General features: G+C 71.8%; 58 protein-coding genes, 1 tRNA gene and 6 pseudogenes (2 of these 65 running past the window's edge). 42 read left to right on the forward strand and 23 right to left on the reverse strand.

Annotated elements, in window-relative coordinates; all coding sequences use genetic code 11:
* The 8 genes from WBK50_RS31935 to WBK50_RS31970 form a co-directional block, all read left to right on the forward strand.
* On the forward strand, positions 1-180 hold the 3' end of the coding sequence (locus WBK50_RS31935) for a DUF1269 domain-containing protein (RefSeq protein ID WP_341339108.1). The gene continues 318 nt to the left of window position 1, outside the view; only the last 180 of its 498 coding nucleotides appear in the window; the start codon falls outside the window, past its left edge; it ends in the stop codon at positions 178-180.
* Between the two features lie 155 nt (positions 181-335).
* Complete coding sequence (locus tag WBK50_RS31940; protein WP_341339109.1) at positions 336-860, forward strand: NUDIX hydrolase; 525 nt, start codon at positions 336-338, stop codon at positions 858-860.
* A 53-nt stretch (positions 861-913) separates the two neighbouring features.
* Positions 914-2,371 (forward strand): DUF2252 domain-containing protein, encoded by a 1,458-nt coding sequence (locus WBK50_RS31945; RefSeq protein WP_341339110.1) that lies wholly within the window; start codon positions 914-916, stop codon positions 2,369-2,371.
* Between the two features lie 75 nt (positions 2,372-2,446).
* A complete protein-coding gene (locus WBK50_RS31950) occupies positions 2,447-2,755 on the forward strand; it encodes a hypothetical protein (RefSeq protein ID WP_341339111.1) in 309 nt (102 codons plus the stop codon).
* A gap of 270 nt (positions 2,756-3,025) precedes the next feature.
* Positions 3,026-3,310 (forward strand): LapA family protein, encoded by a 285-nt coding sequence (locus WBK50_RS31955; RefSeq protein WP_341339112.1) that lies wholly within the window; start codon positions 3,026-3,028, stop codon positions 3,308-3,310.
* Between the two features lie 274 nt (positions 3,311-3,584).
* Positions 3,585-3,902, forward strand: a complete 318-nt coding sequence (locus WBK50_RS31960; protein WP_341339113.1) for an amphi-Trp domain-containing protein — start codon at positions 3,585-3,587, stop codon at positions 3,900-3,902.
* A 444-nt stretch (positions 3,903-4,346) separates the two neighbouring features.
* Positions 4,347-4,892: a hypothetical protein gene (locus tag WBK50_RS31965; RefSeq protein ID WP_341339114.1), complete on the forward strand. Its 546-nt coding sequence runs from the start codon at positions 4,347-4,349 to the stop codon at positions 4,890-4,892.
* A 313-nt stretch (positions 4,893-5,205) separates the two neighbouring features.
* Positions 5,206-5,418 (forward strand): hypothetical protein, encoded by a 213-nt coding sequence (locus tag WBK50_RS31970; RefSeq protein WP_341339115.1) that lies wholly within the window; start codon positions 5,206-5,208, stop codon positions 5,416-5,418.
* A 70-nt stretch (positions 5,419-5,488) separates the two neighbouring features.
* Here the strand turns inward: WBK50_RS31970 and WBK50_RS31975 are convergent, their stop codons facing one another.
* Positions 5,489-6,862 carry a diacylglycerol/lipid kinase family protein gene (locus WBK50_RS31975; RefSeq protein ID WP_341339116.1) on the reverse strand — a complete coding sequence of 458 codons (1,374 nt, stop codon included), beginning with the start codon at positions 6,860-6,862 and terminating at the stop codon, positions 5,489-5,491.
* Between the two features lie 190 nt (positions 6,863-7,052).
* Here WBK50_RS31975 and WBK50_RS31980 point away from each other — a divergent pair, with 190 nt between their 5' ends.
* Complete coding sequence (locus WBK50_RS31980) at positions 7,053-7,316, forward strand: hypothetical protein (RefSeq protein WP_341339117.1); 264 nt, start codon at positions 7,053-7,055, stop codon at positions 7,314-7,316.
* Between the two features lie 951 nt (positions 7,317-8,267).
* Here the strand turns inward: WBK50_RS31980 and WBK50_RS31985 are convergent.
* Entirely contained in the window at positions 8,268-8,624 is a 357-nt protein-coding gene (locus WBK50_RS31985) for a hypothetical protein (RefSeq protein WP_341339118.1), read from the reverse strand.
* Between WBK50_RS31985 and WBK50_RS31990 the strand changes: the two genes are divergently transcribed.
* The 8 genes from WBK50_RS31990 (at position 8,623) to WBK50_RS32025 (ending at position 14,955) form a co-directional block, all read left to right on the forward strand.
* Complete coding sequence (locus tag WBK50_RS31990) at positions 8,623-10,368, forward strand: LuxR C-terminal-related transcriptional regulator (RefSeq protein WP_341339119.1); 1,746 nt, start codon at positions 8,623-8,625, stop codon at positions 10,366-10,368. The genes WBK50_RS31985 and WBK50_RS31990 overlap by 2 nt on opposite strands.
* A 328-nt stretch (positions 10,369-10,696) precedes the next feature.
* The gene (locus WBK50_RS31995) at positions 10,697-10,849 is read left to right on the forward strand and encodes a hypothetical protein (protein WP_341339120.1); all 153 of its coding nucleotides are present in this window, start codon (positions 10,697-10,699) and stop codon (positions 10,847-10,849) included.
* 260 nt (positions 10,850-11,109) lie between these two features.
* On the forward strand, positions 11,110-11,289 hold the full coding sequence (locus WBK50_RS32000) for a hypothetical protein (protein ID WP_341339121.1): 180 nt from the start codon (positions 11,110-11,112) through the stop codon (positions 11,287-11,289).
* A gap of 90 nt (positions 11,290-11,379) precedes the next feature.
* Positions 11,380-11,823: an SHOCT domain-containing protein gene (locus WBK50_RS32005; RefSeq protein WP_341339122.1), complete on the forward strand. Its 444-nt coding sequence runs from the start codon at positions 11,380-11,382 to the stop codon at positions 11,821-11,823.
* Between the two features lie 261 nt (positions 11,824-12,084).
* Entirely contained in the window at positions 12,085-12,645 is a 561-nt protein-coding gene (locus tag WBK50_RS32010) for an Rv1733c family protein (RefSeq protein ID WP_445942329.1), read from the forward strand.
* Positions 12,646-13,285: 640 nt separating this feature from the next.
* Complete coding sequence (locus tag WBK50_RS32015) at positions 13,286-13,783, forward strand: DUF1269 domain-containing protein (RefSeq protein ID WP_341339108.1); 498 nt, start codon at positions 13,286-13,288, stop codon at positions 13,781-13,783.
* A gap of 211 nt (positions 13,784-13,994) precedes the next feature.
* Positions 13,995-14,207 carry a hypothetical protein gene (locus WBK50_RS32020; RefSeq protein WP_341339124.1) on the forward strand — a complete coding sequence of 71 codons (213 nt, stop codon included), beginning with the start codon at positions 13,995-13,997 and terminating at the stop codon, positions 14,205-14,207.
* A gap of 463 nt (positions 14,208-14,670) precedes the next feature.
* Positions 14,671-14,955: a LapA family protein gene (locus WBK50_RS32025; RefSeq protein WP_341339125.1), complete on the forward strand. Its 285-nt coding sequence runs from the start codon at positions 14,671-14,673 to the stop codon at positions 14,953-14,955.
* 251 nt (positions 14,956-15,206) lie between these two features.
* Here the strand turns inward: WBK50_RS32025 and WBK50_RS32030 are convergent, their stop codons facing one another.
* A complete protein-coding gene (locus WBK50_RS32030) occupies positions 15,207-15,701 on the reverse strand; it encodes a DUF7144 family membrane protein (protein WP_341339126.1) in 495 nt (164 codons plus the stop codon).
* Positions 15,702-15,987: 286 nt separating this feature from the next.
* Here WBK50_RS32030 and WBK50_RS32035 point away from each other — a divergent pair, with 286 nt between their 5' ends.
* The 12 genes and pseudogenes from WBK50_RS32035 (at position 15,988) to WBK50_RS32085 (ending at position 27,072) form a co-directional block, all read left to right on the forward strand.
* Positions 15,988-16,188, forward strand: a complete 201-nt coding sequence (locus WBK50_RS32035; RefSeq protein ID WP_341339127.1) for a hypothetical protein — start codon at positions 15,988-15,990, stop codon at positions 16,186-16,188.
* A 108-nt stretch (positions 16,189-16,296) separates the two neighbouring features.
* Positions 16,297-16,815: pseudogene (locus WBK50_RS32040) on the forward strand (transposase); the annotation flags it as partial.
* Positions 16,816-16,954: 139 nt separating this feature from the next.
* Positions 16,955-18,619, forward strand: coding sequence for an MFS transporter (locus WBK50_RS32045; RefSeq protein ID WP_341339128.1), 1,665 nt, complete (start codon positions 16,955-16,957; stop codon positions 18,617-18,619).
* Positions 18,620-18,841: 222 nt separating this feature from the next.
* Positions 18,842-20,008 carry an AI-2E family transporter gene (locus WBK50_RS32050; protein ID WP_341339129.1) on the forward strand — a complete coding sequence of 389 codons (1,167 nt, stop codon included), beginning with the start codon at positions 18,842-18,844 and terminating at the stop codon, positions 20,006-20,008.
* A gap of 165 nt (positions 20,009-20,173) precedes the next feature.
* Positions 20,174-20,338: a hypothetical protein gene (locus WBK50_RS32055; RefSeq protein WP_341339130.1), complete on the forward strand. Its 165-nt coding sequence runs from the start codon at positions 20,174-20,176 to the stop codon at positions 20,336-20,338.
* Between the two features lie 432 nt (positions 20,339-20,770).
* Positions 20,771-21,667 carry a DUF1028 domain-containing protein gene (locus tag WBK50_RS32060; RefSeq protein WP_341339131.1) on the forward strand — a complete coding sequence of 299 codons (897 nt, stop codon included), beginning with the start codon at positions 20,771-20,773 and terminating at the stop codon, positions 21,665-21,667.
* 602 nt (positions 21,668-22,269) lie between these two features.
* Complete coding sequence (locus WBK50_RS32065) at positions 22,270-23,112, forward strand: class II glutamine amidotransferase (protein ID WP_341339132.1); 843 nt, start codon at positions 22,270-22,272, stop codon at positions 23,110-23,112.
* Positions 23,113-23,285: 173 nt separating this feature from the next.
* Entirely contained in the window at positions 23,286-24,539 is a 1,254-nt protein-coding gene (locus WBK50_RS32070) for a dipeptidase (protein ID WP_341339572.1), read from the forward strand.
* A gap of 13 nt (positions 24,540-24,552) precedes the next feature.
* Positions 24,553-24,765: pseudogene (locus WBK50_RS32075) on the forward strand (glycoside hydrolase family 15 protein); the annotation flags it as partial.
* Positions 24,766-25,020: 255 nt separating this feature from the next.
* Positions 25,021-25,629 (forward strand): annotated as a pseudogene (locus tag WBK50_RS32080) (IS5 family transposase); the annotation flags it as partial.
* A gap of 5 nt (positions 25,630-25,634) precedes the next feature.
* Positions 25,635-25,904 carry a transposase gene (locus WBK50_RS35520; RefSeq protein ID WP_445942416.1) on the forward strand — a complete coding sequence of 90 codons (270 nt, stop codon included), beginning with the start codon at positions 25,635-25,637 and terminating at the stop codon, positions 25,902-25,904.
* A gap of 265 nt (positions 25,905-26,169) precedes the next feature.
* Complete coding sequence (locus WBK50_RS32085; RefSeq protein ID WP_341339133.1) at positions 26,170-27,072, forward strand: alpha/beta fold hydrolase; 903 nt, start codon at positions 26,170-26,172, stop codon at positions 27,070-27,072.
* A 203-nt stretch (positions 27,073-27,275) separates the two neighbouring features.
* Here WBK50_RS32085 and WBK50_RS32090 read toward each other — a convergent pair whose 3' ends face one another.
* Positions 27,276-27,821: a hypothetical protein gene (locus WBK50_RS32090; protein ID WP_341339134.1), complete on the reverse strand. Its 546-nt coding sequence runs from the start codon at positions 27,819-27,821 to the stop codon at positions 27,276-27,278.
* A 257-nt stretch (positions 27,822-28,078) separates the two neighbouring features.
* On the opposite strand from WBK50_RS32090, the pseudogene WBK50_RS32095 reads away from it, so the two are divergent.
* The 4 genes and pseudogenes from WBK50_RS32095 to WBK50_RS32110 form a co-directional block, all read left to right on the forward strand.
* A pseudogene (locus tag WBK50_RS32095) lies at positions 28,079-28,228 on the forward strand (DUF1269 domain-containing protein); the annotation flags it as partial.
* 308 nt (positions 28,229-28,536) lie between these two features.
* A complete protein-coding gene (locus WBK50_RS32100) occupies positions 28,537-28,962 on the forward strand; it encodes a DUF7144 family membrane protein (RefSeq protein WP_341339135.1) in 426 nt (141 codons plus the stop codon).
* Between the two features lie 251 nt (positions 28,963-29,213).
* A complete protein-coding gene (locus WBK50_RS32105) occupies positions 29,214-29,630 on the forward strand; it encodes a DUF2252 family protein (protein ID WP_341339574.1) in 417 nt (138 codons plus the stop codon).
* Positions 29,554-29,958, forward strand: a complete 405-nt coding sequence (locus WBK50_RS32110) for an STAS/SEC14 domain-containing protein (protein WP_341339136.1) — start codon at positions 29,554-29,556, stop codon at positions 29,956-29,958. The genes WBK50_RS32105 and WBK50_RS32110 overlap by 77 nt, the downstream gene beginning before the upstream one ends.
* Before the next feature lie 98 nt (positions 29,959-30,056).
* Here WBK50_RS32110 and WBK50_RS32115 read toward each other — a convergent pair.
* From WBK50_RS32115 to WBK50_RS32125, 3 genes and pseudogenes are all read right to left on the reverse strand, one after another.
* Positions 30,057-30,503 (reverse strand): annotated as a pseudogene (locus WBK50_RS32115) (DinB family protein); the annotation flags it as partial.
* A 70-nt stretch (positions 30,504-30,573) separates the two neighbouring features.
* Positions 30,574-31,470 (reverse strand): pyridoxamine 5'-phosphate oxidase family protein, encoded by an 897-nt coding sequence (locus WBK50_RS32120; protein WP_341339137.1) that lies wholly within the window; start codon positions 31,468-31,470, stop codon positions 30,574-30,576.
* A gap of 61 nt (positions 31,471-31,531) precedes the next feature.
* Entirely contained in the window at positions 31,532-31,903 is a 372-nt protein-coding gene (locus WBK50_RS32125; RefSeq protein ID WP_341339138.1) for a hypothetical protein, read from the reverse strand.
* A 78-nt stretch (positions 31,904-31,981) separates the two neighbouring features.
* Between WBK50_RS32125 and WBK50_RS32130 the strand changes: the two genes are divergently transcribed.
* The 3 genes from WBK50_RS32130 (at position 31,982) to WBK50_RS32140 (ending at position 34,531) form a co-directional block, all read left to right on the forward strand.
* Entirely contained in the window at positions 31,982-32,419 is a 438-nt protein-coding gene (locus tag WBK50_RS32130; RefSeq protein ID WP_341339139.1) for a MarR family winged helix-turn-helix transcriptional regulator, read from the forward strand.
* Between the two features lie 196 nt (positions 32,420-32,615).
* Positions 32,616-33,272 (forward strand): metal-dependent transcriptional regulator, encoded by a 657-nt coding sequence (locus WBK50_RS32135; protein ID WP_341339575.1) that lies wholly within the window; start codon positions 32,616-32,618, stop codon positions 33,270-33,272.
* Positions 33,269-34,531 carry an Nramp family divalent metal transporter gene (locus WBK50_RS32140; RefSeq protein WP_341339140.1) on the forward strand — a complete coding sequence of 421 codons (1,263 nt, stop codon included), beginning with the start codon at positions 33,269-33,271 and terminating at the stop codon, positions 34,529-34,531. The genes WBK50_RS32135 and WBK50_RS32140 overlap by 4 nt, the downstream gene beginning before the upstream one ends.
* A 234-nt stretch (positions 34,532-34,765) precedes the next feature.
* On the opposite strand, the gene WBK50_RS32145 is transcribed toward WBK50_RS32140, so the two are convergent.
* Positions 34,766-35,275 (reverse strand): hypothetical protein, encoded by a 510-nt coding sequence (locus tag WBK50_RS32145; RefSeq protein ID WP_341339141.1) that lies wholly within the window; start codon positions 35,273-35,275, stop codon positions 34,766-34,768.
* A 503-nt stretch (positions 35,276-35,778) separates the two neighbouring features.
* Here WBK50_RS32145 and WBK50_RS32150 point away from each other — a divergent pair.
* The gene (locus WBK50_RS32150) at positions 35,779-36,873 is read left to right on the forward strand and encodes an alpha/beta hydrolase family protein (protein WP_341339142.1); all 1,095 of its coding nucleotides are present in this window, start codon (positions 35,779-35,781) and stop codon (positions 36,871-36,873) included.
* Here WBK50_RS32150 and WBK50_RS32155 read toward each other — a convergent pair.
* Positions 36,870-37,322, reverse strand: a complete 453-nt coding sequence (locus WBK50_RS32155) for a hypothetical protein (protein ID WP_341339143.1) — start codon at positions 37,320-37,322, stop codon at positions 36,870-36,872. The genes WBK50_RS32150 and WBK50_RS32155 overlap by 4 nt on opposite strands.
* Positions 37,323-37,368: 46 nt before the next feature.
* Here WBK50_RS32155 and WBK50_RS32160 point away from each other — a divergent pair, with 46 nt between their 5' ends.
* The gene (locus WBK50_RS32160; RefSeq protein ID WP_341339144.1) at positions 37,369-37,908 is read left to right on the forward strand and encodes a peptidylprolyl isomerase; all 540 of its coding nucleotides are present in this window, start codon (positions 37,369-37,371) and stop codon (positions 37,906-37,908) included.
* Between the two features lie 231 nt (positions 37,909-38,139).
* A complete protein-coding gene (locus WBK50_RS32165) occupies positions 38,140-38,802 on the forward strand; it encodes a rhomboid family intramembrane serine protease (protein ID WP_341339145.1) in 663 nt (220 codons plus the stop codon).
* Between the two features lie 293 nt (positions 38,803-39,095).
* On the opposite strand, the gene WBK50_RS32170 is transcribed toward WBK50_RS32165, so the two are convergent.
* From WBK50_RS32170 to WBK50_RS35530, 11 genes and pseudogenes are all read right to left on the reverse strand, one after another.
* On the reverse strand, positions 39,096-39,530 hold the full coding sequence (locus tag WBK50_RS32170) for a PH domain-containing protein (RefSeq protein ID WP_341339146.1): 435 nt from the start codon (positions 39,528-39,530) through the stop codon (positions 39,096-39,098).
* 88 nt (positions 39,531-39,618) lie between these two features.
* Positions 39,619-39,876, reverse strand: a complete 258-nt coding sequence (gene crgA / locus WBK50_RS32175; RefSeq protein WP_297502825.1) for a cell division protein CrgA — start codon at positions 39,874-39,876, stop codon at positions 39,619-39,621.
* A gap of 187 nt (positions 39,877-40,063) precedes the next feature.
* The gene (locus WBK50_RS32180) at positions 40,064-40,702 is read right to left on the reverse strand and encodes an aminodeoxychorismate/anthranilate synthase component II (RefSeq protein ID WP_341339147.1); all 639 of its coding nucleotides are present in this window, start codon (positions 40,700-40,702) and stop codon (positions 40,064-40,066) included.
* A 9-nt stretch (positions 40,703-40,711) separates the two neighbouring features.
* Positions 40,712-42,694 carry a Stk1 family PASTA domain-containing Ser/Thr kinase gene (gene pknB / locus WBK50_RS32185; RefSeq protein WP_341339576.1) on the reverse strand — a complete coding sequence of 661 codons (1,983 nt, stop codon included), beginning with the start codon at positions 42,692-42,694 and terminating at the stop codon, positions 40,712-40,714.
* Positions 42,695-42,802: 108 nt separating this feature from the next.
* Positions 42,803-44,623, reverse strand: a complete 1,821-nt coding sequence (locus WBK50_RS35525) for a protein kinase domain-containing protein (protein ID WP_445942330.1) — start codon at positions 44,621-44,623, stop codon at positions 42,803-42,805.
* Positions 44,624-44,666: 43 nt separating this feature from the next.
* A complete protein-coding gene (locus WBK50_RS32195; protein ID WP_341339148.1) occupies positions 44,667-46,136 on the reverse strand; it encodes a peptidoglycan D,D-transpeptidase FtsI family protein in 1,470 nt (489 codons plus the stop codon).
* A complete protein-coding gene (locus WBK50_RS32200) occupies positions 46,133-47,611 on the reverse strand; it encodes an FtsW/RodA/SpoVE family cell cycle protein (protein ID WP_341339149.1) in 1,479 nt (492 codons plus the stop codon). Before WBK50_RS32200 ends, WBK50_RS32195 begins: the two co-directional genes overlap by 4 nt.
* Positions 47,611-48,939, reverse strand: a complete 1,329-nt coding sequence (locus tag WBK50_RS32205; protein ID WP_341339150.1) for a PP2C family protein-serine/threonine phosphatase — start codon at positions 48,937-48,939, stop codon at positions 47,611-47,613. Before WBK50_RS32205 ends, WBK50_RS32200 begins: the two co-directional genes overlap by 1 nt.
* Positions 48,936-49,394: an FHA domain-containing protein FhaB/FipA gene (locus WBK50_RS32210; RefSeq protein ID WP_341339151.1), complete on the reverse strand. Its 459-nt coding sequence runs from the start codon at positions 49,392-49,394 to the stop codon at positions 48,936-48,938. The genes WBK50_RS32205 and WBK50_RS32210 overlap by 4 nt, the downstream gene beginning before the upstream one ends.
* A 165-nt stretch (positions 49,395-49,559) precedes the next feature.
* Positions 49,560-50,429 carry an FHA domain-containing protein gene (locus WBK50_RS32215; RefSeq protein ID WP_445942417.1) on the reverse strand — a complete coding sequence of 290 codons (870 nt, stop codon included), beginning with the start codon at positions 50,427-50,429 and terminating at the stop codon, positions 49,560-49,562.
* Positions 50,430-50,555: 126 nt separating this feature from the next.
* Positions 50,556-50,819: pseudogene (locus WBK50_RS35530) on the reverse strand (DUF3662 domain-containing protein); the annotation flags it as partial.
* Between the two features lie 357 nt (positions 50,820-51,176).
* Here WBK50_RS35530 and WBK50_RS32220 point away from each other — a divergent pair.
* Positions 51,177-51,259: transfer RNA gene (locus WBK50_RS32220), tRNA-Leu, on the forward strand.
* Between the two features lie 77 nt (positions 51,260-51,336).
* Here WBK50_RS32220 and WBK50_RS32225 read toward each other — a convergent pair.
* The gene (locus WBK50_RS32225) at positions 51,337-52,008 is read right to left on the reverse strand and encodes a uridine kinase (RefSeq protein WP_341339153.1); all 672 of its coding nucleotides are present in this window, start codon (positions 52,006-52,008) and stop codon (positions 51,337-51,339) included.
* Positions 52,005-52,250 carry a DUF2630 family protein gene (locus tag WBK50_RS32230; protein ID WP_341339154.1) on the reverse strand — a complete coding sequence of 82 codons (246 nt, stop codon included), beginning with the start codon at positions 52,248-52,250 and terminating at the stop codon, positions 52,005-52,007. Before WBK50_RS32230 ends, WBK50_RS32225 begins: the two co-directional genes overlap by 4 nt.
* 51 nt (positions 52,251-52,301) lie before the next feature.
* Between WBK50_RS32230 and WBK50_RS32235 the strand changes: the two genes are divergently transcribed.
* Complete coding sequence (locus WBK50_RS32235) at positions 52,302-53,078, forward strand: IclR family transcriptional regulator (RefSeq protein WP_341339155.1); 777 nt, start codon at positions 52,302-52,304, stop codon at positions 53,076-53,078.
* A gap of 69 nt (positions 53,079-53,147) precedes the next feature.
* Here the strand turns inward: WBK50_RS32235 and WBK50_RS32240 are convergent, their stop codons facing one another.
* Positions 53,148-53,981 carry an LLM class F420-dependent oxidoreductase gene (locus tag WBK50_RS32240; protein ID WP_341339156.1) on the reverse strand — a complete coding sequence of 278 codons (834 nt, stop codon included), beginning with the start codon at positions 53,979-53,981 and terminating at the stop codon, positions 53,148-53,150.
* 116 nt (positions 53,982-54,097) lie between these two features.
* Here WBK50_RS32240 and WBK50_RS32245 point away from each other — a divergent pair, with 116 nt between their 5' ends.
* Positions 54,098-54,414, forward strand: partial view of a 5-methyltetrahydropteroyltriglutamate--homocysteine S-methyltransferase gene (locus WBK50_RS32245; protein WP_341339157.1) — the start only. It continues 817 nt past the right edge of the window; 317 of the gene's 1,134 nt are visible here — the first part of the coding sequence; its start codon is at positions 54,098-54,100; its stop codon lies off the right edge, out of view.

The raw sequence follows: 54,414 nt of genomic DNA on the forward strand, positions 1-54,414 counted from the left end.
GAGGTGCGGGAGAAGGTGACGCCGGGGACGTCGGCGTTGTTTGTGATGTCGTCGAATGTGGTGCCGGACAAGGTCTTGGAGCGTTTCGGGACGACCGGGGCGTCGTTGATCTCGACGAATCTGTCGGGTGAGCAGGAGGCGAGGCTGCGTGAGGCGTTCTCCGAGGTCGAGCACGTCTGACGGGGGTGGTGAGGGGTGGGTCCGGCCGGCCCCGCCCGTGTTCACCGGGCGCCGGGTGATCAGGGCGCCTTCACCCGGCGCGGGGGATGCCGGGCCCGCTGCGGGAAGCCCACCGTGCTCCCGGGGCGCACCGGCCCCGCCGGAGGGGAGTGAGGATGAGCGGGATCGAGGTCGGGAGCCATCACGGGCATCTCGTGCTGCACACGGTTCGCCAGGTGCACTTCCACGACGCCGCGGCCCCGGCCGCCACGATGGTCACTCCGTCGGTGTTCGTCGCCGCGCGGGACGAGCAGGGCGCGCTGCTGCTGGTCCGCCGCTGCGACAGCGGGACGTGGGAGCTCCCCGGTGGCCGGGTCGACGTCGGCGAGAGCGCGTGCGACGCCGGTGTCCGCGAGACCGCCGAGGAGGCGGGCGTGCAGGTGCACATCACCGGACTCGTGGGCCTGTTCACCGACCCCGGGCACGTCGTGGTGGCACCGGGGGGCGGCGCGACGAGACAACAGTTCGTGGTGTGCCTGCACGCCCGGGCGGCCGGGGGCCGGCCGTGGCCGGACGGACGGGAGACGAGTGCCGCCGCCTGGTTCGACCCGTCGGCCATCGATGCCCTGCCCATAGAGCCGGGGACGGCCCGCTGGATCCGGTACGCGCTCTCCGGCGCGTCCGAACCCCACCTGGACTAGCGCGTACACCCCCGAGACACACCCGCGAGACACAACCCCGAGCAGGAGGGGTGATGACCCGGACCACCACCGCCCGACGTCCGCCGGCGAGGCGAGCGGCCCGATCGCCCGCCGAGGCCCCTTACCTCACCCGTGCCGAACGGGTGGCCCGGGGCCGGGCGCTGCGGGCCGAGGTGCCGAGGGCCGCGCACGCCGAGTTCACCCCCGGCGCCGGCCGCGCCGACCCGCTCGAGCTGCTGGCGAGCCAGGACACCGCCCGGCTGCCGGAGCTGCTGCCGATCCGCTACGGCCGGATGGCGGTCTCCCCGTTCACCTTCTACCGGGGCGCCGCCCTGCCGATGGCGAGCGACCTCGTCGACACCCCACGGACCGGTCTCCTGGTGCAGGCCTGCGGGGATGCCCACTGTGCGAACTTCGGGATGTTCGCCTCGCCGGAGCGGCGGCTGATGTTCGACGCCAACGACTTCGACGAGACGCTGCCGGGCCCGTGGGAATGGGACGTCAAGCGGCTCGCGGCGAGCCTGGAGATCGCGGCGCGGGACAACGGCTACCCCGGCCGGGCCCGCCGGGAGATCGTGCTCGCCGCGGTCGCCGGCTACCGCACGGCGATGCGCGACTTCGCGGCCGACACCTCCCTGGACGTCTGGTACGCCGCCGCCGACATCGACTCCGTCCGCTCCCGCTTCAAGCACGTGATCCGCGGGTCCCGCGCCGAACGCTTCGCGAAGTCGATCGACAAGGCGAAGACCAAGGACAACCTCGGCACGCTCGCCCGCTTCGCCGGGGTGACCGACGACGGGGCACGGATCGTCGCGGAACCGCCGCTGATCGTGCCGGTCTCCGAGCTGACGGAGTCCCGGTCGGACCCTGCCGCGGTGATGGACGGGCTGCGCGAGGTCCTCGCCGCCTACCGGACGAGCCTGGAACCGGAGCGGCGCGTGCTGCTGGACCGCTACCGGCTGGTCGACGTGGCCCGCAAGGTGGTCGGGGTCGGGAGCGTCGGCACTCGCTCCTGGATGCTCCTGATGCTGGGCGAGGACGTCACGGATCCGCTGTTCCTGCAGGCCAAGGAGGCCGGGCCCTCGGTGCTCGAGCGCTTCCTCGGCCCGAGCGAGTACCCGAACGCAGGGCAGCGGGTGGTGGTCGGGCAGCGGATGATGCAGGCGGTCAGCGACATCTTCCTGGGCTGGGTCCGCGTTCATGGGTTCGACGGACGCACCCGGGACTTCTACGTGCGCCAGCTGCGGGACTGGAAGGGCTCCGCGGACCTCGCCAGGATGGTGCCGAAGGCCATGCGTGCCTACGGCGAGCTGTGCGGATGGACCCTCGCCCGGGCGCACGCCCGGACCGGGGACCGGCTCGCGATCGCGGCCTACCTGGGTTCGGGAACCGCGTTCGACGTCGCCGTCCGCGAGTTCGCCGTGGCCTATGCCGACCAGACCGAGCGCGACCACGCGGCACTGGTCGACGCGATCGCGGGCGGGCGGGTCACCGCCCGGGCGGACCTGTAGTCCGGTCGCGTCGTCTGATCACGGACGCGGGAAGCACACGAGCCGGACGCGGCGTCTCCCGCAGCGGGAGTTGTCATGTCGGCCGTCGACGATCTGACGGAGCCGCTCGAACGCGCGGGCGCGGCCGAACGCGTGGCACTCGCGTCGAAGTGGAAGGAACGCGCCGACGGCGAAGCCCTGCCGGATCCTGGCAAGGCCGGATCCGTGTCATCCCGGGCGGGTGATGCTGGTGTGTTCTGGGCCGGGCAGGCTTTTGTTCACCGGCGCTGGGTGCGTCGTCGTTGGTCGACGGGGGTTGGGGATGGACAGCCGTCGTACGGATTGGTCTTTCACAGGATCTCGATCGGGGTGTGGTGCTCGCCGGGGCTGTGTCGGTCGGGATGAGTGGTCTTTTGGGCTTGGTCGGGTTTTCGGTGGGTAGCGCTGCTTTGGTCGGGGCGGGGTGGCGTTGGTATCGCCGGGTGGATTTGGCGCCGCGGGAGCTTGCGGGGTTGAGGTGGGAGCAGGTCGGGGCGGCTGTCGGGGCGGGTGTGGGGGCGTGGCAGCGGGCGGAGGAGAAGGGCTGTACCCCTCGGCGGGAGCGGACGCTCTGAGCGCGGGACGGGTCGTGGGGGTGGTCGGCCCCGGGGGAGGTTCCAGGGAGAGGAAGTGCTCATGGTCGGGCAGGGTTCCGGTGGTACCACCAGTGCTCCGGAGGGGCGGGGGCTGCGGCTCGGTGGTGGAGCGATCGCGGCGCTGATCGGGGTGGGGTTGCTTGTGGTGTTCATGTTTCAGAACACCGAGCGGATCACGTTGGATTTCCTGTTCTGGAGTTTCACGTGGCCGTTGTGGTTGTTCACGCTGGTGACGGCGTTGATCGGGGCGATGGTCTGGTTCGGGGTCGGTGTCGTTCGCCGTCACTGGCGCCGTACGGCGCGCCGGGCGGACCGCCGGGACTGACGCGGACCGGGGTCGCGTCCGCTCATTCCGTGGCGGGCGCGGCCCGGTCGCGCATGTGCCGGCGCGCCGACGTCGACGACAGGTCCGATGGTCGATCCCGACGGGTCGCCGGTCCTCATCCGAATCGGATGAACGGGACCGCGCCGTAGCCCTCGACGACCGTCGGTCGTCTCCTTTCACTCGCCGCGGGCGAGTCGGCCGGGCGGGGAGGCGGCCACGATGGCCGATGGACGCGGACACCCAGAACGTCGGAACCCGAGGAACGGAGCCGCTCATGTCGGACGTCGAGATCAAGCGAACCGAGTCACTCTCCCGCGAAGAGGCAGCGGAACGGTTGTCCGCACTCGCCGCCGCGCTCTCCGAAGGCGGTCACGTCGAGGTCAGGCTGGGGGCCAGCACCGTGAAACTCCACGTTCCCGACCACGTGCAGTGCGAGGTCGAGGTGGAGGTCGACGGTGACGATGTCGAGCTCGAGGTGGAGCTCACCTGGTCGACCGCTCCGGTGTCGCAACCAGCCTCGGTGCCCCCACCGCAGTCCGCTCCGCGGCAGGCTGGTCGCACCCGGTCTGCAAAGCGTGACGCCGGGAACTGACCTCGATCCGGTCCGGGCGGGGCACTCCGGGTCATCCGGTGCGGGCGAGGACGAACCGAGTCGCGGGGCGGAGCCTGGAGTCCTGGTGTCGACGGGCCGGGTTGTAGGGAGGCGAGCGGCGATGGCGCGGTACGAGGTGTGTGTGCGCGGACGGTTGTCCGAGCGTGCGCGAGGCGCGTTCTGCTCGATGGAGGTGAAGGCGGTGCCATCGCAGACGCTCCTGTTCGGCGTGCTTCCCGCTCAATCCGACCTGCACGAGCTGCTGGCGCTGTGCAGCGACATGGGCCTGGAGGTGCTCTCCCTGCAGCGGCTACCGGGCTGACCGCGACGACAGGGCGGTCACCCTCTCCGGATGAGGTGACGGCGCCGGCCGCGGATGACACTGGCCGCCGCGTCGTCCCCAAGGATTCGTGAGCGGCGCTCGGAACCACGAGAGGGAGAGTCATGGCCATCGGACCCGTCCAGCTGATCGTTCTAGGATTTCCCGAGCCCGATTTCCACGGTCAGATCGCCGCGGAGCTGGAGCGCCTGCGGGAGAGTGACGCGGTCCGGGTGATCGACGCCCTCGCGGTGCACAAGACCACCGACGGCGAGGTCGAGGTGGCGCACCTGAGCAACCTGTCCGACGACGAGGCGACCGAGCTCGGCAGCGTGGTGGGGGCTCTGGTCGGGTTGGGGATCGAGGGCGAGGAAGGGCTCGAGGCGGGTGCGGAAGCCGGTGCGCGGGCCGCCGCGGACGGCATTCACGCGTTCTCCGACGAGGACGCGTGGGACGTGATCGAGGAGATCCCGGACGGATCGGCCGCGGCGCTCGTGCTGCTCGAACACCACTGGGCGGTGCCGCTCCGCGACGCCGTCGCCGCCGCCGGCGGGTTCCGCATCGCCGACGGTTTCATCAGCCCGCTGGACCTGATCGGGATCGGCATGCTGAGCGCGGAGGAAGCGCGCGAGCTGCACGCCATGGAGACCGCCACGGTCGGCGCCGGCTGAGGGGTCGTGCCCCGACGACACCGGAGCAGCGGAGAGGAGGTGGATCATGTTCGGATCCCGCAGGGTCGCGCGGCGCACCGCTCGACGGACCGCGCGGCGCGTCAGCCGCCGCCGCGACTGATCACCTGACCGCGTCAGGCCGTGAGCCGACGCACCACGAGGCCTCCCTCACTCGCGTGGCGGAGGCCTCGTGCTGTGTGCGGCCACTCACCCAGCCCGGCGATGGCTCTTCCGGCGGACGGGAGCAGGGAATTTCGGCGGAAGGGCCCCCGAAGGCACCGGCACCGCAGCCTCCGAGACGAGATGAGGCTTGATGGGCACGAGGCGGTATGAGTTCCGGGTCGACGGCAGGTTGTCGGAGGAGGCCCGGGACGCCTTCGCCGACATGCAGATCAGCGAGGCGCCGGTGCAGACAGTCATCGAGGGGGAGGTGCTCGACGAGGCGCACCTGCGCGGCATCATCGCCCAGTTCCAGACGCTGGGCATCACGCTAGTGTCCGTCCACCCCGTCCCGCGGGCGGAGTAGGGCCGACCCGTCGCCGAGGCGGTTCACGGCGACGCCTTCGATCGACCGCGGCGCCCGGCGCGGCGGGTGGTCACCGCGCCGGCTGTCCGCCGAGGACGCGGAGCAGGGCGGTGACGGCGTCCTGGAACCCGGCGGGTGCCACAGCGGCGGGAGCGACGCCGGGCGCGTTCACCGGGGTCCGGACGCGCAGCGCGCCCGGTAGCGAGCGGAACCGCAGCGGCGGGGCCAGCTGCAGCGCCTCGCCGTCGACTCCGACGTCCACCAGCGGGTCCGCCGAGTCGACCTCGAACTCCGGGGTCGTCCACGCCCGGTAGCCGTGGAAGCGCTCGATGTGCCCGCTGGCCTCCGCGGAGAGCAGGCTCGGCATGTCCCGCGCGCGGTCCACCGTCACCGTGACGACGCCGAGGACGCCGGTGTCCATGCGCTCCCGGGTGCCGAACCCGTTGAGGCTGTCCAGACGGTAGACGCCGTTGGAGACGAGCAGGACGTCGGCGTGGCCCCCGGCTTCGCCGTCGGCACGGGTGAAGCGCAGGTCGAGGCGCTCGGCTTCCGGGCCCAGCAGCTGGGGGAGTAGCTGGGCGGCGGTCGCGAGCTTCGCGTCGCGGTACGCGTCGGACTGGACGACGGTGGCGTACGCGCCGAGCGAGGCGTTGTTGACGAACACCCGGTCCCCGAGCAGGGCCAGGTCGATGCGGCGCTCGACCGCGCTGTCGTAGGCGTCCAGAGCGGCCGTGACGTCGGCGCGGTCCAGCCCGAGGTCGAGGGCGAAGTGGTTGCGGGTACCGGCCGGAACGCAGACGAACGCGACGTCGTGCCGGCGGGCGATGTCCGCGACGAGAGCCTGCGAGCCGTCGCCCCCGGCCATCCCGATCACGTCCGCGCCCTTCGCGACGGCCTGCTCGGCGAGCGCCTGCAGGTCGTCCCCGCGCCGCAGCACCACCGGCTCCACGCCGCGTTGCCGCGCCTCCTGCTCCAGGCCGAACCGCTCGACCTTCCCGCCGCCGGACCACGGGTTCATGATCAGGACGCCCTGCCGGGCGCGCCCCACGGACCGGGCCCCGGCCGAGCCGTGCGCGAGGTCGTGGCCGATCGCCACCCGGGCCGCCGCCGTGGCCACCAGGACGAGCGCGACGACGGCGACGATCCGCAGCATCGAGCCGGCGAACAGCAGCGCCACCGCTGTCGCCAGCGCGACGACCGCCGCCACGCTCGCGGCCAGCCGGCGGCCGCCGTGGTTCACCAACGCCGTCCACGCGGCGACCACGGTGATGACGATGAGCAGCACCACCAGGATCAGTACCAGCGGATCCCGCAGGAAGGTCGACACCGCGACCGCGGCCGCCGCCAGGAGGGTGAGCAGCGCGCCTCCGGCGGCCAGGCGTCGAGCGGTCGAGGGCGGTGGGGGCGCGAGTCCCGCGCCAGGGGACCCGTCCGGTGCGTTCATGACACTCGGCCTCCTCAGGACGACCACGGAACGACCACCGTGGCCCGTGGCCGGGCCGGCGGCGTCACCCCGCCCGGGTGACTCCGCCCACCAGTGGGAGGCGCCCAGCGCTCGGGGATCACGGGCTAGAGTCACTCGGCCAGAGGTCGGCGGGGCAACGACTTTCCGCGGGCCCGCGAGGAGAACGAACGTGAGTGACCTGTTCGCCGAGCGGCAGACCCGTCCGCTGGTCCTGGAGGCCATGCGGGCCGTCCTGTCCGACGACCACAACTACGAGCGCGGGTTCGCCGCACTGAACGACCTCGTGGACCGCGTCGTCCGGGAGGAGGGCGCGGGCCGGCTCCGCGACTTCGCGGTGGCGCTATCGCTCGCGCTGGCCACGGCGCTCGAGCGGGTCGCCCAGGAGCAGCGACTCGCGGCGGAGGATCTCGTGGATGTGTGGTTCGCCGGATGACGGATCCCGATCGGGCACGAAAGTCGAGTCCCGACGGGCCTGCGGCGCAGTGATCAATCCGGGCTCCGCGATCTGCTCTGGCGGCGCCCGGTTACCACACTGCCGCAGCTAGATTTCACTGGCCGCTCTTTCATCTGGGTGAATATTGCCAACGATCGTAAGACCCATCCTTACGCGGCCTGGCGAGCCGCCGCCAGGGGACTGTTCAGACGAAGACATTGCGGTGAATGATGTATGCGTAAAATACCTATTCGGTGGTCGTCGATAGACGCCCATCATCTGTGAACACTATTGTCATCGAGTAAAACTCGTTACGAGATCAAATTGTGCGCCGGGCCCTCCTCGGGAGATCAAGCCGAATTCTTCGCGCGAATGATCACGAGGGGCCGGGACGGGCAACTTGGAGCTGACGCCATGCCGCTCGTTCCGGCCGTCAAGATCACGGTGCCGCAGGTCCCGCCCGAGTTCGTGGCGCGTGCGGAGCTGTGTGCGGACCTCGACGCCGGTGCGGCTGCGGACCTCTCGCTGGTCTGCGCTCCCGCCGGCTACGGCAAGACGCTGCTCCTCGCGGACTGGGCCAGGACGAGCGCTGCGGTCGACACCGCGTGGGTCGGCCTCGATCGCGATGACAACGACCCGAGCCGGCTGTGGGCGTCCATCGTGGCGGCGGTCGCGGGCTGCCCGTCGGTCCCGCCCGGCAGCCGGCTGCACGCCCCGTGGACGGTGCGACCGGGTGCCCTGCCGGAGTTCGTGGCCGAGTTCGCCGACGCCCTGCAGGCCCTGCCGCAGCCGCTGCGCCTGGTCCTCGACGACGTGCACGAGCTGGTCGATGCCGACGCCCTGCACGGCATCCGGATCCTGATCCGGGTCAGGCCCGCCACCGTCCAACTCGTGCTGTCCAGCCGCCTCGATCCGCCGCTGTCCCTCCCCCGGCTGCGGCTGGGCGGGCGGCTACGCGAGCTGCGCGCGGCGCAGCTGTGCTTCACCCGGCCCCAGGCGGCGACCCTGATGGAGAAGTCGGGGCTGCACCTCACGCAACCGCAGCTGGGGGTGCTGCACCGGCGCACCGGCGGCTGGGCCGCCGGGCTGCGGCTCGCCGCGCTCGGTATGCGGGAGACCGGCGACCGCGACACCTTCCTCGCGCAGTTCTCCGGGGCGGATCGCTGCGTGGCCGACTACCTCGTCGGCGAGATCCTCTCCGGCCTGCCCGGGGACGTGCAGGAGTTCCTGCGCGTGATCAGCATCAGCAACCCGGTGCCGACCGGGCTCGCCGCCGAGCTTCTCGGGACTGGACGAGGCCGGCAGCATGCTCGACCGGCTCGAGCACCAGACCGCCCTCGTCGCCGCCACCGGGGGGCGGCGCGAGGCCTACAGCGTCCAGGAGCTCCTGCACACCTACCTGCTCGCCGACCTGCAGCGCCAGGGCGAGCGGCGGCGGGCGCACCTGCACGCCGTGGCCGCGCGGTGGTGGGCGGACCGGGGCCGGCCCGTGCAGGCCCTCGACCATGCCGCGCGGAGCCGCAGCACGGATCTGCTGACCGACCTGCTGCACCGCTTCGCCGTGCCGCTGCTCCTCGTGGGGGACCACGAGCCGTTGCGCCGGGCCCTGTCCAGCGTCGGGACGCACGCCACCGCGACCGACCCCTGGCTGTCCCTCGCCTCCGCGCTGAGCAACATCGAGGCCGGGGAACTGCCCGCCGCCCGGAGTGACCTGCGCCGGGCCCGGCAGTTCTGGCCGGCCCACGGGCCCGTGGAGCTCGCGGTGCTCCGCGCGGTGGCCGAGCAGTTCGGTGCCGAGCAGCTCGGCGCCGGCGCACCCGGCCCCGGCCGCGCCCCGGCCCCGGCCCCGGCCGCGCTCGCGGACACCGACGAGCTGCCCGCCGAGCCGGAGCTGGAGGCGCTCGCCCGGCTGAGCCGGGGCAATGCCCGGCTCGAGCACGACGACCGGATCGGGGCCCGCGCCGAGTTCGAGGCCGCGCTGGCCCTGAGCCGCCGCCACGGTTTCGACTATCTGCAGATGCAGTGCCTCACGCTGCTCGGGGTCGTCGCGGCCACCGCCGGGGACCTGCCGAGGATGCGGGTGGTGAGCAGCGAGGCCCTCGCCACCGCGGCCGCCCACGGCTGGGAGGGCACGTCGTGGTCGACCGCGGCCACCGCGATGCTGGCCTACTCCGCGCTCCTGCGCTCCGAGGCCGCCGACGCCGAGCGCCTCGCCGCCGAAGGCCTGGCCCCGGGCCCCGCGGTCGCGTCGCCCCCGTTGTGGTTCGCGTTGCAGGCCGTTCACGGTGCCGCGGTCTTCGACCTCGGAGACCGGGCCGGCGGGCTGGCCGAGCTGCACCGGGCCCGCTCGGACTTCGGCGTCGAGGAGGCGGGAGCCGAGCAGTGTGCCGCGCTGGCGTTGCTGGAGTTCCGCGCCGCGCTGTTCCTCGGGCACTCCGCCGCGGCGCGGACCGCGTTGGCCTGGCTGGCCGAGCGGACCGGCGACAGCGGTGAGCTCCTGATGATGCGGGCGTGGCTCGAGTCCGCGGCGGGCCGGCGGGACCACGCGCGCAGCCTGATCCGGCCGGTGCTGGACGGCTCGACCGCCGTGCTGCTCCCTTCCACGATGGTCGACACCTGGTTGCTGGAGACGGCGATCGCGGCCTCCGCGAGCGAGCGGCCCGCCGCCCGCCGCGCGCTGCAGACCGCCCTGGCCCTCGCCGAGCCGCTCGACGCGATTCGGCCCTTCGCCCTCGCCGAACCGGGTGTCCGCGAGCTGCTCGTCCATCAGCACGGCAGCTTCGGGGCCTGGGACGAGGTCGTGGACCGGGCACTCGCCGCCGGCGCCGGGCGGGCGACCCAGCGGGCGATGCTGAGCGAGCGGGAGATCACGGTGCTCGGGCTGCTGCCGTCCCTGCTCTCGCTCGAGGACATCGCCGTCGACCTCACGGTCTCGGTCAACACCGTCAAGAGCCACGTGCGGTCGATCTACGCCAAGCTCGGCGTGAGCAGCCGCCGCCTCGCCGTGCTCGCCGCCCACGAGCACGGCCTGCTCAGCAGCGGAGCACGCTGACCGCCTTCCCGGCGGGCCGACCACCCGCCGCAGGCGATGCCCCGCCGACCTGCGCCGATGAAGATGATTCCGCCGCGGGACCACCCGTAGGATCGGAGGACGGGCCGATGTCGGAACAGCGTCGGACGGTAGGCAGGCAGACCGGTCGGGACCGGCCGCGGCCGGGTGTGGGCATCGCCGTCGACCGCGCCGAGAGCGCTGTCGCCGAGGCCGGGTTCGGGGCCGACCGGGAGACGGCCCCGGCGGATCGGCGGTACCGGTGACGGCGGCGAGGCCGCTTCCCCGAGCGGCGACTCGCCTCTTTGTTGTCGGGAGGGACAAGCCCGAGGTGGCGGTGTGGTCCGGCCACCTCTGCCGGCTGATCACGACCGAGGTCCGCACGGCCCGGTCCCTCGGCCTGCTCACGACGGCCGAGGCAGAACAGCTGCTGGCCCGGCTCGTGCTGGTCATCGATCAGGCGGTGAGCCCCGTCAAGCCCTGACGGTGCGGCGCCAGCCGTTACGTGCAGTGCCGCAGGAGCGCGGGACACACAACGAGGCCTCCGCCACGCGCGTGGCGGCGGCCTCGTCCTGCGTCGGCTCGCGGCCTGACGCGGTCAGGTGATCAGTCGCAGCGGCGGTTGACGCGCCGCGCGGTCCGTCGAGCGGTGCGCCGCGCGGCCCTGCGGGATCCGAGCCTGATCCACTTCCTCACCGCTGCTCCGGCCTCCTCGGGGGCGCCGACCGTGGCGGTCTCCGCGGCATGCAGCTCGCGTGCTTCCTCCGCGCTCAGCATGCCGATCCCGATCAGGTCCAGCGGGCTGATGAAACCGTCGGCGATGCGGAACCCGCCGCCGGCGGCGACGGCGTCGCGGAGCCCGCCGACGCCATGAACATCCTCCTTGGCCGGCGGCGACCATCCAACCTCGCCTGCTACGGGTGATGCCGAGTAGCGATGTTCGGGCGACGGTTGGGCGATCAGCGGCGGCCTCGCGCTACACCAGTCGCGCCCGGCGTGGATGAAGGGGTCGACATGTCATTGTGGGACGTTCTGGTGTCCATCTTCTGGTTCATGATCTTGTTCGCCTGGATCCGGTTGCTGATCACCATTTTCGGCGACCTCTTCCGGGACCACGAGCTGTCGGGGTGGGGCAAGGCGCTCTGGACACTGTTCCTGATCGTCGTGCCGTGGTTCGGCGCCCTCGTCTACCTGATCGCGCGCGGGCGCTCGATGAACGAGCGCCTCCGAGCCGAGGTTCAACGAAGCCAGCTGGACTTCGACGCGCGCGTCCGGGAGACAGCAGGAGCCGCCACACCGAGCACCGCTGACGAGCTCGCCAAGCTCGCCGACCTTCGGGACCGGGGCACCATCTCGGAACAGGAGTTCCAGCACGCGAAGGCGAAGGTGCTGGGCAGGGAGCTCGGGCCCGCCGCTCCTGCGCACGCAGACGGCCACACGGTCCCTTCCCCCACGTGACCACGGCACCGCCACCACGGGACAACGCGCTGTCTGGAGGACCTGAGCCGAGCCTGGCGACGTACCCACCGGGACCTGCTCGCCACACCGACAGGACCGGACGCGTGCAAGATCGTCGTTGTCAGTCAACGTCTGCTCGAGGAGTTCGAGCATCGCGGCCAGGAAGGATTTGCCCGCCGGCCAGCAGCCGGACGGACGGGTAGCGATCCCGGGCGGTACCTGAGCGAGCAGCAGCATCGATCCGGAATCGAGGGAATAGCGGTGTCGGGCCGTCGAACAGGCCGCCTCGCCGGCCGACCAACCGACCGGGCGGAGGACGCCATAGCGTGGTTGCTGTGCACCCTCGGGCTGTTCGCGGTCCTGATAGCGGTGCTCGTGGGCCGCCAGCTCTACAGCTGCGGACTCGATCAGGCTCGATACGAGGCGGCGTCGCGAAGCCCGATCCGGGCTACCCTGCTGGAGGACGCCGTCCGGGCCTCCGTCACGACAGATGGAGCCCCGACCACGGTCAGGGCCCTGGCAAACTGGACGGGGCCCGATGGCGTCGACCGGTCCGGAGCGGTCGCTGTACCGGAGGACGCCCGCGCGGGAACGGTCGTCGACGCGTGGGCCGACCGTGACGGCTCGATCGTGCCGCGCCCCGCGCTGGCCAGCGACGCGATCGTCAGAGGGGTGCTTCTGGCAGGTCTGCTCCTCGCCACGATGCTGGCCCTCCTCCGTCTCGCATGGACCGGTGCGCGAGCGGTGATCGCCACCCGCAACTCGGCGGCGTGGGAGCGCGAGTGGGCGGCGGTCGAGCCGGAATGGCGGCGTACAGCCTGATCCCGGATGCACCGTCTCCCGGACCTGATGATCGACAAGGCTCAGGGCTTGGTCCGGGCAGTTGCAGAATCGGGTTTGCGCATGACCGATCTGCCGGAACGCGGCGCCCGGGGCCAGTTGGTCGGTAGCTGCAGGTGCATTGGCGCGGTGTGCACCAGCCGGCCGGGAATGGTGAACAGTTCCATACGCAGGGTCGCTGCGGTGCCCGGCGCATGCCGGCCAGCGCACCGACGGCGCGGCCCAGGTTGTGCGCCGTCACCGCGGGGGCGAGCCAGGCGGCGTTGGCCATGAACCGGCCCGACGCTCGACGGTGTGGTCGAGCACGAGGCCGTCGTCCGTATGCCCGGGGGGCCGCCGCGGCGGGGGGGGGGTGACCCACCTGCCCGGGCTGGTCTACCTCGCCGCGCTCAACGCGATCGCCGGGAGCACCGCCGGCGTCGTCGGTCTGGGGGGCTTTGTCGGTCTGGGGGGCGGGGTGGTGGGTGCTCGCCCGTGAGGGGTGATGTCGCCCGGTGGCCGGGTCCGCAGAATGCGGGCGACCGGCCGGGTGGGCGCGGCGTTCCCTGTGGGGGCCGCACCGGGCCCGGGTCGCGACCGTGCGGATGTGGATGTCGTGCGGGTGTGGATGAGGAGGCTGGGTATGGGGACTTTGACGGTGTGGAAGTTCGATTCGGCGGGTGGGGCTGAGAGTGCTCTGCAGTTGTTGAAGCAGCTGCAGAAGGAGGAGTTGATTCGGATCGACGATGCGGCTTATGTTTTCTGGCCTGCGGATCGGAAGAAGCCGAAGACCCAGCAGCTTCATGACATGAGTGGTGCGGGTGCGTTGGGGGGGAGTTTCTGGGGTCTGTTGTTCGGGTTGATCTTTTTCGTGCCGTTGCTCGGGCTGGCGGTGGGGGCCGCGATGGGGGCGCTTTCCGGGTCGATGGCCGATGTGGGGATCGATGACGGGTTTATCAAGGAGGTGCGGGAGAAGGTGACGCCGGGGACGTCGGCGTTGTTTGTGATGTCGTCGAATGTGGTGCCGGACAAGGTCTTGGAGCGTTTCGGGACGACCGGGGCGTCGTTGATCTCGACGAATCTGTCGGGTGAGCAGGAGGCGAGGCTGCGTGAGGCGTTCTCCGAGGTCGAGCACGTCTGACGGGGGTGGTGAGGGGTGGGTCCGGCAGCTCGGGAGCCATCACAGGAATCTTGTGCTGCACACGGTTCGCCAGGTGCACTTCCACGACGCCGGGCCCCGGTCGCCATGATGGTCATCCCGTCGGTCGGCGGGTGTTCGCGGCCCAGGAGCTGGCCTCGAGGCTGGGCGGAGTGATCATTCCGCCATCCTGATCACCCTCAGCAGCATCTCGATGTGGCTGCTCCTGACGATCGTCGCGGTGGCCCCGTCGCAGCAGCCGAAGATCCGCCGCGGCCTGCTGCGGGAGATCGCCGACTACACCACCAATGCGGAAGCACGGGCGTTCGCCGAGGAGGCCGCGCGGGCCCGGCCGAGCGCGCCGCCGGGGGCGGGGGACCCGGCGGCCTTCCACGTGGCGACCCGAAAGGTCGGCTCCTCGGGGTAGCGAGCGGGCGGCGCCCGTGTCATCCCGGGCGGGTGATGCTGGTCTGTTTCGGGCCGGGCAGGGTTTGCTCACCGGCGCTGGGTGCGTCGTCGTTGGTCGACGGGGTTGGGGATGGACAGCCGTCGTACGGATTGGTCTTTGCAGGATCTCGACCGGGGCGCGGTGCTCGTCGCGGGTGTGTTGGTCGGGATCGGTGGTCTTTTGGGCTTGGTCGGGGTTTCGGTGGGTAGCGCTGCTTTGGTCGGGGCGGGGCGGCGTTGGTATCGCCGGGTGGATTTGGCGCCGCGGGAGCTTGCGGGGTTGAGGTGGGAGCAGGTCAGGGCGGCTGTCGGGGCGGGTGTGGGGGTGTGGCAGCAGACGGAGGAGAAGGGCTGTACCCCTCGGCGGGAGCGGACGCTCTGAGCGCGGGACGGGCCGCGGGGGTGGTCGGCCCCGGCGGAGGTTCCAGGGAGAGGAAGTGCTCATGGTCGGGCAGGGTTCCGGTGGTACCACCAGTGCTCCGGAGGGTCGGGGACTGCAGCTCGGTGGTGGAGCGATCGCGGCGCTGATCGGGGTGGGGTTGCTTGTGGTGTTCATGTTCCAGAACACCGAGCGGATCACGTTGGATTTCCTGTTCTGGAGTTTCACGTGGCCGTTGTGGTTGTTCACGCTGGTGACGGCGTTGATCGGGGCGATGGTCTGGTTCGGGCTCGGCGTCGTTCGCCGTCACCGGCGTCGCACGGCGCGCCGGGCGGACCGCCGGGACTGACGCGCACCCCCGGGTCGCGTCCGCTCATTCCGTGGCGGGCGCGGCCCGGTCGCGCATGCGCCGGCGCGGTGGCCAGGCGGCTCGCCCCACCGAAACGTCCGGAGCAGCACGATCATCCCGAGGGCGGCCACCAGCACCTCGATCGCCAGCAGCGGCGCGGCCCCGAAGGTCTCGCGCATCGTCTGCAAGGCCGCCCGGTCAGCGCCCCGCCGCGGCGGTCATCACGGGCTCTCCTCCGGTACGGCGCCGGCTCAGCCCGCGTCGCGCTTCAACTCGCGGCCGTGGACCACGATCGCGTAGATCACGATGATGTCCACGGCGATGACGATGGTGGACCAGACCGGGTAGGCCGCGATGAAGATCAGGTTCAGGATCGCGCTGAGGACGGCGAGGACGATGCCGACCACGCGGGCGGCCGTGTTGCCGGCGAGAAGGCCGAACCCGGTCGCCACGGCGAGGATGCCGAGGATGAGGTGGACCCAGCCCCAGACGTTGTAGTCCACGTGCAGGACCAGGCCGGACGAGGCGACCAGGTAGTAGCCCTTCTCGAACAGGGCGACGAGCCCCTGGATCACCTGGAACGCACCCAGCATGATCAGCATGATGCCGGCGAAGACGACCCAGCCGGTCCAGCCGGAGACGCCCGTGGCGGGGGTCGTCGCGTAGCTGGAGCTGGGGCCGGTTCGGTCGTGCGCCTGGTGGGGGAGGTGTCGGTCATCGGACTTCTCCTCGATCTGCTGAGTCATTCGGGAACCACCGGGTCTGCTGGTTCCGGATGCCTACGTCCGCCGCCGACGTCGACGGCACGCCCATCCTCGGTCCTGCCGGGCGGCCGGTCCTCATCCGAATCGGATGAACGGGACCGTCCAGGGCCGAGGAAGGTGTAACCCGGGCAGTCGAGCGGCGCGGCCGGCGCCCCGGAGGTGATCACGAGGCACTCGGTCATCCGGTCCGGGTGACGACGCGCGGCGTCCCGGGGCAGAGCCTGGGGTGGTGTGTTGACGGGCACGAGGAGCATAGGGAGGTAAGCGGATGGCGCGGTACGAGGTGTGCGTGCGTGGACAGTTGTCCGAGCGGGCGCGAGGCGCTTTCTGCTCTCTCGAGGTGCAGGCCGCGCCGCCGCAGACGCTCCTGTGCGGCGTGCTTCCCGATCATTCCGACCTGCATGAGCTGCTGATGCTGTGCAGCGACATGGGCCTGGAGGTGCTCTCCCTGCAGCGGCTGCCGGACTGACCCGCGACGGATCGGCCGCGGCGCTCGTCCTGCTCGAACACCAGTGGGCGGTCCCGCCTAGGTCGTGTCCTGTAAGGGTTCTGACCTGCGGTCGGTGATCACGCTCGGGTGGTAGGGCGTGGTGAGCTGACGAACAAGGCCTGGGCGCGGATCGAGCCGTTGTTGCCACCGGTCGCAGGGCGGGGTCGCCGATGGCGTGATCACCGTCAGGTGATCAACGCGATCCTGTGGAAGCTGCGCACCGGCGCCCCCTGGCGGGACCAAGCCCTCGTCGTCGACGGAGAAGCCCTCGGACCATCCGGCGGCGGGCTGACCAGCGAGATTCATCTCGCGGTCGACGGGCGCGGACTGCCGATGTCGGTGATCCTCACCTCGGGCCAGGCCGGGAACAACCCGCAACTGCTCCCGCTGCTCGATCAGATCCAGCGCCGCCGCGCGAAGGGCTCCCGCGGCGGCCGCCCACCAGCGTTCGACCAGGCCGTCTACGCCGGCCGCAACCTGGTCGAGCGCTGTTTCAACCGCTCGAACAGTTCCGCGCCCTCGCCACCCGCTACGCGAAGCGCGTGGCCTACTACCTCAGGGATCATCATCGCGGCCACCGTGTTATGGCTGCGCACGGGCTTACCGGACACGCCCCAGGCGCCCCCGTGGACGTGTGGTCCGCCGAATGACGACTCGGGTCGCCCTTCGGCGGGTGCTCACCCCGGCGGGGTGATGCCCGCACCGCCGCCCCGCGGTGAGACTTCGGCTGCACCGAACGACGGAGATGACGTTCGGTGCTGATATTCACGCCCAACGGAAGCGTCACGACTGGCGGGACGGCGGGTCTCCAATGACCGAGGCAGCGAGTTCTAGTGATGCCGAGCAGCTAAAGGGCCATCAGCGGCTGCTGGCCCTGCTGCTGGCGGCGGCGATGTTCGTGCTCGTCGTCGACACCTCGCTGATGAATGTGTCGATCTCGGCGGTGGTTCGGGATCTCGGCACGACCGTCAGCGGCGTCCAGTCGGCGATCGCGCTGGAAGCACTGGTGTCCGCCGCATTCATCCTGATCGGCGGCAAAGTCGGCGATCTCATCGGACGCAAGCGGGCCTACGTACTGGGTCTGCTGGGCTACGCCGTCGGCGCCCTGGCGATGGCGCTCGCCCAGAGCCTGACCGCGGTCATCGTCTTCTGGGCGGTGCTGGGCGGGATCGGCGCCTCTCTGCTGCTGCCGGCCATGCAGTCGCTCATTCACGGCAACTTCGAAGGAGCTGCGCAGAAACAGGTCTACGCCCTGGTCGGGGCGGCGGCAGCGATCGCTGCTGCCGTTGGACCGCTGCTCGGAGGCTTCATTACCACCTACCTGTCGTGGCGGGTCGGGTTCGTGCTCGAGGTCGTCATCATCACCGTCGTGCTGTCCGGCATCAAACTCGTCCGCGATGTGCCCTACACCGGACCGCGGACCATCGACGTCGTCGGCGCGCTGCTGTCCGTCATGGGCATGGGCGGGCTCGTGCTGGGCATCCTGGTGTGGCAGGAGGGCGGCGAATCCGTTGGCGCGCTCCTGGCCACGGGCGTGATCGCGCTGGTCGCGCTGGCGTACTGGCTGGTGCGGCGCAAGCGTGCCGGGAAGCCGACGCTGATAGACCCAGATCTGTTCAGCTCCAAGCTATTCCGGTTCGGGATCTCTCAACAGATGCTCCAGCAGATCGCCCTGGGCGGCGCCATGATCGCGCTGCCGATCTATCTGCAGATGGTGCTGGAGTACAACGCGCTGCAGGCCGGCCTGTCCCTCGCCCCGCTCTCGCTGAGCATGTTTGCCATGGCGCTGCTCGCCGGGAAGAAAGCTGGACAGCGCCGCCCCAGCAGCATCATCCGGCTGGGATTCGCGCTTCTCACCGTGGGCATTGCGATGCTGATCCCGATCGTGCCCCGCGCTGAGTTCGGCTGGGCCCTCATCGTCCCGTTGCTGATCGCGGGATCGGGGCTGGGCTTGTTGGTGTCTCAACTCAACAACTACACCCTGGCCCCGATCTCCGAGGAGCGGGTCAGCGAGGCTGCCGGCGTGAACTCGGCGGCCGGCTCGTTCGGGTTGTCGTTCGGGCTGGCGTTCACCGGTGCCATCATGCTGGCGACGCTCTCCTTCTCCTTCACCAAGATGGCCGAAGCCAGCACCGTGCTCCCGCCAGCGCAGCAGCAACAAGTCGCACAGGCCCTGGAGAACGACGCGGAATTGATGACCAACACTCAGCTCGAACAGCTGCTGGGCAACCAACCCCAGGAGATTCGGGACGAGATCATCCGCATCAACACCGAGGTGCGACCCATTTCTCTTCAGGTGGCACTGCTCATTCCGATCCTCGCTGGCCTCGTCGGATTGTTCAATTCATTCCGCATGATGCGCCTGCCCGACCCCGCACCATCCGGCTCCGAAGGGATGACCCTCGGCTGATTTCGCATCCACTCGAAACACGAGCCGCTCGCACTTTCGCGGCCCCGTTGGCGGCGAACCAGCAGGTGACGATAATGAGTCTCGAGCCCCACAGCATCGTGTGCCGCGCGATCCATCGAAGCACGGATGGCGCAGCCTTGTCGGCTTGCCGTCGTGCCGAGCCGTGCGGTTCACCTGTTACGGGGGGCGCGGATCAGCCGCCCGGGCGGGCAGGGTCACCGTGTGATCGACCCGAACGCCGCCGCTGCGCAGCGTTGGCAGATACCGCGTGGACTGATCGTGCTGCTCGGCGTGACCGGGCTGCTCGTCGCGGCCCTGGCGCTGCAGCAGTTCGCCTCGATCCTGGCGCCGGTCCTGCTCGCGCTCATCCTCGTCATCGGCGTGCATCCGTTGACCGGGATCCTGCGCCGGCGTGGTGTACCGATGTGGCTGGCAGTGACCATCACCCTCATCACGGTCCTCGCCCTGATCCTGAGCCTCGCGGCGGCGCTCGCCCTCTCCGTCGCCCAGCTCGCGACGATCCTGCCGACCTACCAGGACAGCTTCGACCGGCTCGTTGACGATCTCCGTAACTGGCTTGCTTCGCTCGGTGTCGGGCGGGACCAGGTCCGCGCCGTTCTGGACCAGATCTCCTTCGGCAGCATCGCCTCGCTCCTCGCCGGGGTGCTCGCGGGGCTCGCCGGCGTCTTCTCCAATCTGCTGTTCCTGATGTTCGTGGTGGCGTTCATGGCCCTCGACGCCGTCGGGTTCTCGGGTCGGCTGTCCCGGGCCCGGCGGCAGCGGGGGGATGTGGTCGGCGCGCTGGACACGTTCGTCCGCGGCACTCGCAGCTACCTGCTGGTCTCGACGGTGTTCGGGCTGATCGTGGCGGTCGTCGACGTCGGCTTCCTCTGGCTGGTCGGGGTGCCGCTACCGCTGCTGTGGGGGCTGCTCGCCTTCATCACGAACTACATTCCCAACGTCGGCTTTGTGATCGGGCTGGTGCCGCCCGCGCTGCTGGCCCTGCTCGAGGGCGGACCCCGGCTGATGATCATCGTGATCGTGGCTTACTCAGTGATCAACTTCATCATCCAGTCGATCATCCAGCCGAAGTTCGTGGCCGACGCCGTCAATCTCTCGCTCACGGTGACGTTCCTATCGCTGGTCTTTTGGGCGTTCGTGATCGGCCCGCTCGGAGCGGTGCTCGCGATACCGTTGACGTTGCTGGCAAAGGCGCTACTAATCGACGTGGACCCGAACACCAGATGGATATCCAGCCTGCTCGTCGGCGGGCCGGTACCGCCCGAGGAAGCGGACGCCGATGAGACGCCGGAGAGCGAACGTGGCGCCTCCACGAATCGCACCGCAGTGGTAGCCGACGGGCAGGAACCTCCTCCTCGGCCGCTCTGAAGGCAAGACTCGTCGAGCATCGAGCACAAGTCGCCGAGACGGTGTCTGGCGCGGCCACAGGATGGTTCGATCCGAGCCGATCCCGAGAGCCGCGGTCACGGATGGACGCGTGACCAGAGGGTTGCGGCGGGCGCCGCCGGGCTGATCGTCGCGGTGGCGGCCTGCATGTCGTGGGTGCTCGACCTCGAGGGCGCGCCCCTGCGCCGTGCAGTGATGTGCCGCGGGACGGCGCACATCACCTGCACCGGTGACGGACAGCCGCGCTCGCGGTGCTCGACGCGGCCGATCGCGAGGGCGCTGCTGTGCGCCGACGACGTGGCGCTGCGCTAGCCACAGGCCCCTGCGGCGGGGATGCGGGGACGGCCCCGACGGCGCGGTTCACCTGGTCCGGATGGGGTGCGCGGTGCGGTCGTGCGTTCACCGTGGGGCGAGGCCAGCCGAGGAGGCATCGTCATGAGCGCTCACGCCCACAACCGCTACCTGCCCCGGGAGCCCACCGGCGCGCGGAACGGCCTTACCGTCTTCGCCGGGGCCCATGATGATCACCGGCGGCGTCTACCACGCCCTCGGCGGGATCGCCGCGCTGTTCAACGACAAGGTCTACGTCGGCATCCATCTGGCTCTCGCCACCTGCGCCCGCGACGCCTGAGCCGGGCGCGAGCGCCGATTACCCGGTCCTGACGCCGAGCGCGGCGGCCCGGTGGGAAGGGCGGCCGAGTCGGACGCCGGACCTCGGTGCCACATCTCGCCGACGAGAGGACGATGATGACGTACTCCATTCTGGGCTTCGATGCCTCCAACGGTGACCTGGGCGTGGCCGTTCAATCCAAGTTCCCGGGCGTCGGGAGTCTCGTCCCGTACGGCGAAGCCGAGGTCGGCGTCGTCGCGACCCAAGGATTCGCAAGTCCGCGGCACGGATCTGCAGGGCTGATGCTCCTGAGGTGTGGCGCGACACCACAACAGGCGGTCGACGTACTGCTCAACGGCGACGGCAAGGAACACAAGAGGCAGTTCGCCCTGATCGACAGAAGCGGCGGCGTCGCCGCGTACACGGGAGCCGATCTGCACACGTGGGACGGATGGGCCGGGAGCGCTGCGGGCCGCGACTGCGTTGCGCTCGGAAACGGGCTCGCGGGCAGCGACGTAGTCTCCCGGATGGTCCGGACGTTCGAAGACGTGCGCGCGTCGCTCGCCGAACGCCTGATGGCCGCACTCGAGTCGGGTGAACGAGCGGGAGGCGATATACGAGGCCAGCAGTCAGCCGCCCTGCTGGTACTCAGACGGAACGGCGGTTACGGGTCACTGGACGACCGCCACGTGGTGATATCCATATACGACCATGATCGACCGATTGCGGAATTGATCAGGTGCTACGCGCTGCACAGGCTCTCGTACTTCCCGAGCGATCCGGCGAACCTGGTGCCGATAGGTCCCGAACTGGCGCTCGAGCTGAAAAGGATGATGACGGCTCGGGGGTTCTACGAGGGCGACGTCGACGGCAGCTGGGAGTCGGCCGCCCAGCTGCGGTTCGAGCTCTTCCTCGGCAGCGAGAACTACGACAACCGCATCGACAATGGTGGATTGCTCGATCTCGAGGTTCTTGCTGACCTCCGCCTCAAGTACGGGCAGGATGCCACGCTCCAGCGTGGCCCGGCGTGACGGGGATGAGGCCGGCATGGCGGCGGCGGTGAGCAGCCGGCGAAGGTGCTGCCGCGATGCCCGGGCGAACTCGCCCGGCAGCATTTGGGCTAGTACCGCGTCAGGCAACCTTCGCCCTGAAGGCGGCCTCCGGGACACGGGGCGGGATGCGGCGGAGGCTGGGGCTCACGCGCCAGCGATGAGTGCGGCGAGAGCACCGATGACGTTGCAGGGGCCGCGTTCACCCCACGGGGGTGATGCCACCTCGCGCGTGCTGCCGTGGGGTTGACCCCGGACGACGCGGCGGCGTGCTCGCAGCAGCCAGGGACGCGATGGCCAGGGGGCTGACCCCAGCGGGTTCTGCAGCAGCCGGGTCACCTGCAACGTGCCCATGGCCAGTAGCTCCTCGTGGGCTCGCTCGCGGAACGATCAGCCCACTGTCCACCGCGCGCCGACGAGATCGGTCTCCACCTGCGCTGGATGATGGCGGGGTAGGGCCGGCGGGGCCCGGCCTTCTGACTCGCCCTTGTCGGGTGACGCGCCGGCCGCTCCACCGTGGTTCGTTGGCCACCTCGTGTCAGGGGTCGTTTCGCCAGGAGGGCGTGGTAACGATGTGCAGGTGGATGGCCTACTCGGGCGACCCGGTCCTCGCCGACGACCTGCTGCTCCGGCCGAAGCACTCGATCATCGACCAGAGTCTGCACGCCGACCTCGGCGCAGGGATCACCACGAACGGTGACGGCTTCGGCATCGGCTGGTACGACGACGTCGACGGCGACGGCAAACGCGGCGCGCCAGCGGTGTTCAAGAGCACCCATCCGGCCTGGAACGACGAGAACTTGCGCGAGGTCGCCACCCGGATCCGCACGCCCCTGCTGTTCGCACACGTCCGCGCCTCGAGCGGAACCCCGGTGCAGCGCAGCAACTGCCACCCGTTCCGGTACGGGAACTGGTTGTGGATGCACAACGGATCGCTCGCCGGGTTCCCGGAGGTCAGGCACGACCTGCTGATGGCGGTGGACCCGTCGCTGTATCCGAAGCTCGTGGGAACCACCGACACCGAGACCCTGTTCTTCCTGGCGCTCACCTTCGGCCTGACCGACGACCCGCCCGCCGCGGTCGCCCGCGCGGTCGGCCTCGTCGAGAACGTCGGCCGGCGCCACGGGGTCGAGTACCCGGTCCACATGACCGTGGCGACGACCGACGGCGAGACGACCTGGATCTTCCGCTACTCCAGCGAGAAGGCCACCAGCTCGCTCTTCTACTCGAACCGGGTCTCCCAGCTGCGCGATCTGTACCCGGAGATGGACGTCTTCGACCGCCTGAGTGCCGACGCCCGCTTCATCGTCTCGGAGCCACTGCGCGACCTCCCCGGTGCGTGGACCGAGGTCCCGGAGGGTTCGTGGGCGTTCGTCCGGGGGAGCGAGCACGACATCCAGCAGTTCCAGCCGACGGTGCCCGCGTGAGCCTGGCGAGCCTCTCGCACCCAGCGGGAGGCCCGATGCGGATGACGGTCCGACACAGAGCACCGCGATGAGCGAGGTGGAGCACCTTCGCGCCCGCGTCGCCGAGTTGATGCAGAAGGCGCGCGAGGAGCTTCTCCGAGCTCGTCGCCATCCCGTCGGTCGGCGACCCGCGCCTGTTCCCGGCGCAGGAGTGCGTGCGTGCGGCGGAATGGGTGGCCGCCCGGTTCGCCGGCGCCGGCTTCGACGACGTAGGGCTCGTGGAGACACCCGACGGGAGCCGCGCGGTCATCGGGTCGCGGCCGTGCGGCGACCCGGACGCCCCGACGGTGCTGCTGTACGCCCACTACGACGTGCAGCCCCCGCTGGACGGGGAGGCCTGGCGCACGCCGCCGTTCCGCCTCACCGAGGTGGGCAACCGCTGGTACGGCCGCGGTGCCGCCGATTGCAAGGGCAACCTCGTCGTGCATCTCACCGCCCTGCGCGTCCTCGGCGACGATGTTCCGGTCAACCTGAAGCTGGTCGTCGAGGGATCCGAGGAGCAGGGCACCGGGGGCCTCGAGGCGTTCGTCCCCGAGCACGCCGATCTCCTCCGCGCCGACGCCATTGTCGTCGCCGACACCGGCAACGCCGCGGTCGGCCACCCCGCGGTCACCGTGAGCCTGCGCGGCGTGGTTGACGTCGTCGTGACCGTGGAGGCGCTCGCCGCGGAGGTGCACTCCGGCATCTTCGGTGGCGCCGCGCCCGACGCCCTGGCTGCGCTCGTCGCCATGCTGGCGACGCTCCGGGACGAGCGGGGCAACACCACGGTCCACGGCTTGCCCGGCACCGAGGTCTGGACCGGTGCGCCCTACCCGCCCGAGCAGTTCCGGCGCGAGGCCGGTGTCCTGGACGGGGTCTCGCTGCTCGGCGACGGAACTGTCTCGGACATGCTGTGGGCGCGACCGGCGATCACCATCGTCGGCATCGACTGCCCGCCCGTGGTCGGGTCGGCCGCGGCGATCGTGCCCCGGGCCAGAGCACGCCTGAACTTGCGCATCCCTCCGGGTGTCACACCCGGGCGAGCCGGGGCGGCCCTCGTCGACCACCTGCACGAGGTTGCCCCCTGGCAGGTTCGAGTGACGGTCGATGTCGAATCGTCCGGCCGGCCCTTCCGGGCGGCTGCGGACGGGCCCGCCCACCGGGCGATGGCGGCGGCGATGCAGGCCGTCTACGGCAGGCCGATCGTCGAACTGGGGCAGGGCGGCTCCATCCCGCTCTGCAGCGTCTTCACAGACACCTACGCTCGAGCGGAGATCACGCTGATCGGCGTCGAGGAGCCGCTGGCGTCGATCCACGCGCCGAACGAGAGCGTGGACCCGAAGGAGATCGCCGACATGGCGCTCACGGAGGCACTGTTCCTGCAGAAGTACGCGGCGGCCCGCCGCTGAGCACCCAGGTGGGGGCCTCACCGAGGAGTCCGCGCAGTTCAGCGGCTGGTTGCGGGACCGGATGGCGGAACACGTCGGCGGCGAGGGCGGCCCGCTGAACATCATGTACCGGGTCGACGGTTCCTCCGACCTGAAGGAGGAGTCGCTCGAGCACTGGTCGGGCTACCGGGGCTCGCGTCCGGTGCGGATCGGTAACGGCGCCTCCGATCAGCTCCAGCTCGACATCCGCCTCGCCCGACGGGCTGCGGGGTTTTCGAGGGCACCGCCCTCACCCTCGACGAGGCCCTCGACGCACCTTCGCCGGCCGCCCTAATTGCGCCTTGATGAGGCAGTGTCCAGATGTGGCGTCTCGATACTTCGAGCGGAAGGTCCCGCCGGCTCCGGCCGGTTGCCCCGAGCCCGGGACGGCGGGGCACCCGGAGTTGGGCTAGGGCGTGTCCTGTAAGGGTTCTGACCTGGTCTCGGTGATCATGTTTTGGTGGTGGGACGTGGTGAGCTGACGGAGGAGGCATGGGCCCGGATCGAGCTGCCGCCGGTCGAGAGCGGGGGTCGGCGGTGGCGAGACCGCCGTCAGGTGATCAACGCGATCCTGTGGAAGCTACGTACCGGCGCCCCGTGGCGCGCCCTGCCCGAGCGTTACGGACCCTGGAAGACCGCGCACGAACGCCTGCGGATCTGGACCGCGGACGGCACCTGGGAACGCATCCTCGACCAGGGCACCGTCAAGGACGACTCCGTCGGGAACGTGGAGTGGACTTTCAGCGTCGATTCCAGCAGCGTCCGGGCCCACCAGCACTCCGCCGGGGCCCGGAAAAAAGGGGCTGCACCACCGGGTGGATCGAAGCCCTCGCCGTCGACGGAGAAGCCCTCGGACGGTCCCGCGGGAGGCCTGACCAGCAAGATCCACCTCGCCGTCGACGGGCGCGGACTGCCGATGTCGGTGATCCTGACCCCCGGCCAGGCCGGGGACAACCCGCAACTACTCCCGCTGCTCGACCAGATCTCGGTCGGCCGTGACGGACCTGGCCGGCCCCGCAAACGCCCCGACCGGGTCCTGGCCGACAAGGCCTACTCCCACCCTCCACCCGGGTGGCGATGCGAGCACGCGGGATCGCGTTCACCAGCCCGGAGAAGAGCGACCAGATCGCGCGCCGCCAAGCGAAGGGCTCCCGCGGCGGCCGCCCACCAGCCTTCGATCCCGATCGCTACGCCAACCGCAACGTCGTCGAACGCTGCTTCAACCGGCTCAAACAGTTCCGCGCCCTCGCCACCCGCTACGCGAAGCGGATGGCCTACTACCGATCCGAGATCATCATCGCGACCATCGTGTTATGGCTGCGTGCCGACTTACAGGACACGCCCTAGTCAGGCGGTCCTGCTCAGTGCGCGAGGGCGGGCCGATCCGCGGTCCGTCGTGTTCGGCCTGGCGGTGGCCGCAGGGAATCCGCGGCGGGCGCGTCGCCGGGTTCGCCGCCGTCGGCGTCCCGATCGAGCGACGCGGCGCCGGATTCGTCGGAGAGGCCGCGGCGACCATCCAGGACGTCGTGTTGCACCATCGTGCCGCGTCAGCGGGACACCTCTTCGGGTGGGACCGGGCCGATGCAGCGCCGGCAGCGGTTAGCCTCCCGCGGTGGACGCGCCGCGACAGCTGACGATCGACCTGCCGGCGCTCACCGTCGCCGCGCTGTCCTGGGGGCCGGACGACGGGCCGCTCGCGCTGTGCTTGCACGGGTTCCCCGACACCGCCTGGACCTGGCGGCACCTCGGCCCGTTCCTCGCCGCGCGCGGCTGGCGGGTGGTCGCCCCGTTCTCCCGCGGATATGCCCCGACCGACGTACCCGCCGACGGCGACTACCGGGTCGGTGCGCTCATGGACGACGCCATCGAGCTGCACCGGGCGCTCGGCGGCGACGACCGGGCCGTGGTGATCGGGCACGACTGGGGTGCAGCCACCGTGCACGCACTGGGCGCGCACGCCCCGGCGCCGTTCTCCCGGATCGTCGCGCTGGCTGTGCCACCGACCGCGGTCGCGCTCCCGGTGCCCAGCGGGCCGCGCTACGACTGGAAGCTGATGCCCGGCCAGCTCCGCCGCAGCTGGTACATGCTGTTCAACCAGCTGCCGTGGCTGCCGGAGCGCATGCTGCCGCGGCTCGTGCCGCAGCTGTGGTCGGCCTGGTCGCCGGGCTTCGACGGCGGCGAGGACGTGGCGCGGGTGGCGGCGGCGCTGGGCACACCGAAGCGACGCAGCGCGGCCCTCGGGTATTACCGGGCGATGCCGCGGCCCGGGAAGGGCGTACCGAGCTACACCGCCCGGCACACGGACTGGCTGGGCATCCCGACCGTCCCGACGCTGTACCTGCACGGGGCCGACGACGGGTGCATCGGCGCCGGTTTCGTGGGCCCGGCCCGGGCCGCGCTCCCGGCCGGCAGCGTCGTCGACCTGATCCAGGGGGCGGGGCACTTCCTCCAGCTGGAGCGACCCGACGCCGTCAACGCGCGGATCGCCGAGTTCCTGGGCCCGGCGCAGACCTAGGCCGTCTGGGGGGAACAGACGGTCTCGTCGGCGCTGATCGGCGTGCTGATCGCGACCGAACCGAACGCTGCTTCAACCGGCTCAAACAGTTCCGCACCCTGGCCACCCGCTATGCGAAGCGAGCCGCCTCTACCGCGCAGAGATCATCATCGTCGCGATCGTGTTGTGGCTGCGCACCGACTTACAGACTTACAGGACACGACCTAGGACGGCGGGGGCGTCTCGACCGGCGGTATGCCGGTGCAGCCCATCCGGACGCTGTCGACGATGGGCTTGGCCGCCGCCTCGACCTCAGCCACGGACGCGGCGAGGGCGCCGAGCTTGGCCGACAGGCTGGCCTGGTCGCTGATCCCGGCGATCGTGCCCTGCAGCGATGCGAGGGCCTGTTCGAGCGCGGGGACCTGCGGGCCGAACTGCCCCTTGGCCGCGGTCAGCAGGGCCCGCCCGGCGTCGGCGAGATTCTGCAGGGCGGCCTTGACGCCCTCGCTACCGACCTTGGTCGCGTCAAGTTGCACGATCGCGTTGGCCGCCGTCTGGAACTGCGCCGCCGCGGCACACAGCTCGGGGGAATACGTGGACGCGGCGGGCGAGGTCGTGGCCGCCGGGGGCGGCGGCGGGGTCGAAGGCGGCGCGCTCGGCGGCGCCGAGCACCCCGCGAGGACCGCGACGCCGAGCAGGGACGCCACGGTCGCGCGCACGGCGGCCCCGTCGATGGTCCTTCGACGGGAGCTGATGACGATGTGCACCATGGACACCTCCAGAACTCGGGGCGGCGGGTCGACCTGCCGCCGGGGGCTGATGATTCGCGATCCCGGGGGCCCCGGCGTCGCCCGTGCGGGGTGAACGCAGCTCACCCCACCGTCTCCTCGTCCGTGCACTCAGACGGCCCGTCCGGCCGCGAGCCGGAGCAGCGCGGGAACGGCCCGGGTGAGCCCCCGGGGTGTGCGGGCGGCGCCCGGCGCAGAGATCGAGATCCGGACACTCAGGCTGACCCGGCAGCGAGCGGATGTTCGGCCTGCTGTTCTTCGTGCCGCTGCTGGGGATGGCGGTCGGGGCGGCGATGGGCGCCCTCGCCGGCTCGATGTCCGACGTGGGTATCGACGATCGGTTCGTCGAGGAAGTGCGCGAGAAGATCACTCCCGGCACGTCGCTGCTCTCTCTGGAGGAGATGAGGGCCGCAGCCACGGTGCCGATCAACACCGTGAAGACCTACGTGCGCTCGATCTACAACAAGCTCGGGATCAGCAGCCGGCGGACCGCCGTCCTCGCCGGCTACGAGCACGGCCTCATTGCGACGACCCCCGCAGGGGACCGGGTACCCGGTCGCGCTGTCCGGTTGACGCCTGTCCGTCCCCGCGCCACATCGGGTCGGGGCGATCCGCAGTCATTCGTTTCGGGCGAGGCGACGACCGGCCACCCGGCCGATCCTGGCCCGGGAAGAATTACCCGACGAGGGAGCACACGATGAGCGACACAACCATCCACCCGCCGTCGGCAGGCGCAACGGGACGCACGAGCGGCTGGGCCACCGGCCTCACGATCTTCGCCAGCACGATCATGATCGTCGTCGGAATCTGTCAGGCGTTGCTCGGGATCGCCGCGCTGGTCCACGACGAGATCTACGTCAGCACCCCGGGCTACATCTACTCCTTCGACATCACCGGCTGGGGCTGGGTGCACCTGCTGCTCGGAGCCGTGGTCGCCCTCGCCGGCGTCGCCGTTATCCAGCGCAAGACGTGGGGCCGGCTCGTGGGGATCGTCCTGGCCTCGCTGAGCATCTTCGCCAACTTCCTGTTCATCCCGCACTACCCGGTCTGGTCGCTTCTGATCATCGCCCTGGACGTCGCCGTCATCTGGGCGCTCGCCTGCCAGCAGCAAGATGTCGTCTGATCAACCGCCTGCTTTGACCGCTCGGCTCAACTCGCCCGACCTGTCACGGCGAAGGATGGCCGAGGACGCCGCTCGGGTGCCCGAACTGCTGCCGATCCGCTACGCCCGGATGGCGCTCTCGCCGCTCAGCTTCTTCCGCGGGTCCGCCGCGGTCATGGCCGCCGATCTCACCGGCACCCCCGTCTCCGGGCCGGAGGTGGGACGCGCACCTGTCCAACTTCGGGTCCTTCGCCTCGCCGGAGCGACGACTCGTGCTCGACGTCAACGACTTCGGCGAGACGTTGCCCGGCCCGTGGGAGCGGGACGTGAAGCGGCTGGCGGCGAGCATCGAGGTCGCGGGTCGCGGGTCGCGGGTCGCGAGCGCGGGTTCGCGGCGCGGAAGCGGGGCGCCGCCGTGGAGGCAGCCGTCTCGCACCCAGCCGCCGCAAACGGCTGGCCTGCCGCCTGGCGAAGGCGCGGACTCGGGACGACCTGGGTCACCCGAGACGGGTGAGGCTCGAGCGCCGAGCCCGACGGAACATGTCGAGCACAGCAGCAACCGTATTGGTCATCAGGCGCGTCCGCTGATGCTGCTGCCGACCGTCACCGGAGATGGAGATGTTCAAGCAGATATCGGACATGCCGGCTGGCACCATTGGATTCGAGGCACACGGGGACGTCGACGATGACGATTTCGAGGAGATCGTTGCGCCCGTCCTGAGGCGGGAGATCGCCGACGGGCGGAAGGTGCGTCTGCTCTATCTGCTCGGCCCGCAACTTCGGGACTACGAGGGCGATGCGGTGAAGGAGGAGATGAAGTTCGCGGCGCGTCACGCCACCGCGTACGAGCGAGTCGCCATCGTGAGCGACGAGAGCTGGCTTCGACCGGCGCTGCGCGTGCTGTCGGTCCTGGTACCGGGGCAGCTGCGCGGGTTCCCTGTCGCACAGCTGGAGTCCGCCAAGGCGTGGGTCGCCGGAGCCGACGAGCGCGAACAGCAACCCGACCATGACGGGTAGTCGCACCGCAGCAGCTACGCCCTGGCCCCGCTCTCCCTCAGCATGTTCGCAGTGGCATTTCCGGCTGACCGAGCGCCTGGCCTGACGCGCGGTGGGGCCTATGCCTCCCGCGCCACGCTCTCCAGCCGGTTGCGGTAGTCCTCCCACCAGGCCCGATCGACCGGCGCCATGTTGTCGTTGCCGGTCCGCAGACCCACCGCCCCGTCGACCAGCTCCCGCACGATGTCCGCGTGCCCGGCGTGCCGTTGGGTCTCCGCGATCATGTGGATGAGGACCAGGTGCAGGGTCACCTCGCTGCGGTCGGCCGGCCAGTGCGGCACCTGGCCGACGGAGTCCAGCGCCAGTGCGTCGATCGTGGCGTCGGCGTGCGCCCAGGCGCGGTGATAGAGGCCGACGATCTGCTCGCGGGGCTCCTCGGCCGTGGCCCACATGTCCGCGTTGGGCTCGGCGTCGTCGGCGAACCAGGGCAGGGCCTCGTCGGACGACCGGCCGAAGGTGGCGCCGAAGTAGCCGAACTCGAGGCTCGCCACGTGCTTGACCAGGCCGCCGCGGCCTGATCATCTTCGTGCCAGCTGCTCCAGCGCTCGCCGGGCCGCCCACCCGCGCAGCCAGCCATCAGGTCAGCGGTGGGTTGCGTCCGTAGCGGGCGACGTCGCCGGCGTGCAGCGCCACCGATCCGGACACGACGCGGTCCGGGGTGAACCGGACGCGACGGCCGGTACCGCCGTCGTCGCCCGGCTCACCCGGCGCGGTCCACTCGACGGTCGCGGTACCGGACAGCTGCAGCGTCGCTCCGGTGTCGAAGTCGACGACGAGAAGCGCGGCGGTGTCGTCGGAAGCGAGGTTGCCGAGGCTGTTGAACATGTTGTTGCCGGGATAGTCCGGCCACCACAACGTGCCGCCGTCCACGCGGAGGAAACCGGGGGTGCCGCCGCGATGCGAGGCGTCGGCGCCGCGGGCCGGGTGGACGGTGCCGAGGAAGAAGGTGTCCGCCGCCTCGATCAGCGTGATGTCGGCCGCCGCGAGTGCCGACGACCGGCGGACGGTGCGCGGCCCCTCCGGCGCGGTGCGCTCGAGCCGCCGTTGCTGGATGTACTTCGGGCAGTTGCCGTACGCCTGCTCGACGGCGATCGTCAGGCCGTCGCCGCCCGCGCCGGTCAGCGTGCCGTTGACCCGGACGCGACGGCGTCGCGCGAACTCGATCGCCAGCAGGCCGACGCGCTGGCCGTCCGGGAGCGCCTGCAGCGGATCCCCCTCGGCGGGGGAGGCGTGGACGTGCAGCCGGGTGCCGTGGGCGTCCAGGAACCCGGGCGCGGCGACGAGCGGGGAGATCCAGAGCCGGCCGTCCGCGTCGCGGGCGGCGAGTACGGCGACATCACGCTCGGCGAGGAAACCACCGATCGCGCCGGCGAGATCCGGATCGTCCAGCATCCCGGCGAGCCGCGACGCCTCGTCCGCGACCCCGGCGCGCCGCTGGACCGCGAGCTCGCCCTCGTGGAAGCCGCTGGTCATCGGGACCGTCCTCAGCTCGTCCGGGTGTACCGCACCAGTGTGGCCCGGTGGCGCCGGACGCTCAGCCGAAGGCGGCGTGGGTCAGCCAGAGGTCCAGCAGGTCCCGATCGCCCCGGATCTCGGCCCCGTCGCGCGGCAACGGCGTGCGCCGGTAGATCCCCAGGAGCAGGTCCGTCAGCGGGGCCCGGACGCCCACGGCCGCCGGCTCGTGCGACCGGCGCCAGACGATGACGTCCCCGGTCAGGTCCACGAACCAGGCCGTGTCCACGTCGGTCGCCTCGAAGGCCAGCGTGCGGCCCGGGCCGAGGAGCTCGCGCTCGCGGGGCGGGTGCTCGAAGTGTTGGGGGAGCGCGTCGAGCTCCATCCACTCGTCGACCGCGTCGAGCGCGGTCTCCTCGGCGACGGTGAACGTCGGAGCCGGGAGCACGGTCACGACATCGCGCCGTCGGCGCAACCGAGATCTCTTCTTGTTGTCGTGACTACCGTGATGTCGTCGTGACAACATCTGGGGGTGACGACCCCCGAGCCCGGCCCGCTGTCGTCGGCCGGGTTCTGGCTGCACCACGCCGCCCTTGCGTGGCGCGCCGACCTCGCCGGGAGCCTGCAGCCCCTCGGCCTGACGCCCACCCAGTTCCTTCATCTGGCCTCGGTGGCCTGGCTCGAGGACCTGCACGGGCCGCCGATCCAGCAGGAGGTGGCCGAGCAGGCCGGCGCGGACCGGATGATGACGTCCAAGGTCGTCCGGACTCTCTCCGCGCGCGGGCTGGTCAGCCGCAGCCCCACGGAGGTCGACGGCCGAGCGGTCCGGATCGCACTGACCCGAGCGGGCCGGGAGGTGGTCGACCGCGCGACGGCGGTCGCCCGGGAGGTCGACGCCCGGTACTTCGGCGAGGAGCCCGGGCCCCTCCGTGACCAGCTCCGCGAGCTCGCGGAGCACCGCGGCCTGTGAAACCTGGCGAGGATGTTCTCGTCACTCGTGAAAGAAGCCTCGGAACAGCGCCGACATAGATAAACGTCATATCGACGAAAAAGACGGTCCGGATCGGTCAGGACGGCGAGCGGGCCGGCTGCGCCACTCGTCTCAATCTGAGAAGAGGCATCGACCGAACGAATTAGACATGTCTAACATCCGGCTCGTGGGAACCATGACGCCCGCCGTCGAGGACTACCTGAAGACCATCTTCCTGCTGAGCACCCGCGGGGAGGCGGTCACCACCAGCGCGCTGGCGCGCGAGCTGCACGTGTCCTCGCCGTCCGTCTCGGCGATGATGAAGCGGCTGAGCGACGGCCGGCTCGTCGAGCGCGGGACGGGCGTGCACCTCACCGCGCAGGGGGAGCGGGAGGCGCTGCGCGTCGTCCGTAGGCACCGGCTGCTGGAGACCTTCCTCGCCCGCGTGCTGGACATCCCGTGGGACGAGGTGCACGTCGAGGCCGAGCTGCTCGAGCACGCGCTGAGCGAGCGGCTCGAGGCCCGCATCGACGCCGCGCTCGGCCACCCCACCCGCGATCCGCACGGGGACCCGATCCCGCCCTCGGCCGGCGCGCACGACGAGAGCTGGGGCCGTCCGCTCGCGGGCACGCCCGCCGGGAGCCGCTTCCGGATCGAGCGCGTCTCGGACCGGGACAGCGACGCGCTGCGCTACCTCGGGGAGAAGGGCATCCGGCCCGGCGTCGTCCTGGAGGTCGGCGAGCAGGAGCCCTACGGCGGCTCGTGCTGGGTGCGATTCGGCGGGGAGCCGCTCGCCCTCGGTCAGGTCCTGACCCGTCTGGTGTTCGGCACGATCGTCGAGGGGGATGAATGAGCGCGGTGAGATCCGCGAGGTCGACCGCTGTCGCGGACGTCCGGGCGCGTGGCCGCCGGGGTGGCCTGACGCTGATCGGCCCGGCGTTCGTCGCCGCCATCGCCTACGTGGACCCCGGCAACTTCGCCACGAACTTCTCCGCCGGGTCCGACTTCGGCTACCTGCTGCTGTGGGTGATCGTCGGCGCGAACCTGCTCGCGATGCTCATCCAGGGCCTGTCGGCGAAGCTCGGCATCGCCACCGGCAGCAACCTCGCCGAGATGTGCCGCGAGGAGTACCCGAAGCCCGTGAGCCGGGGGATGTGGGTGCAGGCGGAGATCGTCGCCGCGGCCACGGACCTCGCCGAGGTGATCGGCGGCGCCGTCGCCCTGCACCTGCTGTTCGGGCTGCCGCTGTTCGTCGGCGGGGTGATCACCGGCGTCGTCGCGTTCGCACTGCTCGGGCTGCACCAGCGCGGGCAGCGGCCGTTCGAGCTGGCGATCGCCGGTCTCTTCGCGGTGATCCTGATCGGTTTCCTGGTCACCGCGCTCCGCATCCCGTGGGAACCGGACGAGCTCGCCGCCGGCCTGATCCCGATGTTCGACGGCCCGGGCAGCCTGTTGCTCGCCACCGGCATCCTCGGCGCCACGGTCATGCCGCACGTCATCTACCTGCACTCGGCGCTCACCCAGGACCGCAACCCCGCGACCACGCTCGACGAGCGTCGGTTCCTGCTCCGCCACCAGCGCATCGACGTCACCCTCGGCATGGGCCTCGCGGGGCTGGTCAACATGGCGATGCTGGTGATCGCCGCGGCGTTGTTCCACGGATCGGCCGTACCGGAGGACACCGGCAGTCTGGAGGGCGTGCACGCCGCGCTCGGCCGGGTGCTGGACCACCCCGCCGCGACGGCCTTCGCCCTCGCCCTGCTGGCGTCCGGCTTCGCGTCGGCCGGGGTCGGGACGTTCGCGGGCCAGGTCGTCATGCAGGGGTTCATCCGGCGGCGGATCCCGCTCCTGCTGCGCAGGCTGATCACGCTGGCGCCGGCGCTCGTGGTGCTGGGCCTCGGCATCGACCCCACGAAGGCGCTGGTGTTCTCCCAGGTGATCCTGTCCTTCGGCATCCCGTTCGCGTTGATCCCGCTGGTGCTGCTCACCCGTCGTCGCGACGTGATGGGGGAGCTGGTGAACCGGCGGATCACGACGGTGGCGGCGTCGGTCGCGGCCACGGCGATCGTCGGGCTCAACGGCGTGCTGCTCTGGCAGACGTTCGTCGGTTGAGTGGGCGGCACACGGTCACCCCGGGCCGTGCGGACACACGAAGGACGCGGCACGCGGGACGACCGGTGGGCCGTCCGACGTGCCGCGTCGATCCCGAGTGCAGGAGCCGCCGGATCGTGTCGACGACCGTGCGCTCGGGGTCAGCGCGCCCTGCAGGAACCGGTCCACACCGTCGTGACCGGTCCTGAGGGGGTTCGCGAGGGTGAGATCTGGGGAGCGGACCTCACCGGTGGATCAGAGGGCGGCGAGACCGGCGATCTGCGAGGCGAGGCTCGCGGCGTCCGGAGCCGCGACCGCGTCCGCGGCGCCGACCTTGTAGTCGTTCCCGTCGAAGTTCTGGTCCTGCGTCGACGGCAGGGCCGGCAGCGCCGGGGCACCCAGCTCGGGGAGCGCCGGGGCACCCAGCTTCGGCAGCGCGGGCGCGCCGAGCGCGGGCGCCGGCAGCTCGGGCAGGGCCGGCGCCGGGAGCTCCGGCCCGGCCAGCGGGATGCTGCCGGCCGGGGTGGCCAGCTCGCCGGCGACCTGCGGGGAACCCGGGGCTCGGACAGCGACGGGGCCTCGGGCAGGGACGGGGCCCCGGGCAGCGAGGGGGCCTCGGGCAGGGACGGGGCCGCGGGCAGCGCGTCCAGGCCGGGGAACGCAGGCGCAGCCGGGAAGCTCGGGGGCGCCCGGAGCCTCGGGGAGGCCCGCGGTCCGCATCGAGGCCGGCACCGCGGCGTCCTCGGGGCCGGTCTGCGTGCTCACGGTCGGCATCTCGAAGTTGAAGAGCCCAGGCAGGGACATCGAATCGGGCGAGGGGAGCTCGGGCGCGGAGAGCTCCGGAGCCGCGAGGTCCGGCGCGGCCAGCTCCGGCGCCGCGGGGAGCCCGGCGCTGCGGGCAGCTCCGGCAGCGACGGCGCGGCGAGGGCCTGGCCCGCGAAGCCGACGCCGATGGCGGCGACTCCCGCAATGGTGGCCGACGTACGCAGCGTGCGCCTGGCGAGACTGCTCATCTCTGGTGGATCCTTCCGATCGGGGGTCTCGGAAAACGATGGTGCTTCGGGCGGCCCAACGAGGGTCGGGGCGTCGAGATGTGGAATATCGCGCTCTGGAGGCGACCTTCAGCCTTTCGAGTGACAAAGTTCCTGCAACCCTTGAGGTCGCCACCCGTACGGATTACATGCTTCAGCGTGAGGTCATCGGCGCTCTGCCATCACCGTGAAGGGAAGTGAAGGATCATCACCGGCTCGGCGCACCTGTCGCGGATCATGGTCGGGTTGGGCATCGGGGCCGGTGCGGGCCTCGGCCTGGGCCTCGGCATCGGGACCCACTACGCGACGGTCCTGTTGGACACCCGCCGCTCCGTCCTCTACCCGGAGCGGGTGCTGGGTGCGGGCGAGGGCACGGTGACCCTCGCCCGGAGCAGGCTCGTCCTGCAGCCCGGGGTCTGGGGCCTGCGCTGGTCGGAGGGCCTGGCGGTGCTCGGGCCGGTGCTGCGCGACGACAAGCGCGGCGTCGTCCGCCGGCTCCTGTCCGGGCCGGTTCCGCCGGTCGCGCCCGCGGTCGTCGACGCCGGGCCCTACGACCCCGATCCCGGCGCCCACGGCCTGGCGTTCGACGAGGTCGTGATCGACACCCCGCTCGGCCCCGCGCCGGCCTGGGAGGTCCCCGCGGCGGGGACGACCTGGGCGATCGCGATCCACGGCCGCGGCGGCACCCGGCGCGAGGCGCTGCGGATCCTGCCGGCGCTGCACGCGCTCGGGTTGCCGCAGCTGGTGGTCAGCTACCGCAACGACCCGGAGGCCCCGCCGAGCCCGGACGGCTACTTCCACCTCGGGGACACCGAGTGGGAGGACCTGGAGGCGGCCGTACGGTACGCGGCGTCCCGCGGGGCGCAGCGGATCGTGCTCGTCGGCTGGTCCATGGGCGCGGCCATCTGCGGTGCGTTCCTGGACCGCTCCGCCGAGGCGCACCTCGTCGACGCGATGGTGTGGGACGCGCCGCTGGTGGACTGGCGGGCCTGCCTGCGCCTGCAGGCGGCGAACCGGCTCGTCCCGCCCGCGCTGGTGCCTCTGGCGACCGCGACGGCGACGCGGCGGATCGGCATCGACTTCGACCGCTTCGACCTGCGGCGGACCCCGCCGAAGCACCGGCCGCCGACCTTCATCGTGCACAGCGGCCCGGACACGGCGGTCCCGGCCAGTTCCAGCCGGGCCCTGGCGGCGGCGGGACGCGCGCTCGACTGGCCGATCCGCTACCTCGAGGTGCCGGGTGTCGAGCACACAGCGGCGTGGAACGCGGACCCGGAACGCTACGAGCAGGCCGTGACCGCGTTCCTGCGCGACGCCGGGGTCGTGGCCTAGCGGAGGCCGCGGGCGGCGTCCGCACCCGGGCCGACGACGTCCGTGGGCGGGATCGTCGACGGCGGTTCCGCGACGTCGTTCACCGAAAGCTCCTGCGGGCGGCGCGACAGCACCACGTAGGCGATCCCGGCGAGCACCGCGGCGACGAGGCCACCGGCGGCCACCCAGCGCCACCAGGCGACCGGCGTCGGCTCGGGCTCGATGCGGCGAGCCAGGTCCTTCCGGACGGCCGTGACGGCGTGGTCCAGCAGCGTGCCGGACTCGTCCAGCAGGCCCTTGGCCTTGTCCGCGGCCCTCTCGGCCAGCACGGGGGCGTCCTTCTCGATCCGCTCGACGACCTCGTGCGCGACCTCCTCGACGGTGCCGCCGAGGGTCGAGAGAGCGGCTCCGGCCTGCTCGCGGGCCCGCCCCAGGGCCTCGTGGGTGGTCGTGCCGATGCTCCTGCTCATGACCGGACCTCTTCCCGCGTGGGCGTGGACCGCCACTCCTGGCACGATGGTAGTCGTGACTGACCCAGGCAACTCGAACCAGACCGCGACGCTGCGGACGTCCGAGGGCGACATCCGGATCACGCTGTTCCCGGACCACGCCCCCAAGACCGTGGCGAACTTCGCCGACCTCGCGACCGGTAAGAAGGACTACTCACAGCCCAATGCGAGCGGCGGGGACAGCGGCCCCTTCTACGACGGCTCGATCTTCCACCGCGTCATTAGCGGGTTCATGCTGCAGGGCGGTGACCCCACGGGCACCGGCCGCGGCGGGCCCGGATACCAGTTCGCGGACGAGTTCCACCCGGAGCTCAAGTTCGACCGCCCGTACCTGCTGGCCATGGCCAACGCGGGCCCGGGCACGAACGGCTCGCAGTTCTTCATCACGGTCGGCCCCACGCCGCACCTGAACCGCAAGCACACGATCTTCGGTGAGGTGGCGGACGCGGAGTCCCGCGCCGTCGTCGACGCCATCGCGAACACCCCGACCGACCGGTCCGACCGGCCGCTCACCGACGTGGTCATCCAGCACGTCGAGATCTCCTGACGGAACCTCCGTGAGGAGAGGGCCCTCGTGACCCACCCTGCCGGACCTCTTCCGCCGGACGCACCGGCCGTCTGCGCCCGGCACCCCGACCGGCCCACGGGGTTGAGCTGCACGCGCTGCGGCCGACCCGCCTGCACGGACTGCCTCCGCGAGGCGTCGGTCGGGTACCAGTGCGTGGACTGCGTCGCCGAGGGCAACCGGTCGGTCCGGCAGGGAGGTGCCCGGCGAGGGGTGACCCTGGCCGGCGCGCCGCAGCGCTCGCGGGCGCGGCCGATCGTGACGCCGGTGCTGGTCGCCCTGAACGTCCTGGTCTTCGCGTGGACGGTCGGGCAGTCCGGCAGCCTCGGCGACAACTACGCGTCGGCGCTGTTCCAGGACTGGGTCCTGCAGTCCGACGAGGTCGCCGCCGGCAACTGGTGGCGGCTCGTCACCGCCGGGTTCCTGCACTACGGCCCGCTGCACCTGGTGTTCAACATGCTGGCGCTGTGGGTCATCGGCCGGGACGTGGAGACCGTCCTGGGCCGGACGCGGTTCCTGGCCGTCTACCTGGTCTCGCTGCTCGGCGGCTCGGCCGCGGTGATGCTCTTCTCACCGGACGCGGCGGTCGCCGGCGCGTCCGGGGCGGTGTTCGGGCTGATGGGCGGCCTGGCCGTGGTGCTGCGCCGGATGCGGGTACCGCCGAGCCAGGCCTTCGGGCTGATCGCGGTGAACATCGTGATCAGCGTCGTGCTCCCGGGGATCTCGCTCGCCGGGCACCTCGGCGGGCTGGTGGTCGGCGCGGCCGCGACGGCGGCGCTCGTCTACGCGCCCGCCCGGAACCGGAACCTCGTGCAGGCCGGGGCGATCGCCGGCCTCGCCGTGGTGGCGTTGCTCGCGATCACGCTGTCGCTGTAGTCCCTCGCACGCAGAGGGCCGCCGGGAACGTCCCGGCGGCCCTCGTTCCGTCTCCGGACCCTCCTACCGTCTAGTCCGGCTTGCTGCAGCCGCAACCGGTGGAGCAGCCGTCCGTGCCGCGCATCGGCGTCCTGTTCACGCGAGAACCTCCTTCGTCGACGACCGGGCCTGTGCACCAGCGTAGGAACCCGGTGCCGCCGGGCACGAGGCTCCGAGCGGGGGGTCTCGCGGCACCCGCGGTGATGCAGGGCCCGGCCGTCCGGGTGGTCCGCCACCACGTCCGGGCGGATGCCCTAGACCGGGCGGCGCGCGGCGAGTAGGCCCGCGACGTCCTCGGGCTCCGCGCCGAGGTCCAGCCGCCCGAAGACCATCAGCCGTTCGACACCGGCGGCGTCCCGGACGTCCAGCTCCAGCATCGAACTCTCCCGGCCCAGCCGCCGCATCCGGACCACGCGCACCCCCTGGACCCGGCTCCACGGGAACGGTCGCGCGCCGAGCAGCCCCCGCACCGTGACGCCGGCGGCGTCCGCGGCGAGGCGCGGCCGGGCGACCGTGCCGAACAGCGAGGCCAGCAGCAGTCCGACAGCGGCGACCCCGGCGATCAGCCGACCCGCCGGGTCCGCGCCGGAGGCGAAGAGCAGCACGCACCACAGGACGGCGCCCGCCGTGAGCAGCCAGCCGACGGCGACGAGGCCGGCGGCCGGGCTCCACCGCGTCCGATCACTCATCGGCACGGATCACCCAGGGTAGCTGCATGGGTTGTCCACAGGGCTTATCCACAGTGGGGATGGTCTCACATTTGTGTGTTTCGGCTGTTCAGCGCCATCTCATGGTCATCAGGAGACCGATCACGATGAGTGCGAAGCCGATGAGGAAGTTCCACGAGCCCAGCGCGGTCATGAAGCCGATGCTGCTGCCGGCGATGTAGTTGACCACCAGCCACGCGAAGCCGACGAGCATCAGGCCGAGCATCACGGCGATGTACACGGGATGGGTGGGTCCGGCGACCTTCACGGGCGACCGGCCGGTCGGCGGCGTGTAGGCGGCCTTCTTGCGGACCTTGGACTTCGGCATCGGAAAACCTCGTCTGACGTGCGGTGCAGGGTCGACCCGCGGCGGTCGGTGTGCTCGCCGACCACGGTAGCGTGCCGGGTCGCCGGAGGTCTGCTCACACGGCCCGCAACCCTCGCCGCGCCCGATCGAGTACGACGCGCGGTCGATCGCGCGCGTGGGTCCGGACGGCGTGCTGGGGCGTGAGGCCCTAGTGCAGGCCCGCCGTGAGCGCCGCGACCTCGGCGCCGAGGTCCTCGATCAGCGGCTCCGCGGCGACGTGTCCGGCCGTCGCGAGCCAGTTCGCCAGCATCCGGTGCCCGCCCTGGGTGAGGACGGACTCGGGATGGAACTGCACGCCCTCGATCGGCAGGTCCCGGTGCCGCACGGCCATGATCAGGCCGGACTCGGTGGAGCCGGTGACCTCGAGCTCGGCAGGCAGCGTGTCCGGGCGGATCGACAGCGAGTGGTACCGCGTGGCGACGAACGGGTCCGGCAGGCCGCGCAGCACCCCGACGCCCGGGTGGTGCACCAGCGACGTCTTGCCGTGCAGCAGCTCCGGTGCCCGCTCGACGACGCCGCCCCAGGCGACGCCGATGGCCTGGTGGCCGAGGCAGACACCGAGCAGCGGGAGGTTCCGCTCGGCCGAGGCCCGGATGACGTCGATGCTGGAACCGGCGGCCTCGGGGGTGCCGGGGCCGGGGCTGACCAGGACGGCGCCGACCTCGTCCAGCTCGTCGAGGTCCACGTCGTCGTTGCGCCGGACCACGGTCTCGACGCCGAGCTGGGCGAGGTACTGGACGAGGTTGTAGACGAAGCTGTCGTAGTTGTCGACGACGAGGACGCGCATGGGTTCAGCCTAGTTCCCGAACAGGCCGTCGCCGCCGCCGTTGTCGCCGCCGCGCCCGTTGCCCGACTGCCCGACGGTCAGGGTGATCTGGGTGTTGTCCGGGTCGATGGCGGTACCGGCGGGGACGGACTGGGCGAGGACGCGGTTGTTCTGCGAGGGGTCCGAGACCTGCTGGCCCTGCGCCTGCACGTTCTTGTTGATGCCGGCGGCACTGAGGGTCCTCGCCGCGTCGTTGACGGTCTGGCCCACCACGTTGGGCATCTCGACCCGGTTGCCCTTCGAGACCTGCAGCGTGATGGTGCTGCCCTTCTGCACCCTGGTTCCGGCCTGCGGGTTCGTGCCCACGATCGAGCCCTCCTCGCCCGCGCCGTCGACCTGGGTGCTCTGGGTCTGGAAGCCGGCGTTGGTGAGCGTCTGCTTGGCCTGGTCCTCCGTCTGCCCGCTGACGTCCGGGACCGCGACGGTGGTCTGCTCCTTGCCGACGACCACCGCGACCGCACTGCCACCGGGGGCGTCCACACCCGCGGCCGGGTTCGAGGAGAGGATCTTGCCGACCTGGCTCTCGTCCGCCGTCTCCTGCTCCGTCTGGGCGCCCAGCGTCAGCCCGCGCGCCTCGAGCAGGGTCTGCGCCTCGGCGGGACTCTTGCCGTCCAGCGCGGGCACGGTGGCCTGCGCCGGGCCCGTGCCGACGAAGATGGTGACCGTGCTGCGCTCCGGGACCTGCACGTTCGACGCCGGGTCCGTGCGCGTGACCTTGCCGTTCAGCTCGACCGTCGACGGCTCCTGCTTGAGGTTCACGAGCAGGCCGGCGGTGGAGATCTGGGCGCGCGCGGCGTCCGGGAGCGCGCCGACGACGTTCGGTACGGCGACCTGGGTGGGCGTCGAGGGGCCGCCGAAGACCTCGAACGCGACGAACGCGAGGAGGGCCAGCACCGCCGCGACCGCGATGCCGACACCGATCTTGCGGCCGGTGTGCTTGCTCTGCGGCTCGTCCTGCCAGGGCTGCACCTCGCCGGGCGACATGGTGTGCCGGCCACCGCCGCCATCCCCGGCCGCCGCGATCCGCCGGGTGGCGCGGACGTTCGTGTCCGCGTTGAGGAACGTGGTGCGCTCCTCCTCGCTCATCACCATCGGCGCGAGCGGCTGCTGGCCGTTGCGCACCCGGATCAGGTCCGCGCGCATCTCCGCCGCCGACTGGTACCGGTTGGCCGGGTTCTTGCTCAACGCCTTGAGCACGACGGCGTCCAGCGACGGCGGAACCTGCGGGTTGACCTCCGACGGGCGCCGCGGGTCCTCCCGGACGTGCTGGTAGGCGACCGCGACCGGGGTGTCCCCGGTGAAGGGCGGCTCGCCCGTCAGCAGTTCGAACACCACGCAGCCGGCGGCGTAGACGTCCGACCGGGCGTCGACCGCCTCACCGCGCGCCTGCTCGGGGGAGAGGTACTGCGCGGTCCCGATGACGGCCGCGGTCTGCGTGACGTTCTGGCCCTCGCCGAGCGCGCGGGCGATGCCGAAGTCCATCACCTTCACCGCGCCGGTGCGGGTGATCATGATGTTCGCCGGCTTCACGTCACGGTGGATGATGCTGTGCTTGTGGCTGAAGTCCAGCGCCGCGCACACGTCCGCCATGACCTCGATGACCCGCTGCTGCGGGATCGGGCCGGAGGTCTTCACGACCTCGCGCAGCGTCTGCCCGTCGACGTACTCCATGACGATGTAGGGGAGCGGGCCGAACTCGCTCTGCACCTCACCGGTGTCGTACACCGCGACGATCGCCGGGTGGTTCAGCGCCGCCGCGTTCTGCGCCTCGCGGCGGAAGCGGATCTGGAACTGCGGGTCCCGCGCGAGGTCCGCGCGCAGCACCTTGACGGCGACGTCACGGCTCAGCCGTGTGTCCATGCCGCGGTGGACCTCGGACATGCCGCCGTAACCGAGCGTCTCGCCCAGTTCGTAGCGTTCGGACAGCAGTCGGGGGTCGTCATCGGTGCCGATTCCTGTGCGCTCGGGGGGTTCGGTTCATCATGCCGGGTGGCACGACGGGGTGGTGCTCGGCTCGCGTGGCCGACCATCGGTCTGCGCCGGGTCGCCCGCTGTGCGGGCTCACCGGGCCTCCCCGGGATCGGTCGCGGCGACGAACCGCCGTGCGGGAGGGTCGGCCACCGCCGAACCGGCGAGGAGGCCCACCCGGCTCGACACGCTACCGGGCAAACCGCTCGTCGTCGGAGTGCCGTGGGCCTCGTCGAAGAGCCGGGGCACCGCGAACACCGCCAGCGCGATGGCCGCCAGCAGGACGACGACGAACAGCACGACCAGCACGGAACTGGTTCCCCGCGAGCTCGGAACCAGCCGCAACGGCTCCGTGGGCGGGGCCGGCGGGACGGGCGGGCGGTCCGTGATGCGGGCGACGTGGGGGATCGAGTGGGCGGGCGTCCCCGGGCGTGCCCCGGGGCCCGTCGGCGGTCCGGAGATCCGGAGGTCCGCGTGCGCGTCGCGCCCCGACGGGGTCGGCCGCGCAGGGGTCCGGGGCGCGGCCGGTGCCGCGGTGCCCGACGAGGAGGCCGCCGGGGCCGCGACGGCCCTCGCGACGCTGCGCGGCCCCGTCGTGTCCGGCTCGGCGAGCGTGTCACCCGCGTCGTCCGGTGCCCGGACGGCCGCGTTCTCGACGGCGTGCCGCCCGCCGGTGTCCACCGGGGGCCCGGCGACCGGCTCGGCCGGGGGCGGGGTGGCGGTCCGGGTGGCCGACGACGCCCGGGCCGCAGACGTCTCCGCCGCCGGTCTCCGCAGGTCGGCCTTCGGGTCCGGCGCGGACTCCTGCTCCTCCCGGGCGGCCGGGGCGGCCCCGGACCCGGCGGCGCGCTCCTTCTCGTCCTTGCGTCGCCTGGCCGCCTTCTCGGCGCGCCGGCTCCGCTTCCGCTCGGCCCGGTCCACGGCGCGGGCGTCGGTGTCCGGACCGTCGGGGCCGGGCCGGGAACCGGCGGGGCGCCGGGTACCGGGCGACACCGTCGCGACGGGGCCGCTCGCCGGGGTCGGCGTCGAACCGGAGGCACCGGAGATCCGCACCGGGACCGGCGGGCCCTCGCCCCGACGCACGGCGGCGACGGCGGCGGCGAACTCCTCGCCGTCGGCATAGCGCCGCGCCGGGTCCTTGACCAGCACCGCCGCGATGAGCGAGCGGACGTGCTCGGGCACGGTGTCCGGCAGCGGCGGCGGCTCGTCCCGCACCTGCATCATCGCGACGGCCACCGCGTTGTCCGCGCGAAAAGGGCGGTGCCCGGCCAGGCACTCGTAGCCGACGATGCCGAGGGAGTACACGTCCCCCTCGGGACCCGCCTCGCCCCCGCTGGCCTGCTCGGGAGCGATGTAGTGCGCCGTGCCCATCACCATCCCGGTCCGGGTGACCGGGACGGCGTTGGCGGCCTTGGCGATGCCGAAGTCCGTGAGCTTCACCGTGCCGTCGACGCGCAACAGGATGTTCCCGGGCTTGACGTCGCGGTGCACGTACCCGCGCTCGTGCGCGGCGTGCAGCGCGTGCGCCGCCTGCTCGACGATCCGCAGCGTCTCCTCGGCGTCGATCGGGCCGCGGGCGATCCGGGCGGACAGCGGCTCGCCGCGGACCAGTTCCATCACCAGGTAGGCGGTGCGCCGGTTCTCCTGCGGCGCGTCGTCCTCGCCGTAGTCGTGGATCGAGGCGACGCCGGAGTGGTTGAGCGAGGCCACCGTGCGCGCCTCGACCCGGAACCGGTGCAGGAACTCCGGGTCGTCTGACAGCTCGGGGCGCAGCACCTTCACCGCGACGTCCCGGCCCAGCCGGATGTCCGAGGCCTCCCAGACCTCGCCCATCCCGCCGACGGCGATGCGCCGGCCCAGCTCGTAACGGTCCGCGATCCGTTGCCCCGCCGCCAGGGCTCCCGGACCGCTCACGGGGCGACCCCGGCCGGTGGCCCCCCGCTCGGTGGCTGCTGCCTCATCGCCCACCCCGCAGCGCCTCCGCGATCACCGCGCGCCCGACGGGCGCGGCGACCGAACCGCCGGTGGCCTCGAGCGCCCGGTTCCCGCCGTTCTCCACGAGGACGGCCACGGCCACCGTCGGGTTCTGGGCCGGCGCGAACGCCACGTACCAGGCGTGCGGCGGCGTGTTCTTCGGGTCCGTGCCGTGCTCCGCGGTCCCGGTCTTGGACGCGATCTGCACGCCGGTGATCTTGCCGCCGCCCTGTGTCCGGTTCTCCGAACCGATCATCAGATCGGTCAGGGTGGAGGCGACGTTCGCCGGCATCGAGCGGCCGAGCCGGTCCGGCTGGGTGGTGTCCAGGACGTCCAGCGCGGGCCCCTGGATCTCCTTGACCAGGTGCGGGGCCATCGTCTGCCCCCCGTTGGCGATGGAGGCGACCATCATGGCGTTCTGCAGCGGGGTCATCCGCACGTCCCGCTGCCCGATGCCGGACTGCTGCAGCGCGGCGGTGTCCGGGATGTCCCCGAGCGACGACGCGGTGACCGGCATCGGGATGGCCAGGTCGGACTGGCCGATCCCGAACGCCTCCGCCTGCGCGCGGATCTTGTCCTCGCCGAGGTTCCCGGTGAGCTCGGCGAACGCGGTGTTGCAGGAACGGGCCAGGGCGTCGCGCAGCGAGGCGGTCGCGCCGGTGCCGCAGGGCGTCCCGGCGAAGTTCTCCAGCGTGGTGTTCGTGTTGGTCAGCGTGATGTTCGAGGCCGCCGTCAGCTGGCTGTCCGGCGTGTAGCCGTTCTGCAGCGCGGCCGCGGTGTCCACCAGCTTGAACGTCGAGCCCGGGGGATAGGTCTCCGAGATCGCCCGGTTGACCAGCGTCGGCGGGTCCGTGGCGTTCGCGTCCGCCCAGGCCTTCTGCTGCGCCGACGAACTGTGGCTGGCCAGTGGGTTCGGGTCGTACGACGGCGTCGAGGCCATCGCGAGGATCTCGCCGGTCTGCGGGTTGAGGGCCACCACGGCACCCGCGTAGCCCTTGTCCGCCATCTCCTTGTAGGCGCGCTCCTGCACCGACGGCCGGATCGTCAGCACGACGTTGCCGCCGCTCGGGTCCCGGCCGGTGATCAGGTCCGAGAGCCGGCGGCCGAAGAGCCGGTCGTCGCTGCCGTTGAGCACGGAGTCCGAGTACCGCTCGATCCCGCTGGAGCTGTAGACCACCGAGTAGTAGCCGGTCAGCGGCGCGTAGGCGGGGCCGTTCGTGTACTGGCGCTGGTACTTCAGCCGGTCGTCGGTCGCGACGCTCTGAGCGAGCACCTGGCCGTCCGCGCTGATCTGGCCGCGCTTGCGCGCGTACTCGGCGAGCAGCACGCGCTGGTTGCGCGGGTCGCTGCGGTAGTCCCCGGCCTTGACGACCTGGACGTAGGTCAGGTTGCCCAGCAGCATCAGGATCAGCGCCATCACGGCGATGGCGATGCGGCGGATCGGCGTGTTCACGTGTCGGCCTTCTTGACGTCCGGCCGCTGGACGAACTCCGTGCTGGCCTCGGCGATCGGGGCCTGCGGCTGCACGGGACGCCGGGTCAGCGGTGCGCGCGCGGCGTTCGAGATGCGCAGCAGCAGCGCCACCAGGGCGTAGTTCGCAACCAGGGAAGAACCTCCGTAGGACAGGAACGGCAGGGTCAGGCCGGTGAGCGGGATGAGCTTCGAGGCCCCGCCGATGACGACGAACATCTGCAGCGCGATGACGAAGGACATACCGGTGGCGAGCAGCTTGCCGAAGCTGTCCCGCACGGCCAGGGCGGACCGCAGCCCGCGGGTGATCATGACGAGGTAGACGACGAGGATCGAGGCCAGGCCGATCAGGCCCAGCTCCTCCCCGAGCGTGGAGAGCATGAAGTCGCTCTCGGCGAACGGCACGAGGTCCGGCCGGCCCGCGCCGAGCCCGGTGCCGCCGACACCGCCGGTGCCGAGCCCGAACAGCGCCTGGCCGATCTGGTAGCCGCGGTTGTCGAAGTCCGAGAACGGGTCGAGCCACACCTGCACACGGATCTGGACGTGGCCGAACAGCTGGTACGCGACCGTCGCTCCGGCGGCGAAGAACGCCAGGCCGATGATCATCCAGGAGACCCGCTCGGTGGCCGCGTAGAGCAGCACCAGCAGGATCCCGAAGAACAGCAGCGACGTCCCGAGGTCCCGCTCGACGACGAGGACGCCGACCGAGAGCCCCCACGCGACGAGCAGCGGCGCCAGGTCCCGTGCGCGCGGCAGCTCCATGCCGAGGAACCGGCGCCCGGCCGTCGCGAACAGGTCCCGTTTCTGCACGAGGAACCCGGCGAAGAAGACGATCAGCAGCAGCTTCGCGAACTCTCCGGGCTGGATCGAGAAGATGCCCAGCCGCAGCCAGATCTTCGCCCCGTTGACCTCGGAGATCGACGACGGCAGCAGGCCGGGCAGGGCCAACAGGATGAGCCCGGCGAAGCCGGCGGTGTAGGTGTAGCGCGACAGCGTCCGGTGGTCCTTGACGAACCACAGCACCGCGATGAACAGGGCCAACCCGACCGTGGTCCAGGCGACCTGCCGGGTGATCAGCGCGGCCGGGACGTCCCCGCCGGTCAGCGCGGCGCGGTCCGCGTCCGCCAGGTCCAGGCGGTGGATCATCACCAGGCCGAGGCCGTTGAGCAGGGCGACCGACGGCAGGATCAGCGGGTCCGCGTACGGCGCCCACTTCCGGACCGCGAGGTGCGCGATCCCGAACAGCGCCAGGTACGCCAGCCCCACGTAGACGAGCGAGCTGGTGAGCTGCTGTTCCTGGTTGGCCTCGACGAGCACGAGGGCCGCCGTCGTCGTCACCGCGGCGAGGGCGAGCAGGACCAGCTCGATCCCGCGCCCGGTGGGGAGCGCGGGGGCCGACGACGGGTTCGCGGCCGGGCGGCCGGTCCCGACGTCCGGAGTGCTGACGTTCGGGGCCATCAGATCGCCGGCCGGCAGGTCGTCCCCGGCTCAGGGGCCACGGTCTGCAACGGCGTGGTCTCGACGGGCGGCGCGGCGGGGTCCGCGGGCGGCGCCGGGACTTCGACCGTGGGCGTGGTGGCCGCCGGACACATCGGCAGCATTCGGTCCCGCAGGCGCTGGACGGTGCTGCGGGCGCTCACCAGGCCGTCCGTCGCGACGATCCCGTCCCGCACCGACGTCCGCAGGTCCTCGGGCAGGTCGGGGAGCGTGATGTCCGTGGTCTCGGCCACCGTCTGCAGCGGCAGGCCGAGCACGCTGCCGCGCACGCCCTGGTAGATCACGACCTGCTCGGCCCGGACGCCGACGTAGTACTGCTGCAGCACCCAGCTGCGGGCCAGCATTGCGCCCGCCCCGAGCACCACCAGCACCGCGACCAGCGCGGCGACGGCCTTCCAGCGGCTCCGCCGGCGCGGGGGTTCGGCGACCTGGGCGGGCTCGAGGCGGCGCGGCAGGGCCCGCGGAAGCGTGGTGGCCGACGCGCGGGAGGCGGCGGTGTCCGCGCCCGGCCGCTCGTCGTCCAGGCCGTTGCCGACCGAGCCCCCGACGATCGGCGCGACGTCCCCGTAGTCCACGTCCAGGACGTCCGCGACGATGCAGGTGATGTTGTCCGGGCCGCCGCCGCGCAGGGCCAGCTCGATCAGCCGGTCCGCACACTCGCGGGGGTCCCGGTACTCGCGCAGGGTGTCGGCGAGCGTCTCGTCGCTGACCGGGCCGGACAGCCCGTCGGAGCAGAGCAGGTAGCGGTCCCCGGCGCGGGCCTCGCGGATCGTCAGCGAGGGCTCGACCTCCTGGCCGGTGATGGCGCGCAGCAGCAGCGAGCGCTGGGGGTGCGTGTGCGCCTCCTCCTCGGTGATCCGGCCCTCGTCGATCAGGGACTGGACGAACGTGTCGTCCTTGGTGATCTGGGTGAACACCCCGCCTCGGAGCTGATAGCAGCGGGAGTCCCCGACGTGCACGATCCCGAGGCGCGAACCGGCGAAGAGGATCGCGGTGAGCGTGGTGCCCATGCCCTCGAGGTCCGGCGCCTCGGCGACGTGCCGGGTGATCGCGGCGTTGCCCTGGAAGGTGGCGTCCCGGAGCTCGGCGAGCAGGTCGTCGCCCGGGTCGTCCTCGTCCAGCGGGGCGAGCGCGGAGATGACCAGCGAGGAGGCGACCTCCCCGGCCGCGTGGCCGCCCATGCCGTCGGCGAGGGCGAGCAGGCGCGGGCCGGCGTACACCGCGTCCTGGTTGTTCTGCCGGACCAGACCGCGGTCACTGCGGGCGGAGTAGCGAAGGACCAGCGTCATGAGCGCAGCTCGATCACCGTCTTGCCGATACGGACAGGGGTCCCGAGCGGTACCCGGGTGGGACCGGTGACCTTAGCCCGATCGAGATACGTGCCGTTCGTCGACCCGAGATCCTCGACGTACCACTCCTCACCCTGCTGGCTGATCCGCGCGTGCCGGGTGGAGGCGTAGTCGTCGTCCAGCTTCAGGGTGGAGTCGTCCGCCCGGCCGATCAGGATCGGCCGGGAGTCCAGGGTGATCCGGCTGCCGGCCAGCGGCCCCTGGGTGACCAGGAGCTGACGGGCCGTGCGGGCACGACCCGACCGGGCGGTGACCCGCCCGCCGCCGGGCATGATCGCCCGCAGCCCCGACGCCGCGTAGAGGTCGGAGCGAACCACCCGCAGGGCGACCAGCACGAACAGCCAGAGGAGGGCGAGGAAGCCCGCTCTGGTCAGCTGCAGCACCAACTCGGGCACTCGTCGCCTACCCCGATCCACGTCTGTCCGACCGACGATCCGGACGGATCATCGGCGCAAGCCAGGAGGCCGCGCCGGTCTCTCCCGGCGCGGACCGTAGCAACACGTGCCGACACGTCCGATCCGCTGTCCCCGGTGCGCCGCTCCCGGCGCTCCGGGCGGCGCTCAGGCCTGGGCCCGGAAGACCAGGCTCGAGTGCCCGACCCGGATCACGTCACCGTCGTTGAGCTGCCACTGCTGCACCGGGTTGCCGTTCACGGTGGTGCCGTTCGTGGAGCCCAGGTCCGACAGCGTCGCGGCCTGCCCGTCCCAGCTGATCTCCAGGTGCCGGCGCGAGACGCCGGTGTCCGGGAGCCGGAAGTTCGAGTCCTGGCCGCGGCCGACGACGTGGGTGCCCTCGGTCAGCTGGTAGCTGCGGCCGGAGCCGTCGTCGAGGGTGATCGACGCCTGCAGCGCCTGACCGTAGCCCGCGCCGCCCCAGCCCTGCTGCTGCCCGCCGGCGTACCCGCCCTGCTGCGCGCCGGCGTAACCCTGCTGGCCGTACCCGCCGTCGTAGCCCTGGTCGTACTGCTGGCCGTACCCGCCGTCGTAGCCCTGGTCGTACTGCTGGCCGCCGTAGCCCGGCTGCTGGCCGCCGTACCCGGGCTGACCGGCGTAGCCCTGGCCGCCGTAACCGCCCTGCTGCCCGCCGTCGTAGCCCTGCTCGTACCCGGGCTGGCCGTAACCGGGCTGCTGGTAGCCACCCTGCTGGTAGCCCTGCTGGCCGCCGTACTGCTGGTCTCCGTAGGCGCCGCCCTGCTGGGCGCCGTAGCCACCCTGCTGACCGTACCCGCCCTGCTGGTCGTACCCCTGCTGGCCGTAGGCGCCACCCTGCTGCGCGCCGTAGGCGTTGCCCTGCTGGTCGTACTGCTGACCCTGCCCCTCCCGGCGGTCGCCCGCCGGAGGTGCGTAGGTCTGCTGGCCGTATCCGCCGGGGGCGCCACGGTCGTAGCCGTACTGCCCGTTCTCCTCGGGGTGGCCCGGTTGCTGGCTCATGGGTGCTTCTCCTGCGTTGCGAGCTCGAACGGCGGTCCGGCGGGAAGCGTCGGGGTCCACGGACGAGCGGGTGCGGAACTGTCCCGTGTGCAGCGCCTCGGAGCGCTCCAGGAAGACTACGACCTCGCCGTAGGTGTCCCATCCCTGGTCGGCGAGTTGTTCGGCGACGTGGGAGGACAACGACTCGACGACCGCCGCCGAACCCTCCACGTCGCCGGCCATGCGATCGAGATCGCTGGGGCTGAGCTGCACGACATACCGGTTGGGTGCCAGCAGGCGCCCTCCCGCGAGCGGCTCGATGTGATCCTCGGCTTCCCTGAGCAGTGCCTGTGCGACTTCCTGGGGAACGACACTGCCTCCGAAGACCCGCGCGAAGGCGTCGCCCACCATCCCCTGGAGACGGCGTTCGAAACGATCGACGCGGCCCAACGACCTTCCTCCGTTCGCATCGGCGTGTTACCGGCAGGCACGATCGTATCTGTGCTAGCCCGCCGGGTGGTGACGCCCGACCGGGGGCTCATGGTGACAGGGGGGTGAAAACCGGTGAGGTGCAGGTCACGAGCTCGTCTCGGTCCGGACTCGGGGTCCGGTTCGCGGAGTGATGTGACGGCGGGCACAGCACTGCCGGTCGACGCGGGTGATCACGGTGAAGATCGTTCCTGCCGCCCGGGTCAGGGGTCCCGGCCGACGCGTGGGACCCCCCGTGCAGGGCCCCGGAACGACCCCGTGCTAGCTTTTCTCTCGCCAGGGCGAGTGGCGGAATGGCAGACGCGCACGGTTCAGGTCCGTGTGTCCGAAAGGACGTGAGGGTTCAACTCCCTCCTCGCCCACAGTTCCTCTCGACGGGACACCGTCTCCCGATGATCGAAGGCCCCGCAGCCGCGGGGCCCTTTCTTCATGTCCGGTCTCACCCGCGCACCGCGGGTCGGTCCGGGTGATCGGCCATCACGAGGACGTCCGCGGCGCCCCCCGGGTCCCGTTCGCGCTCGTACCGCTCGAACACGGGAAGCGTCCAGAGGTCGTCCGGATGCGTCCGGCGGTGCAGTTGGGCGCCTCCCATGCGCAGGTGCACCGAGATGTCGACGGGCAGGCCGCGGCCCAGGAGCAGCGAACCCGACAGCACGACCACCCCGGACGGGCCCAGGTCGCGGTATTCCTCGCGGTAGGCGCGGTCCCGCTCGGCGTCCCAGAGCCGGGGGAGCACCCGGCCGGCGCCGTCCGGGGCGGCGGGATCGAGGACCTCGCGGCGTAGCGCCCCCTCGTCGAGCCAGCCGTCGAGGAACATCTCCTCGTCCTGGTGCCCGTACTCGAGCCGCACGGACGCGGGCCGCAGGAAGTCCGCCGCCCGGACGTGCAGCGCTGCCCGCCCCGCCGGCCGCAGCGCCTCGACGACGGCCGCCGCCAGCCGGTCCGGCCCCGTGGGCGGGGCGCCGTCGACCACCAGCCGGACCCGGCCCGGGCGCGCGGTGACCAGCGCTGTGACGTGCTCGGCCAGCACCTCGGGGGAGACGGGGCGGATCGCGCCGGGCCGGGTCCCGTCTGCGGGTCGGGCTCCGTTCGCGGATCGGGCCGGGCTCACTGCCGGTAGTTCTCCACAACGGCCGGGTCCCGCTCCTGCGCCGCGTCGGGGTCCTCGCCGGCCGCGCGGCGGGCGTCCCGCTGCCGGAGCAGGTCCCAGAGGCGGTCCAGCTCGACGCTGATCCGCTGGAGCCGGGCCTGCTCCTCCTCCGAGAGGGGCTTGCCGATGTGGGCGCGCTCGAGCCGGTGCTCCTCCTCGACCAGCTCGCTGATGTGGTGCCGAATGTCCCGGTCGTCCGCCATGCCGTCCTCCACTGCTTGCCGCTCCGGTGACGAGTACCCAAAACTAGTCCGGTGACGGGCGACGACGGCGGGACCGGTGGCTCGGTCCTGCGCGCCCTGCGGGTGATCGAGGCCGTCGCCGCGGCGGGGGACGGGGTCACGGCGAAGGCCATCGCGCGCCGCCTCGGCTGCCCGCTCCCGACGGCGTACCGGGCGCTCGGCACGCTCGTCGAGGAGGGGTACCTCGTGCGGCTGCACGCGGTGCGGGGCTACGGGCTCGGCTACCGGGTCGCGGAGCTGCACCGCAGCCTCACCGCGCAGGTCCGCCCGTCGGCGGCCGTCCGCGCCGTTCTCGCGGACCTGCACTCCGGCGTCGGTGCCGCCGCCTACCTGGCCGTTCTGCGCGACGTCGACGTGGTGGTGGCGGACATCGACCGGTGCGCCGACCACCCGGGGGCGGTGGACCTGCGCGTCGGCGAGCCCGCGCCCGCACACGCGACGGCCCTGGGCAAGGCGGTGCTCGCGGGCCTCGCCCCGGCCGCACTGGCGGACGTCCTGGGTCAGCGCGGGCTGGCCCCGCTCACCCCGCGCACGGTGGCGGACCGGCGGGCGCTGGACCGTGAGCTCCTGCGGGTGCGCACCGCGGGGGCGGCGGTGGAGGTGGAGGAGTTCCACCGGGGTGTCGCGGGGATCGCGGTGGCCGTGCGCGGGCCGGGCGGCGTGCCGGCGGGGGCGATCGGGGTGTCGATCACGCGGGCCGAGTTCGGCGCGCGGCGCTGGGAGCTCGAACACGCCGTCCGGGAGGCGGCGGACCGGGCGGGCCGCGCCGGCACGGCGATCGCCACCTGACTGCTCACGCACGGGTCGGCGTGCCCACGCCCACGTTCCGGCGCGGGCGCGGGCACGCGAAGGGCCGGGTCAGCGGGCGAGCTCGGCGAGGGCGTCGAGCTCGGTGAGCGTCTCCTTCGCGCCCTCGTGGTCCTGCAGCTCGAACAGGACGCGGTCGACGCCGGCGGCCGCGTAGGACTCGAGCGCCGCCGGCTTCGGGGCCGCGCCGTAGACCGTCACGGTCACCGGCTTGTCGATCTTCGCCGCGCGTTCCCGCAGCTCGGCGATCCGGCGGCCGAACTCGTCGAGGCCGGAGAGCGGGATCCGCAGCGGGATCCAGCCGTCGCCGTGGGAGAGCACACGGTCCAGGACGGTCGGCCCGCCGCCGCCGATCAGCACCGGCGGCACGCGCAGGGGCTTGGGCCAGGACCAGATCGGGTCGAAGTCCACGAACTCGCCGTGGAACTCCGGCTCGTCCTGCGTCCAGATCAGCCGCATCGCCTCGAGGCGCTCGAGCATCTCCGCCGTCCGCCGCCCCGGGTTCGCGCCGTGGTTCGCCATCTCCTCGACGTTCCACCCGGGCCCGACGCCGAGCTCGAACCGGCCGCCGGAGAGGCGGTCGACGCTCGCCACCGCCTTGGCCAGCGTGATCGGGTGGTGCTGGTTGATCAGTGAGACCCCGGTGCCCAGCGCGATCCGCTCGGTCACCGCGGCGATCGCGCCCAGGGCGACGAACGGGTCGTACGTGTGCCAGTACTTGCGCGGCAGCTCCGCACCCCCGGGCCAGGGGGATCTCCGGCTCGTCGGGATGTGGGTGTGCTCGGTGAGGAACAGCGAGCCGAAGCCCCGCTGCTCGACCGCGCGGCCCAGCTCGAGGGGGGCGATCCCGTAGTCGGTCAGGAAGGTGACGACGCCGAATTCCATGATCTGCACCTTGCCATCCGGGGCGCCGCGATCACACGGTCCGGCCGTTCCCGGCGTTTCGGTCGATCTTCGTCGGGAACCGGGCGCGGAGGCGGATCCGGCGATAGGTTCGGCCCATGGCGCCCCGCACCGAACCCCCCTTCCGCGCCGACCACGTCGGCTCCCTGCTCCGCCCCGAGTCCCTCCTCGACGCCCGCGCCGCGCACGCCGAGGGCCGGCTGGACGCCGACGGGCTCCGCGAGGCGGAGGACGCCGCGATCCGCGACGTCGTCGCGCTGCAGGAGGAGATCGGGCTGCAGGCCGCCACGGACGGCGAGTTCCGCCGCACGTCGTGGCACATGGACTTCATCTACCAGCTCGGCGGGATCACGAAGACGGACGAGCAGATCCGGGTCCGGATGATCAACGCCGAGGGCGAGGGCGCGTTCACCTC

This window comes from Pseudonocardia sp. T1-2H (assembly GCF_038039215.1).
In the GTDB taxonomy this organism is placed as follows: domain Bacteria; phylum Actinomycetota; class Actinomycetes; order Mycobacteriales; family Pseudonocardiaceae; genus Pseudonocardia.

What these genes read in the sequence shown, in the direction of transcription:
- WBK50_RS32015 (WP_341339108.1), top strand. Translation starts at nt 13,286, where the DNA reads ATGGGGACTTTGACGGTGTGGAAGTTCGATTCGGCGGGTGGGGCTGAG.
- WBK50_RS31955 (WP_341339112.1), top strand. Translation starts at nt 3,026, where the DNA reads ATGGTCGGGCAGGGTTCCGGTGGTACCACCAGTGCTCCGGAGGGGCGG.
- WBK50_RS32205 (WP_341339150.1), bottom strand. Translation starts at nt 48,939, where the DNA reads ATGACGCTGGTCCTTCGCTACTCCGCCCGCAGTGACCGCGGTCTGGTC.
- WBK50_RS31965 (WP_341339114.1), top strand. Translation starts at nt 4,347, where the DNA reads ATGGCCATCGGACCCGTCCAGCTGATCGTTCTAGGATTTCCCGAGCCC.
- WBK50_RS32215 (WP_445942417.1), bottom strand. Translation starts at nt 50,429, where the DNA reads ATGAGCCAGCAACCGGGCCACCCCGAGGAGAACGGGCAGTACGGCTAC.
- WBK50_RS32135 (WP_341339575.1), top strand. Translation starts at nt 32,616, where the DNA reads ATGACGCCCGCCGTCGAGGACTACCTGAAGACCATCTTCCTGCTGAGC.
- WBK50_RS32150 (WP_341339142.1), top strand. Translation starts at nt 35,779, where the DNA reads ATGGTCGGGTTGGGCATCGGGGCCGGTGCGGGCCTCGGCCTGGGCCTC.
- WBK50_RS32030 (WP_341339126.1), bottom strand. Translation starts at nt 15,701, where the DNA reads ATGACTCAGCAGATCGAGGAGAAGTCCGATGACCGACACCTCCCCCAC.
- WBK50_RS32025 (WP_341339125.1), top strand. Translation starts at nt 14,671, where the DNA reads ATGGTCGGGCAGGGTTCCGGTGGTACCACCAGTGCTCCGGAGGGTCGG.
- WBK50_RS32090 (WP_341339134.1), bottom strand. Translation starts at nt 27,821, where the DNA reads ATGGTGCACATCGTCATCAGCTCCCGTCGAAGGACCATCGACGGGGCC.
- WBK50_RS32170 (WP_341339146.1), bottom strand. Translation starts at nt 39,530, where the DNA reads ATGAGTGATCGGACGCGGTGGAGCCCGGCCGCCGGCCTCGTCGCCGTC.
- WBK50_RS32240 (WP_341339156.1), bottom strand. Translation starts at nt 53,981, where the DNA reads ATGGAATTCGGCGTCGTCACCTTCCTGACCGACTACGGGATCGCCCCC.
- WBK50_RS32200 (WP_341339149.1), bottom strand. Translation starts at nt 47,611, where the DNA reads ATGGCCCCGAACGTCAGCACTCCGGACGTCGGGACCGGCCGCCCGGCC.
- crgA (WP_297502825.1), bottom strand. Translation starts at nt 39,876, where the DNA reads ATGCCGAAGTCCAAGGTCCGCAAGAAGGCCGCCTACACGCCGCCGACC.
- WBK50_RS31950 (WP_341339111.1), top strand. Translation starts at nt 2,447, where the DNA reads ATGTCGGCCGTCGACGATCTGACGGAGCCGCTCGAACGCGCGGGCGCG.
- WBK50_RS31970 (WP_341339115.1), top strand. Translation starts at nt 5,206, where the DNA reads ATGGGCACGAGGCGGTATGAGTTCCGGGTCGACGGCAGGTTGTCGGAG.
- WBK50_RS35520 (WP_445942416.1), top strand. Translation starts at nt 25,635, where the DNA reads ATGCGAGCACGCGGGATCGCGTTCACCAGCCCGGAGAAGAGCGACCAG.
- WBK50_RS32100 (WP_341339135.1), top strand. Translation starts at nt 28,537, where the DNA reads ATGAGCGACACAACCATCCACCCGCCGTCGGCAGGCGCAACGGGACGC.
- WBK50_RS32020 (WP_341339124.1), top strand. Translation starts at nt 13,995, where the DNA reads ATGTGGCTGCTCCTGACGATCGTCGCGGTGGCCCCGTCGCAGCAGCCG.
- WBK50_RS32230 (WP_341339154.1), bottom strand. Translation starts at nt 52,250, where the DNA reads ATGGCGGACGACCGGGACATTCGGCACCACATCAGCGAGCTGGTCGAG.
- WBK50_RS32005 (WP_341339122.1), top strand. Translation starts at nt 11,380, where the DNA reads ATGTCATTGTGGGACGTTCTGGTGTCCATCTTCTGGTTCATGATCTTG.
- WBK50_RS31940 (WP_341339109.1), top strand. Translation starts at nt 336, where the DNA reads ATGAGCGGGATCGAGGTCGGGAGCCATCACGGGCATCTCGTGCTGCAC.
- WBK50_RS32055 (WP_341339130.1), top strand. Translation starts at nt 20,174, where the DNA reads ATGTCGTGGGTGCTCGACCTCGAGGGCGCGCCCCTGCGCCGTGCAGTG.
- WBK50_RS32045 (WP_341339128.1), top strand. Translation starts at nt 16,955, where the DNA reads ATGACGTTCGGTGCTGATATTCACGCCCAACGGAAGCGTCACGACTGG.
- WBK50_RS31990 (WP_341339119.1), top strand. Translation starts at nt 8,623, where the DNA reads ATGCTCGACCGGCTCGAGCACCAGACCGCCCTCGTCGCCGCCACCGGG.
- WBK50_RS32110 (WP_341339136.1), top strand. Translation starts at nt 29,554, where the DNA reads ATGGAGATGTTCAAGCAGATATCGGACATGCCGGCTGGCACCATTGGA.
- WBK50_RS31975 (WP_341339116.1), bottom strand. Translation starts at nt 6,862, where the DNA reads ATGAACGCACCGGACGGGTCCCCTGGCGCGGGACTCGCGCCCCCACCG.
- WBK50_RS32180 (WP_341339147.1), bottom strand. Translation starts at nt 40,702, where the DNA reads ATGCGCGTCCTCGTCGTCGACAACTACGACAGCTTCGTCTACAACCTC.
- WBK50_RS32160 (WP_341339144.1), top strand. Translation starts at nt 37,369, where the DNA reads ATGGTAGTCGTGACTGACCCAGGCAACTCGAACCAGACCGCGACGCTG.
- WBK50_RS32155 (WP_341339143.1), bottom strand. Translation starts at nt 37,322, where the DNA reads ATGAGCAGGAGCATCGGCACGACCACCCACGAGGCCCTGGGGCGGGCC.
- WBK50_RS32060 (WP_341339131.1), top strand. Translation starts at nt 20,771, where the DNA reads ATGATGACGTACTCCATTCTGGGCTTCGATGCCTCCAACGGTGACCTG.
- WBK50_RS32120 (WP_341339137.1), bottom strand. Translation starts at nt 31,470, where the DNA reads ATGACCAGCGGCTTCCACGAGGGCGAGCTCGCGGTCCAGCGGCGCGCC.
- WBK50_RS31960 (WP_341339113.1), top strand. Translation starts at nt 3,585, where the DNA reads ATGTCGGACGTCGAGATCAAGCGAACCGAGTCACTCTCCCGCGAAGAG.
- WBK50_RS31945 (WP_341339110.1), top strand. Translation starts at nt 914, where the DNA reads ATGACCCGGACCACCACCGCCCGACGTCCGCCGGCGAGGCGAGCGGCC.
- WBK50_RS32065 (WP_341339132.1), top strand. Translation starts at nt 22,270, where the DNA reads ATGGCCTACTCGGGCGACCCGGTCCTCGCCGACGACCTGCTGCTCCGG.
- WBK50_RS32000 (WP_341339121.1), top strand. Translation starts at nt 11,110, where the DNA reads ATGCAGCTCGCGTGCTTCCTCCGCGCTCAGCATGCCGATCCCGATCAG.
- WBK50_RS32035 (WP_341339127.1), top strand. Translation starts at nt 15,988, where the DNA reads ATGGCGCGGTACGAGGTGTGCGTGCGTGGACAGTTGTCCGAGCGGGCG.
- WBK50_RS31985 (WP_341339118.1), bottom strand. Translation starts at nt 8,624, where the DNA reads ATGCTGCCGGCCTCGTCCAGTCCCGAGAAGCTCGGCGGCGAGCCCGGT.
- WBK50_RS32140 (WP_341339140.1), top strand. Translation starts at nt 33,269, where the DNA reads ATGAGCGCGGTGAGATCCGCGAGGTCGACCGCTGTCGCGGACGTCCGG.